The sequence below is a fragment of the Amycolatopsis sp. NPDC003861 genome, from assembly GCF_053605405.1.
This window is the reverse complement of the sequence record NZ_JBSGJD010000017.1, coordinates 1-57,671: the sequence shown is the minus strand read 5'-3', so window position 1 is coordinate 57,671 and position 57,671 is coordinate 1. Positions and strand designations below refer to the sequence as shown.

Annotated in this window: 45 protein-coding genes (1 of these 45 running past the window's edge); 20 read left to right on the top strand and 25 right to left on the bottom strand. The window is 71.7% G+C overall.

Translation table 11 applies throughout. The features are described 5' to 3' along the window. Positions 1 to 912, top strand: partial view of a glycosyltransferase family 4 protein gene (locus ACWEVN_RS07305; RefSeq protein WP_452050611.1) — the 3' portion only. 321 nt of this gene lie to the left of the window's left edge; the window shows 912 of its 1,233 coding nt (coding positions 322–1,233); its start codon lies beyond the left edge, outside the window; it ends in the stop codon at positions 910 to 912. A gap of 896 nt (positions 913 to 1,808) precedes the next feature. Here ACWEVN_RS07305 and ACWEVN_RS07300 read toward each other — a convergent pair. Together ACWEVN_RS07300 and ACWEVN_RS07295 are read right to left on the bottom strand one after the other, a co-directional pair. Then, complete coding sequence (locus ACWEVN_RS07300; RefSeq protein ID WP_310967336.1) at positions 1,809 to 1,991, bottom strand: hypothetical protein; 183 nt, start codon at positions 1,989 to 1,991, stop codon at positions 1,809 to 1,811. 3 nt (positions 1,992 to 1,994) lie between these two features. Continuing rightward, positions 1,995 to 3,677 carry a hypothetical protein gene (locus tag ACWEVN_RS07295; RefSeq protein WP_452050606.1) on the bottom strand — a complete coding sequence of 561 codons (1,683 nt, stop codon included), beginning with the start codon at positions 3,675 to 3,677 and terminating at the stop codon, positions 1,995 to 1,997. A gap of 70 nt (positions 3,678 to 3,747) precedes the next feature. On the opposite strand from ACWEVN_RS07295, the gene ACWEVN_RS07290 reads away from it, so the two are divergent. Then, positions 3,748 to 4,986, top strand: a complete 1,239-nt coding sequence (locus ACWEVN_RS07290) for a lipopolysaccharide biosynthesis protein (protein ID WP_452050605.1) — start codon at positions 3,748 to 3,750, stop codon at positions 4,984 to 4,986. A 70-nt stretch (positions 4,987 to 5,056) separates the two neighbouring features. Here the strand turns inward: ACWEVN_RS07290 and ACWEVN_RS07285 are convergent, their stop codons facing one another. Then, a complete protein-coding gene (locus tag ACWEVN_RS07285) occupies positions 5,057 to 9,067 on the bottom strand; it encodes an alpha-(1->3)-arabinofuranosyltransferase domain-containing protein (RefSeq protein ID WP_452050604.1) in 4,011 nt (1,336 codons plus the stop codon). A 127-nt stretch (positions 9,068 to 9,194) separates the two neighbouring features. Between ACWEVN_RS07285 and ACWEVN_RS07280 the strand changes: the two genes are divergently transcribed. Further along, positions 9,195 to 9,845, top strand: a complete 651-nt coding sequence (locus ACWEVN_RS07280; protein ID WP_449681063.1) for a class I SAM-dependent methyltransferase — start codon at positions 9,195 to 9,197, stop codon at positions 9,843 to 9,845. Between the two features lie 42 nt (positions 9,846 to 9,887). On the opposite strand, the gene ACWEVN_RS07275 is transcribed toward ACWEVN_RS07280, so the two are convergent. After that, a complete protein-coding gene (locus ACWEVN_RS07275; RefSeq protein WP_452050603.1) occupies positions 9,888 to 11,630 on the bottom strand; it encodes an ArnT family glycosyltransferase in 1,743 nt (580 codons plus the stop codon). 11 nt (positions 11,631 to 11,641) lie between these two features. Further along, positions 11,642 to 13,222, bottom strand: a complete 1,581-nt coding sequence (locus tag ACWEVN_RS07270; RefSeq protein WP_449681065.1) for a substrate-binding and VWA domain-containing protein — start codon at positions 13,220 to 13,222, stop codon at positions 11,642 to 11,644. 220 nt (positions 13,223 to 13,442) lie between these two features. Between ACWEVN_RS07270 and ACWEVN_RS07265 the strand changes: the two genes are divergently transcribed. Next, positions 13,443 to 14,240 carry a hypothetical protein gene (locus ACWEVN_RS07265; RefSeq protein ID WP_449681066.1) on the top strand — a complete coding sequence of 266 codons (798 nt, stop codon included), beginning with the start codon at positions 13,443 to 13,445 and terminating at the stop codon, positions 14,238 to 14,240. 3 nt (positions 14,241 to 14,243) lie between these two features. Here the strand turns inward: ACWEVN_RS07265 and pdxR are convergent, their stop codons facing one another. Continuing rightward, positions 14,244 to 15,632: a MocR-like pyridoxine biosynthesis transcription factor PdxR gene (gene pdxR / locus ACWEVN_RS07260; RefSeq protein WP_452050602.1), complete on the bottom strand. Its 1,389-nt coding sequence runs from the start codon at positions 15,630 to 15,632 to the stop codon at positions 14,244 to 14,246. Between the two features lie 47 nt (positions 15,633 to 15,679). Here pdxR and ACWEVN_RS07255 point away from each other — a divergent pair, with 47 nt between their 5' ends. Both ACWEVN_RS07255 and ACWEVN_RS07250 read left to right on the top strand, forming a co-directional pair. After that, positions 15,680 to 16,138, top strand: coding sequence for a carboxymuconolactone decarboxylase family protein (locus ACWEVN_RS07255; protein WP_449681068.1), 459 nt, complete (start codon positions 15,680 to 15,682; stop codon positions 16,136 to 16,138). Continuing rightward, on the top strand, positions 16,135 to 17,508 hold the full coding sequence (locus ACWEVN_RS07250) for an MFS transporter (protein WP_452050601.1): 1,374 nt from the start codon (positions 16,135 to 16,137) through the stop codon (positions 17,506 to 17,508). The genes ACWEVN_RS07255 and ACWEVN_RS07250 overlap by 4 nt, the downstream gene beginning before the upstream one ends. Before the next feature lie 141 nt (positions 17,509 to 17,649). Here ACWEVN_RS07250 and ACWEVN_RS07245 read toward each other — a convergent pair whose 3' ends face one another. Further along, the gene (locus ACWEVN_RS07245) at positions 17,650 to 19,110 is read right to left on the bottom strand and encodes an MFS transporter (RefSeq protein WP_310967323.1); all 1,461 of its coding nucleotides are present in this window, start codon (positions 19,108 to 19,110) and stop codon (positions 17,650 to 17,652) included. An 86-nt stretch (positions 19,111 to 19,196) separates the two neighbouring features. Here ACWEVN_RS07245 and ACWEVN_RS07240 point away from each other — a divergent pair, with 86 nt between their 5' ends. Then, positions 19,197 to 19,571: a MarR family winged helix-turn-helix transcriptional regulator gene (locus ACWEVN_RS07240; protein ID WP_452050600.1), complete on the top strand. Its 375-nt coding sequence runs from the start codon at positions 19,197 to 19,199 to the stop codon at positions 19,569 to 19,571. 164 nt (positions 19,572 to 19,735) lie between these two features. Here the strand turns inward: ACWEVN_RS07240 and ACWEVN_RS07235 are convergent, their stop codons facing one another. From ACWEVN_RS07235 to ACWEVN_RS07205, 7 genes are all read right to left on the bottom strand, one after another. Further along, a complete protein-coding gene (locus tag ACWEVN_RS07235; RefSeq protein ID WP_452050599.1) occupies positions 19,736 to 21,085 on the bottom strand; it encodes a trypsin-like peptidase domain-containing protein in 1,350 nt (449 codons plus the stop codon). A gap of 142 nt (positions 21,086 to 21,227) precedes the next feature. Then, positions 21,228 to 23,654, bottom strand: coding sequence for a GcvT family protein (locus ACWEVN_RS07230; RefSeq protein ID WP_452050598.1), 2,427 nt, complete (start codon positions 23,652 to 23,654; stop codon positions 21,228 to 21,230). A 13-nt stretch (positions 23,655 to 23,667) separates the two neighbouring features. Further along, entirely contained in the window at positions 23,668 to 24,510 is an 843-nt protein-coding gene (gene purU / locus ACWEVN_RS07225; RefSeq protein ID WP_452050597.1) for a formyltetrahydrofolate deformylase, read from the bottom strand. Next, positions 24,507 to 24,974: a sarcosine oxidase subunit gamma gene (locus ACWEVN_RS07220; protein ID WP_449681075.1), complete on the bottom strand. Its 468-nt coding sequence runs from the start codon at positions 24,972 to 24,974 to the stop codon at positions 24,507 to 24,509. Before ACWEVN_RS07220 ends, purU begins: the two co-directional genes overlap by 4 nt. Then, a complete protein-coding gene (locus ACWEVN_RS07215) occupies positions 24,964 to 27,495 on the bottom strand; it encodes a 2Fe-2S iron-sulfur cluster-binding protein (RefSeq protein WP_452050596.1) in 2,532 nt (843 codons plus the stop codon). The genes ACWEVN_RS07220 and ACWEVN_RS07215 overlap by 11 nt, the downstream gene beginning before the upstream one ends. Next, the gene (locus tag ACWEVN_RS07210; protein WP_452050595.1) at positions 27,492 to 27,770 is read right to left on the bottom strand and encodes a sarcosine oxidase subunit delta; all 279 of its coding nucleotides are present in this window, start codon (positions 27,768 to 27,770) and stop codon (positions 27,492 to 27,494) included. The genes ACWEVN_RS07215 and ACWEVN_RS07210 overlap by 4 nt, the downstream gene beginning before the upstream one ends. 8 nt (positions 27,771 to 27,778) lie before the next feature. Then, a complete protein-coding gene (locus tag ACWEVN_RS07205; RefSeq protein ID WP_449681078.1) occupies positions 27,779 to 28,990 on the bottom strand; it encodes a sarcosine oxidase subunit beta family protein in 1,212 nt (403 codons plus the stop codon). Between the two features lie 62 nt (positions 28,991 to 29,052). On the opposite strand from ACWEVN_RS07205, the gene ACWEVN_RS07200 reads away from it, so the two are divergent. Continuing rightward, the gene (locus ACWEVN_RS07200; protein ID WP_449681079.1) at positions 29,053 to 29,700 is read left to right on the top strand and encodes a GntR family transcriptional regulator; all 648 of its coding nucleotides are present in this window, start codon (positions 29,053 to 29,055) and stop codon (positions 29,698 to 29,700) included. A 48-nt stretch (positions 29,701 to 29,748) separates the two neighbouring features. On the opposite strand, the gene ACWEVN_RS07195 is transcribed toward ACWEVN_RS07200, so the two are convergent. Further along, positions 29,749 to 30,867 carry an aromatic ring-hydroxylating oxygenase subunit alpha gene (locus ACWEVN_RS07195; protein WP_452050594.1) on the bottom strand — a complete coding sequence of 373 codons (1,119 nt, stop codon included), beginning with the start codon at positions 30,865 to 30,867 and terminating at the stop codon, positions 29,749 to 29,751. A gap of 239 nt (positions 30,868 to 31,106) precedes the next feature. Continuing rightward, positions 31,107 to 31,700 carry a TetR/AcrR family transcriptional regulator gene (locus ACWEVN_RS07190; RefSeq protein WP_449681081.1) on the bottom strand — a complete coding sequence of 198 codons (594 nt, stop codon included), beginning with the start codon at positions 31,698 to 31,700 and terminating at the stop codon, positions 31,107 to 31,109. A 40-nt stretch (positions 31,701 to 31,740) separates the two neighbouring features. On the opposite strand from ACWEVN_RS07190, the gene ACWEVN_RS07185 reads away from it, so the two are divergent. The 6 genes from ACWEVN_RS07185 (at position 31,741) to ACWEVN_RS07160 (ending at position 38,629) form a co-directional block, all read left to right on the top strand. After that, complete coding sequence (locus ACWEVN_RS07185) at positions 31,741 to 33,207, top strand: aldehyde dehydrogenase family protein (RefSeq protein WP_452050593.1); 1,467 nt, start codon at positions 31,741 to 31,743, stop codon at positions 33,205 to 33,207. Between the two features lie 36 nt (positions 33,208 to 33,243). After that, positions 33,244 to 34,812, top strand: a complete 1,569-nt coding sequence (locus tag ACWEVN_RS07180) for an amino acid permease (protein ID WP_452050592.1) — start codon at positions 33,244 to 33,246, stop codon at positions 34,810 to 34,812. A gap of 9 nt (positions 34,813 to 34,821) precedes the next feature. Continuing rightward, on the top strand, positions 34,822 to 36,480 hold the full coding sequence (gene betA, locus ACWEVN_RS07175; protein WP_452050591.1) for a choline dehydrogenase: 1,659 nt from the start codon (positions 34,822 to 34,824) through the stop codon (positions 36,478 to 36,480). Positions 36,481 to 36,663: 183 nt separating this feature from the next. Beyond that, on the top strand, positions 36,664 to 36,984 hold the full coding sequence (locus ACWEVN_RS07170; RefSeq protein ID WP_449681085.1) for a bifunctional 3-phenylpropionate/cinnamic acid dioxygenase ferredoxin subunit: 321 nt from the start codon (positions 36,664 to 36,666) through the stop codon (positions 36,982 to 36,984). Next, complete coding sequence (locus tag ACWEVN_RS07165; RefSeq protein WP_452050590.1) at positions 36,981 to 38,129, top strand: NAD(P)/FAD-dependent oxidoreductase; 1,149 nt, start codon at positions 36,981 to 36,983, stop codon at positions 38,127 to 38,129. The genes ACWEVN_RS07170 and ACWEVN_RS07165 overlap by 4 nt, the downstream gene beginning before the upstream one ends. An 11-nt stretch (positions 38,130 to 38,140) precedes the next feature. After that, positions 38,141 to 38,629, top strand: a complete 489-nt coding sequence (locus ACWEVN_RS07160) for a putative immunity protein (protein ID WP_452050589.1) — start codon at positions 38,141 to 38,143, stop codon at positions 38,627 to 38,629. Positions 38,630 to 38,634: 5 nt separating this feature from the next. Here ACWEVN_RS07160 and ACWEVN_RS07155 read toward each other — a convergent pair whose 3' ends face one another. From ACWEVN_RS07155 to pdhA, 5 genes are read right to left on the bottom strand one after another with little or no spacing between them, the layout of a single operon-like run. Next, positions 38,635 to 39,636: a hypothetical protein gene (locus tag ACWEVN_RS07155; RefSeq protein WP_449681088.1), complete on the bottom strand. Its 1,002-nt coding sequence runs from the start codon at positions 39,634 to 39,636 to the stop codon at positions 38,635 to 38,637. Then, positions 39,612 to 40,160: a hypothetical protein gene (locus tag ACWEVN_RS07150; RefSeq protein WP_452050588.1), complete on the bottom strand. Its 549-nt coding sequence runs from the start codon at positions 40,158 to 40,160 to the stop codon at positions 39,612 to 39,614. Before ACWEVN_RS07150 ends, ACWEVN_RS07155 begins: the two co-directional genes overlap by 25 nt. A gap of 53 nt (positions 40,161 to 40,213) precedes the next feature. Then, positions 40,214 to 41,395 carry a dihydrolipoamide acetyltransferase family protein gene (locus ACWEVN_RS07145; RefSeq protein ID WP_452050587.1) on the bottom strand — a complete coding sequence of 394 codons (1,182 nt, stop codon included), beginning with the start codon at positions 41,393 to 41,395 and terminating at the stop codon, positions 40,214 to 40,216. Further along, positions 41,388 to 42,383 carry an alpha-ketoacid dehydrogenase subunit beta gene (locus tag ACWEVN_RS07140; RefSeq protein WP_449677927.1) on the bottom strand — a complete coding sequence of 332 codons (996 nt, stop codon included), beginning with the start codon at positions 42,381 to 42,383 and terminating at the stop codon, positions 41,388 to 41,390. The genes ACWEVN_RS07145 and ACWEVN_RS07140 overlap by 8 nt, the downstream gene beginning before the upstream one ends. Further along, a complete protein-coding gene (gene pdhA / locus ACWEVN_RS07135) occupies positions 42,383 to 43,459 on the bottom strand; it encodes a pyruvate dehydrogenase (acetyl-transferring) E1 component subunit alpha (RefSeq protein WP_452050586.1) in 1,077 nt (358 codons plus the stop codon). Before pdhA ends, ACWEVN_RS07140 begins: the two co-directional genes overlap by 1 nt. Positions 43,460 to 43,653: 194 nt before the next feature. Here pdhA and ACWEVN_RS07130 point away from each other — a divergent pair, with 194 nt between their 5' ends. Both ACWEVN_RS07130 and ACWEVN_RS07125 read left to right on the top strand, forming a co-directional pair. Next, the gene (locus ACWEVN_RS07130; protein ID WP_449681254.1) at positions 43,654 to 44,070 is read left to right on the top strand and encodes an Lrp/AsnC family transcriptional regulator; all 417 of its coding nucleotides are present in this window, start codon (positions 43,654 to 43,656) and stop codon (positions 44,068 to 44,070) included. 319 nt (positions 44,071 to 44,389) lie between these two features. Beyond that, positions 44,390 to 46,981 (top strand): glycoside hydrolase family 3 protein, encoded by a 2,592-nt coding sequence (locus ACWEVN_RS07125; protein ID WP_449681092.1) that lies wholly within the window; start codon positions 44,390 to 44,392, stop codon positions 46,979 to 46,981. Positions 46,982 to 47,021: 40 nt separating this feature from the next. Here the strand turns inward: ACWEVN_RS07125 and ACWEVN_RS07120 are convergent, their stop codons facing one another. Beyond that, positions 47,022 to 47,747 (bottom strand): TetR/AcrR family transcriptional regulator, encoded by a 726-nt coding sequence (locus ACWEVN_RS07120; RefSeq protein ID WP_449681093.1) that lies wholly within the window; start codon positions 47,745 to 47,747, stop codon positions 47,022 to 47,024. A gap of 90 nt (positions 47,748 to 47,837) precedes the next feature. Here ACWEVN_RS07120 and ACWEVN_RS07115 point away from each other — a divergent pair, with 90 nt between their 5' ends. The 4 genes from ACWEVN_RS07115 (at position 47,838) to ACWEVN_RS07100 (ending at position 53,547) form a co-directional block, all read left to right on the top strand. Continuing rightward, positions 47,838 to 49,364 (top strand): FAD-dependent monooxygenase, encoded by a 1,527-nt coding sequence (locus ACWEVN_RS07115; protein ID WP_452050585.1) that lies wholly within the window; start codon positions 47,838 to 47,840, stop codon positions 49,362 to 49,364. Between the two features lie 394 nt (positions 49,365 to 49,758). Next, positions 49,759 to 50,982: a DUF885 domain-containing protein gene (locus tag ACWEVN_RS07110; protein WP_452050584.1), complete on the top strand. Its 1,224-nt coding sequence runs from the start codon at positions 49,759 to 49,761 to the stop codon at positions 50,980 to 50,982. Between the two features lie 116 nt (positions 50,983 to 51,098). Continuing rightward, on the top strand, positions 51,099 to 51,794 hold the full coding sequence (locus ACWEVN_RS07105) for a response regulator transcription factor (RefSeq protein ID WP_310967286.1): 696 nt from the start codon (positions 51,099 to 51,101) through the stop codon (positions 51,792 to 51,794). Next, on the top strand, positions 51,784 to 53,547 hold the full coding sequence (locus ACWEVN_RS07100) for a sensor histidine kinase (protein ID WP_452050583.1): 1,764 nt from the start codon (positions 51,784 to 51,786) through the stop codon (positions 53,545 to 53,547). Before ACWEVN_RS07105 ends, ACWEVN_RS07100 begins: the two co-directional genes overlap by 11 nt. On the opposite strand, the gene ACWEVN_RS07095 is transcribed toward ACWEVN_RS07100, so the two are convergent. The 3 genes from ACWEVN_RS07095 to ACWEVN_RS07085 form a co-directional block, all read right to left on the bottom strand. Further along, on the bottom strand, positions 53,526 to 54,677 hold the full coding sequence (locus ACWEVN_RS07095) for a 4-hydroxybenzoate 3-monooxygenase (RefSeq protein WP_452050582.1): 1,152 nt from the start codon (positions 54,675 to 54,677) through the stop codon (positions 53,526 to 53,528). The two genes, ACWEVN_RS07100 and ACWEVN_RS07095, sit on opposite strands and share 22 nt — an antisense overlap. A 73-nt stretch (positions 54,678 to 54,750) precedes the next feature. After that, a complete protein-coding gene (locus ACWEVN_RS07090; RefSeq protein WP_452050581.1) occupies positions 54,751 to 55,506 on the bottom strand; it encodes an IclR family transcriptional regulator in 756 nt (251 codons plus the stop codon). Positions 55,507 to 55,551: 45 nt separating this feature from the next. Further along, the gene (locus ACWEVN_RS07085; protein WP_452050580.1) at positions 55,552 to 57,315 is read right to left on the bottom strand and encodes a chitinase; all 1,764 of its coding nucleotides are present in this window, start codon (positions 57,313 to 57,315) and stop codon (positions 55,552 to 55,554) included. Positions 57,316 to 57,671 lie beyond the last annotated feature (356 nt).

Sequence of the window (57,671 nt, the reverse complement as noted above, 5' to 3'; positions counted from 1 at the left end):
CACAAGGAACAGTGGATCAGCGCGCTCGGCGAGACCCTGGGCCGGGTCGGCTGGTGGATCGAGTCGCGGCTGGCGCCGTGGCTGTTCCGCAAGTGCTCCTACGTCACGGTTTCCGAGGTCACCAAGGCGGAACTGGCGGAGCTGGGCGTCGGCCGCGAGCGCGTCACGGTGGTCCCGAACGGCCTCGACGCACCCCCGCCGTGCGCGTCCGGACGGGACCGTGAACCGACCCTGGTCGCGGTGAGCAGGCTGGTGCCGCACAAGCGGATCGAGCACGCCATCGACGTCGTCGCGCGGCTCGCGCGACGCTGGCCGTCGCTGCGGCTGGAGGTCGTCGGGCAGGGGCCGTGGGACGAGGTCCTGCGCGACCACGCGGCTTCGCGCGGGGTCGCCGACCGGGTCGTCCTGCACGGCTGGGTCGACGAGCAGGCCAAGCACGAGATCCTCGCGCGCTCGTGGCTGCACCTGTGCCCGTCGGTCAAAGAGGGCTGGGGCATCGTCATCATGGAGGCCGCGGCGCACGGCGTCCCCTCGGTCGCCTACCGCGCCGCCGGCGGCGTCACCGAGTCCATCGTGGAGGGCCGGACCGGCCTGCTGGCCGACGACTTCGACGACTTCACCGCGCAGGTCGACGGCCTGCTCGCCGACGGTCTCCGCCGCGCGGAGATGGGCCTGGCGGGCGCCGAGCGGGCCGGGAAGTACAGCTGGGACGCCAGTGTCGGCCAGTTCGAGTCACTGGTGCGGGACGTCTCCGGGCAGCCGGTCCCCCGGCCCCGGACCCTGGTCCCGTACCGCGTCCCGGAACTCGCCGAGGAGCCGGGCGGCCGCGGCCGCGTCGAAGTCCTTGCGGCGGGCCCGCACGGTGACCGTGGTCCGGCCGCCGGTGGTCGCCGCGCCGAACGCCACGCCTGACCGGCCGCTCGCCGCCGGGTAGAAAGCCAGCGTCCGCACGGTGTCCCCGGTGGACACCACACCGAGGTTCGACACCAGGAACGTGGACCCGAGCCGGCTCGCCAGCAAGCGCGTGCCCAGCCGGGCCAGGCGGCTGCTGCGGGCCGGGAAGTCCGGCTCCGGCGGCTGGGCCCGCAGGACCGCGGCGACGTCCGCGCCGCGCGCCAGCCGCAGCCGGAAGAACGCGCTGTCGTGCACCGGTTCCGGCGCCGCACCGGACCTCCGTGACGCGCCCAGCGCAGCCACGACCCGGGCCGTGCGGGCGCCGTGCGCGCGGTTCCAGCGTTCGGTGGCGCGGGCGGCGGCCGCGACGAACCCCGCGGCCCCCAAGCGCAGGCGGGGCTCGTGGCAGGCCACGAAGACGTCTCCCACGCCCTCGCTCCCGCGGTCGGGCGTGATCCGGCCCGGTGGCGCGAAAAGCGCCTCAGCGAGCCGCTGGAGGGCCGAAAGGGCAAAGGGTTTGCCGCCGGTCCGTTCGCCGATCCCGCGCGCCCCCGAGGAAACCGGGACGTCGAGGAGGATGCCGAGCAGGGACAGCAGGCCGAGGCCGTCGAGGGCGCCGTGGTGCGCGGCGATGAGGAGCGTCTGCTCGCCGACGGCGACGCGCACCAGCGGCGCGTCCCGTGCGTAGGGCGCCGAAGCGAAGCGATCCCGGACTTCCGCCAGGTCGCCGATCCGTTCGATTCCGGGCAGCACACCGAGATGCGGGTACTGCTGGATGGCGGCCGCCAGCCGCGCCCGGAGCTTCTCCGGTTCCGGTGCGGCCGCGCCGAGTTCCGCTTCGAGGAGGATGCTCCAGGAAACGGTGGGGTCGCCGTAGAGCCCGACGACGCGGTGGGCGTGGTCGGAGGCGAGCGTCAGTGGTCCCCGTAGAGCTTGAGCGGGTGGTCGGCCGGGTTGTACTTCACCTGCGCGTTGAGCTTCTCCTGCACCGGAGCGGCGGTGTCCGGGTTGGCCGAGGTGATGAGGGCGAAGCCCCCCGCTGTCGCCGCTCCGCCGCCGATGATGACGGCGACGATCGCGCCGATGACCGTGCCCACGTGTCACTCCTTCCACGGCGGGAGAATCCTGCCGCGGCCCAATGTACGCATCGGTAACATGCGGCACAACACTGCGACGCACAGCAACGTGAGCGCTACTCCGTTCGCCAGCAAGGCGGGCGCCCACGAGATCGCTTTCACGGCGGGCTCACCCGGGGTCCGGTAGAGCGTCAGCCACTCACCCGACCACACCGGCGTCGCGCCGGTGAGCAACCGCGAGTCGACGTAGCCGGGTGTCCCGTGTTCGACGAGGATCCAGCCGATGCCGGCGTCGGTGAGCTCCCGCGCGGACGCCGCCGCGTTGACGTCCCCGATCCGCGGGTCCTCACCGGCGATCCGCTCGGCACCGACCAGCAGGGTGTCGTCCATCAGCACGGGTTTCGGCAGCACGCGCGGCGCCGGGTCGAGCTGGGTGCGGCCGTCGTTCCACGCGAACCCGCGGAACGCCGAGAGCGGCAGCACGAGCACGTCGCCGGGCCGGTCACCGAGCTTTTCGGACACTGCCTGCCAGTCGGCCGGATAGTGCGCGGTGGCCAGCCGTCCCCAGCCGCCCCAGGCGAGGTCCGGCATGGTCAGCAGCGGGAAGACGACCGCCGCCGTCACCAAGCCGACGCGTCCCCGCGCGGTGTTCAGCTTCGCCGCGGCGGCTTCGACGGCCAGCGCGAAACCCAGGGCGAGCGGCAAGGCCCACCAAGCCACCCATTTCTGGGCGTCCCGCAGCAGTCCGGCGCCGGGCAGGTACCGCGTCGCGGCGGTGAGCAGCGTGTCGCCACCCGGCAACGTCGCCAGCGAAGCCAGGAGCACGCCGAGGACGCCGAGAGCCGTCAGGGAGCGGACCGGGGCCTTCCCCCAGCGGCGCGCGAGTGGCCACAGCCCGGCGACCGCTACGGCGACGACGACGAGCGTCAGCAGGGGAACCAGCGGCACGGACCGGCTTTCCGGGACCGTCTGGGCGTTCCAGATGCCGCCGAGGCCCAGCACGCTCAGCAGGGCGGGGCCCCAGCTTTCGGCGCGGGCGCTGAACGCCGACACGCCGGCCGGGTCGGAGAACGTGCCGCCGGCGTTGCGGAACGTCGGGACCAGCCAGGGCAGGTTGAGCGCGATGGCGAGCGGAACCGTCTGCCACAGCCGCCGCGAACCGGCGGCCACGACCATGACGGCCGCCGCGAGGACGCCGCCCGGCGGGGTCAGCACGGCCGGGGCGCCGGCGATCACCAGCCGCGGCAGGCCACCGGGTTCGTGCGCGCGCACGGCGAGCCCGGCGCCGACGAGCCACGGCAGGGCCGCGTAGGTCAGGAGCAGCGGCCAGTGCCCGATGAACAGCCGCTCGGCGACGTATGGCGTCCAGGCGTAGGCCGTCGCGGCGACGAGCCGGGTGCCCAGGTGTTCGGTGGGGACGAGCCGTCCCGCGCCGAGGGCGGCGAAGAAGATGGCCAGGAGCAGGACGAGCTTCTGGACGATGTCGCCGGGCAGCACGGTGGTGGCGAGCGCGACGGCGGCGTCGGCGGGAACCGACCGCGGCAGCGTGCTGCCGACCCCGAAGGCGTCCGGCACGAAGTACTGCCGGGGCGCGAACACCATGTCGTAGCTCAGGACGAACCCACGTCCGAGCAGGGGCCCGCAGACGGCGAACGCCAGCGCGGCCGCCAGCACGGGAAGGGCCAGCCGCCTGCCCGGTGCGTCCACGGCCCTTCCTTTCCGTTGCGTGCGCGGTTATGGTCCCTGGTCATTACCCACCGGTAACGGGAGCCCGCCGTTGAGCGTAGACACCGAAGTCCCGGCCCGGACGGGCAACCGGGTCGCGGCGATCCTCGTCTCGCTCGCGCTCGCGGGCAACAACGCGGCCAGTTACGTGCTGAGTCTGGCCGCCGCGCGGATCCTCGCGCCCGGCGCGTTCGGAGAGCTGAGCTCGCTGCTGGCGGTGCTGGTGATCGGCGTCGTCCCGGCGATGGGCCTGCAGACGGTGGTGGCGCTGCGGGTCGCCCGCTCGCCGTCGCTGTCCCAGGGTTCGCTGTTCGCGCTGGGCTTGGTGACGAGCGCGATCGTCGCGACGACGGCGTTGATGCTGAGCCCGTTGCTGGTGCTGTTGCTGCACCTGGGTTCGCTGGCCCCGGCGCTGCTGGTGACGGCGGCGCTCGGGCCGTTGACGCTGCTGGGCGTGTTCCACGGGCTCCTGCAGGGCAGCCACCGGTTCGCCGTGCTGTCCGGCCTGATCGCGCTGGAGGGCGCCGGCAAGGTCGGCGGATCGCTGGTGGGGCTGGTGCTTTCGGGGTCCCCGACGGGGGCGCTGGCCGGCGCGGCGGTGGGTTCGCTCGCGGTGGTGGTGGCGGGCTGGCAGCTCTGCGGCCGCCCGCGGCCCCGCTGGGCCGACCGCCACGGCAGCGAGGTGCTGCACACGGCGCAGGCGATGCTGGCGCTGGTGCTGCTGGTCAACCTGGACCTGGTCCTGGCGCGCCACACGCTTCCGGCGGGCGAGGCAGGCGAGTACGCACTCGGGGCGATCGTCACGAAGATCGCGTACTGGCTGCCGCAGGCGGTCGGGGTGCTGGTGCTGCCGCGGTTCGCGGTGTCCGACCGCCGTCGTCGGGTGCTGCCGGTGGCGCTGCTGGTGTGCGGCGGGCTGGACGCCTTGGTGCTGCTGGTGTCGCTGGTGCTGGGCCCCTCGCTGCTGGCGGTGATCGGCGGCGCGCGGTACGCGGGCAGCACGATGGCGGTGTGGCCGTTCGCCCTGGCGGGTTCGATGCTGGCGCTGGTCCAGATCTTGCTGTACGCACGGCTGGCCGACGGCGACCGCCGCGTGACGGTGCTGATGTGGTCGGCAGTCGCCGCGGAGGCCCTGCTCATCACGACGTGGCTGCACGGATCACCCACCCAGGTGGTCACCGCGGCGACGTGCACGGCAGGCGCGTTGGCCGCGGCCGGCGCGTGCCTCGAGTTCCGCCCGCGTGACCGAACCCGGAACTCGCGTGATCAGCCCCGTAACTCGCGTGATTGAAGCCGGATCTCGCGAGTTACGGCCTCAATCACGCGAGATCCGTCTCCCATCACGTGGGTTACGGGGCTGATCACGTGGGTTCCGTCGGGTTTTGCTTTCGGGCGAACCAATCCACGCACGTTGCGACCATGGCGGCTGCGGCGAGCAGGAGGGCGGCCTGGGTTACCGGGCCGTAGGCCCACTCCTGGCCGTGGCCGAGGATGCGGCCCGTCACCGAGACCACCGCCGCCACGGCCATGCCGCCGAACGCCAGGTACCTCGGCGCGCGCTCCGAGAACTGGCGGGCCAGCAGGCACGCGATCAGCAGCACCACCGGCAGCATCCCGCCCAGCGCCACCAGCAACCCGATCAGCACCACCGGGATCCAGGCACCGCCGGGTGAGATCGTGAACCGGCGACGGCTGCGGGCCGGCCAGGCCACGCCCACCAGCAACAGCAGCACCGCCGCCGCGCCGATCAACAGGCTCAGGCGGTAGTGCGCGTCCGGCGTGAACGACAGCGACACCACGCCGCCCGCTCCCGCCGGGACGATCCAGGCCTGCTGCCAGCCGTCCACCCGGGTGCGGGTCAGCTGCTGTCCGTCCAAAGTGGCCGTCCAGCCCGCGTTCGCGTTCTCCGGGACGGCCAGCACCGCCTCCGCGCCCGGCCCCACCGTCACCGACCGCGACGCCGCGTCCCAGGCACCCACCTGTACCGCCCGGTGCACCGGCGGCGACGTGCTCCCCGCCGGCTTCAGCCACAGGTCCTGGACGACGAACGACTCCGACCGGTCCGTCCGCAGCTCGTGCCCGCCCGCCGGCAGCGCGATGCCGCCCTCCGAATCGCGGCACATCCCCAGCGTCAGCGGCCGGTGCTCGGTGATGTCGGACAGCTTGCCCTGCACCGACGTCCGGTAGTCGAGCCCGTCCAGGTGGATGTTCGGCCCGGACCCGCACGGCACGGTGAACGCCGGGTCCGGCGCCGGGAGCAGGCCGTCGCTGCCGGACAGCGTCAGGCTGCCGACGCCCACCACCGCGCGCGCCGCGGGATCGTCGTCGTCGCCCGGCAGCACGAGCTGCAGCTGGTCGGTGTCCAGGGGCTCGAAGGACGCCGACCCGCTCGCGTCGAGCTGCACCGTCCGCGTCCCGGACCGGCCGGTCAGCTCCACCTGCCGGGGTGCCCGCGCGCCACTGGCGGGCGAAACCTCGATGCGCAGCCCCGAAATCCGCTTCGGCGACGGCCACCCGAGGGTCAGCGTCGGCCGCAGGTCGGTGACGTCGGGGCGCCACGTCGTCCCCGGATCGCCGTCCACCGCCGCGAACCCGGCCGCCGCCGGGTCGCCGCCCAGCTGGGACGTCGACGCCACGGTGACCCCCGGCAGCGACACCGGGTTGCGGCCGCCGCCCGCCGGCAGCACCGAACCGCCGACCAGGTACGTCTGCTCCGCCGGCGTGCTGAACAGCCGCCGGATCCCGTCGGGCTCCTCGCCGTCGCGGGCGGCCGTGGCGTCACAGCGCACGGCGGCACCCAGCGGCAGGCACGCGTACCGCGGCTGCTGACCGCGGGTGAAGGCGAACCCGGGGGCCGGCCCGGTCGGCAGGTCCGCGGGCACTTCCAGGGCGCGCTGCGGCTCGGTGCCCGGGATCGTCAGCTCCGCGATGCCGACGTTCCCGTCCTGGCGCCCCACCACCAGCGACAGCAGCGTGATCCGCACCTTGCGGGTCAATCCGGCGGCGACGGCGTACTCGTGCGGCCCGGCCCCGCGGATCACCGGCTGGTCGACCGAACCGTTGTCGGTCGTGATCCGGATCCGCGTCGGCGGCCAGCCCACCCGCAGGTCGTCCACCATTTCCAGCTGGACGGTGTTCACCAGCCGCGGGGTGTCCAGTTCGACCTCGAGCCACTGGCCGATCGGCCCGGTGAACGACGACGAGTGCCACGCCGTGCGCGGGTCGCCGTCGATCGCCGCGAACGGCTGGTGCGAGGGATCGGACCCGCCGAAGGCGTCGGCGAACGACGCCGCCGTCGACGCCGTCACCGAGCGGATCCCCCGGTACGCGGCCACGGTCTGGTGCTCCTGGCCCGGGAACGGCAGCAGGTCGCCCGCCGCGCGCTGCTGCCGGTAGGCCTCGCCCGCGGTCAGCGTCTGGCTGAGGTTGTCGCGGACGCCGCCGACGTTCCGCTCGGCCCGGCGCAGGCCGTCGGTGACCAGCCGCGGGCCGCCGGGGGACCCGCCGTCGCCGGTGAGCACGGTCGGCGTCGCCGGGTCGAGCTGGCCGGAGTCGATCAGCGGCAGCAGGTTCTCCGGGCCGCCGCTCACCGTCGGCACGTCCGTGGTGGCCGTCGCGGTGGCCAGCGGCAGCGGCTTCCGGACCTCGTAGACTTCGAGGGGGCCGAACGCGGCCGCCTTGGCGATGCCCGGCGAGCCGGCCAGCCCGGCGCGCAGGGTCGCGATCGGCGGAGCCGCGGTCCGTTCGCGGTCGATGTCGTTGCGCAGCAGCAGGAACCGGTAGCCGGAGCGCGCGAGCAGCGCGGCGAGCCCGGGATCGCCGCGGCCGTCGGCGAGCGCCGCGTCCACCGAGTCCATCAGCCGCGTGTTCCCTTCGGACCCCAGCGGCACCTGGTTGCGGACCGCCCACGGGCTGCGCGCGATCGCCTGCGCGGGCTCGTCGACCGTGCGGCCCCAGTCGTATTCGCCGAAGCCGGTGGCCGGCAGCAGCAGCGTCCGCGCGTTCGGGTCGGCCTTGGCGACGTACCCCATCGCGTCGTACCAGTAGCCGGGAACTTCGTTCCAGCCCGGGCCGGACCGCAGGTTCAGCAGCCACGCCGGCGCGGCCATCACCAGCACCAGCAGCAGGCCCAGCGCGGGCCGCAGGAACCGGCGCGCGGACCGCACCGGCAGGGGGCTGGAGATGCCGTGCACGAACGCCAGCATCAGCGGCAGCCGCAGCACCGGCTCGAACTTGTGCACGTTGCGCAGCGGCGCGAGGGGCCCGTCGAGCAGGTGCCGGACCTGCTCGGCGAGCGGGCTGTCGAGCGTGCCGACGTACCCGATGGTCAGCAGGGTCAGCCCGGTGACCACGCCGAGCACGAGGAACCGCCGGTCCGGCAGGCCGCGCCGGGTCAGCCCGAACAGGCCGACGCCGGCGACGAGCCCGGTGGCGAGCATCAGCACCGGGTTGTCGATCAGCGACCAGCCCCCGGGCCACCACGGCGTGCCCTGGACGACGTAGGCGACCCACTGGTTGGTGCCGCGCAGCACCTCGAACAGCGACATCGGCGCGGTCGTGTTCGTCGCCGACTCGATGTAGTCCAGGAACGGCAGGCTGTACTCGCCGAGCAGCAGCAGCGGCAGGATCCACCACAGCGTCGCGCCGACGACGAAGACGAACCACCACAGCACGAGCTCGACGTGCGCCCGGGTCCAGCGGCGGGTCAGCAGCCACAGTCCGGGGAGGACGAGCGCCATCACGACCATCGCGCCGTTGACCCCGCCCATGCCCAGCACGGCCAGCGCGGACAGCCCGGCGGCCCGCCGCGGCGAGCCGATCGCCCCGGCCCGCACGAGCGGCACCAGCACCCACGGCAGCAGCACGGCGGGCAGCATTTCCGCGGACAGGCCGCCGATTTCGGTCAGCATGCGCGGCGCGAGCGCGTACCCGAGCGCCCCGATCAGCCGGGTGTGCTCGGGGCCGATCTTCATCGCCCGCGCGAGCAGCAGGGCGCCGCCGAACGCGGCCGAGAGCAGGACCGCGCCCCACAGCCGTTGCGCGATCCACGCGGGCACGCCCACGGCCTGGCACAGCGCGAAGAACGGGCCCATCGGGAAGAGGTAGCCGTACGCCTGGTTCTGCAGCTCCCCCGCGGTCGCCTCCGGGTTCCACAGGTGCAACGCGCGGCCGAGGAAGGCGAGCGGGTCGACCGCGAGGTCCAGTTTGGTGTCGAACGTCGTCTTCCCCGGCATCTGCAGGAAGGACAACGTGGTCAGGGCCAGCACGATCCAGGTGCTGGGCCGGCGGAAGAACGCGCCCACCGAGAACTTCCGGGCGCCGCTCGAGGGCGGGGCGTCGTCCCGGGTGCGTTCGCGGGTGGCGGTTACCATCCGGTAGATACTAGGCCGAAACCTGGCTACCATGTGCCGACGATTTTCCCGAGTCCCCCGAACTCCTGGCAGGTGCGCCATCTCCTTCGAAGATGCCTGGGCTCTGGCCGAGCCGGTCAAGGGCTGGATGACGCGCGCGCAGGGCGAAGCGCTGTGGGACGCCGCGTGCCGCCTCGAAAAGGGTGACGTCGTCCTGGAAATCGGCAGCCACCAGGGCCGTTCCACGATCGTCCTCGGCGCCGCGGCCCGCACGGCCGGGGCCACGGTGATCGCCGTCGACCCCTTCGTGGACGGCCGGTTGTTCGGCGGATCGCCGACGCGGCAGCTGTTCGAGCGCAACATCCGGCGGGCCGGGCTGGACGACGTCGTCGAGCTCGTCGCCGGTTACAGCACGAAACTGCGCCCTGACTGGGACCGGCCCATACAGCTGCTTTACATCGACGGCAAGCACGACTACTGGACCTACACCGACGACCTGCGCTGGTCGGCGCACCTGCCGCCGGGTGCGGAAATCCTGGTCCACGACTGCTTTTCGTCCATCGGCGTCACGCTCGGCACGATCGTGAAGGTCCTCTTCGGACGGCGGTACACCTATCTGGACCGGGCCACGTCGCTGGCGCGGTTCCGGCTGGCGCCACCGTCCACGGCGGACCGGCTGCGCGTCCTGGCGCAGCTGCCCTGGTTCCTGCGCAACGTGGTGCTCAAGGTGCTGCTGCGCCTGCGGTTGCGGCCGGTCGCGCGGCTGCTCGGCCACGACAGCCCGTACGACCCCTACTGAGCCCTCCCACGAGCGTCGTGAGTGGAAAGGAGGGTTAGAACCCTACTTACCACTCACGACGGGCTTTCCGATTTCGATCTTCGCCAGGCACACGGGCGCGCCCGGGCTCGACAGCTGCACGCCGATGTGGTCGTACAGGCCGTCCACCGGCAGGTACAGCGAGTGCAGCCCGGCCTGGAACCACACCGGCGTCCGCTCGATCAGCCCTTCGCCACCGTCCGAGGTGTAGTAGTCGAGCTTGAGCAGGTGCCGGCCGAGCACCGGGGTGTCCAGCGGGATGCGCACCAGCGTCTCGCCGATCGTGTTCCCGCAGTTCGGCACCGGCCCGGGCAGGCTGCGGGAAACCGGTTCCACGCCGGTGATCAGGTGCGGGGTACCGGTCGCGTCGAGCTGGTGCATCCGGTTCGTCGGCTGGTCGAAGTGGGTGCCGGGCAGCAGGCCCGCCACCCGCGACGCCCGCGAGTCCGCCCCGAACCATTCGTGCACCACATCGGACGGCACGAAGGTGTCGTAGAACACCAGGTCCGGATCTTCGGCGACGGCCGCGCGCACGTTTCCCAGGTACTGCCCGGAATGTTCGAACCGCAGCGCCGGGGCGAGCCGGGAAAAGCCCACCGCGGAGCTGACGAGCAGAAGCACGCACACGACTAGGGCGATCGGCCGCTCACGCCTTCCGCCGGACGGCGCACCCGGCGAAAGAAAGGCGAACGCGCCGCACAACGCGGCCACCAGCGCCAGATCGGCGACGTACCGGGGGTCGTCACCCGCCCCGGGGCCGACTTCGCGCAGGCGGGTCAGCGCCAGCAGAGCGACGTCCACGGCGAACACCGCCGCGAGCAGCGCCCAGGCGCCCCACGCCCGCCGTCCCCCGATGCGCACGCCGGCGACCACCACGGCCACCGTGGCCGCCAGCAGCGCGACGACGACCACGAACGGCGACGGCGCCCAGGTCGCGCCCGCCCCGGGGCCGGACCACGGCCCGCCGGCCAGCCCGGGCAGCAGGGTGTCGCCGAGCATCCGGCCGGTCAGGTCGGCGACGGTGCCGGCCGACATCGGCTGCTCCCCCTGGCCGACCTGGCTCGACGTCGCCACGAAGAAGACGATCACGAACGCGGCCAGCAGCACGGCTTGGGCCGCCCAGTAGCGGACGTGCTCGCGCCACGACCGTCCGAGCAGGACGGTCACCCCGGCCAGCAGCACCGGGATCACCGCGGCCTTCTCGTAGAACGCCAGGCCGAACAGCGTCCAGGCGAAGGCGCCGAGCCACCAGCGCCCGCCGTCCTGCAGGTACCGGACGTGGGCGTGCAGCGCCCCGGCGGTGGCCAGCACCACCGGGACGAGCTGGATGCCGTAGGACCACCACAACGTGGGGACCAGCAGCAACGTCGACGCGGTGAACACGGTGAACGGCACCAGGATCGCCCAGCGGCGGCCGAAGCAGCGCACCAGCAGGCACCAGAACAGCACCGTCGCGACGGCCCGCATGAGCAGCAAAGGCGCCATGAGCAACGGGAAGTTCAGCGGCGCCCACCAGGTCAGCACGGCGGCCAGGAAGAACCCGCCGGGCTGCAGGTGGCCGTGGTAGTCCTGGAACAGGTAGCCGAGGTCGAACGGGCCGGCCGCGGCCGCCTGGTGGGTGACGACGAAGTCGTCCTGGGCGAGGCTGCCGTGCAGGGCCGCCCAGACGTGGAAAGCGAGCGGCACCACCCCGGCGACGAAGGCGGCGATGACCACTGTGGACGGTCTTCGGAGCACCCGGGGCGCGGGCTGTTCGGTCTGCACCAACACGGGGGTCCTCACTTCTTGCAGGCGGGCGGCTGGCACATGAGCTTGCTCAGTGCCTGGTAGAAGACGTCGGAGATCTTGCGCGGGTCCGGCGTGGTGAAGGATTCGCCGCCGGTCGCGGCCGAGATCTGCTTCAGCTCGCTCGAATCGATGTCCGGGCCGATGCCGATCCCGATCACCGGCAGCGGTTTCCGCGGGTCCTGCAGCCGGCCCAGCTCGGACAGCAGGCCGGGCAGCCCGATCGAGTCGCTGTCCTCGTTGCGGCCGTCGGTGAGCACGACGACGACGTTGATCCGGCCGAGCTGCCAGCTCTGCCGGGCGTTCTGGTACGCGGCGAGGATCGAGTCGTACAGCCCGGTCGCGCCGCCGGGCTTCGGCTTGACCGCCTGCAGGGTCGCCACCCCGCCCGCGGCCAGCTGCTCGGCGATCGACCGCATCGGCAGCAGTTCCTTGTAGTCCTTGGTGCCGTCGAGCTTGGTCGAGAACAGCCAGAGGCCGATCTCGGTGGTCGGCTTGAACAACCCGAGCCCCTGCGTCGCGGCTTCGAGGGTCAGCGACATCCGGCTGCGGCCGGTGCCGGGCACGGTGGCGGCCATCGAGCCGGACACGTCGAGCAGCACCTGGACACGGGCGCTGAGGTTGGCCCCGGCCCAGGCCTGGAGCACGCCGTACATCGCTTCGGGCGCGGGCGGCCCGGCCGGGCGCGGGCCGGCGTCCGTGCGGGTGTCGCGCGGCCGATCGCCGAGCAGCTGCCCGGACGGCGTCCGGAACCCGCCATCCGCGAACGCCTTGGTGGCGGTCTGGTCGAGCAGCAGCCGCAGGAACCGTTCGGCCGCCGAGCGCGAGGCTTCCGAAGCGCGCGGGAGCACGACGTACGGGTAGTCGAAGCTCGGTACCCCGGCGGCGGGGTAGGCGGCGACGAGCTTGCGCGCCAGCACCGACTGCTCCGAAGCCGGCCACGCGGGGTACGGCTGCTTCACCGCCGAAAGCTTGCGGATCTCCTCGGTGAACGCCGCGGCCGGATCGGGCGCGTTCTTGGTCACCTGCTGCAGGCCGATCAGCGCCCCGATGGCGGCCGGGTCCCGGGCCGGGTCGGGCAGCCCGACCGGGCTCCCGGCGAGGACGTCGGCCCAGGACGGCGACTTCCCGGGCCAGCCGGCCCGCTTGGCGACGTCTTCGGTCAGCGCCAGCACCACCGGCGAACTCGCCACCGGCTGGCCGGACTCGGGGAGGTTCCACGCGCCACCGTCGCGGGCCTGCAGCAGCCAGGTGCTCGACTCCGGCACCCAGACGTCCGGGCCGTTCGCGCCGTTGGCCTCGAGCGCGGTCGCGGTGGCTGTCGACGGGCTCGCGGTGACGTCGACGGAGTAGCAGTCCCGCGCCGGGACGGTCCGGGCGAGCTCGGTCAGCACCGGCGCAATGTCCGGCGCGGCCGTCAGGTGCACCGGGGTCGTCGTGTCGCAGCCGCCGCCGGCCAGCCGGTTCTTCAGGTAGTCGAACCCGGCCCACGCCAACAGCGCGACCACCAGCAGCGCGCTCAGGACGACGACCCGCGCGTCGATCCGCCGGGCCCGCGCCGGGTGTGCCGCCATGCACGTCCTTCCGTGGTGAGGTGCTGGCAGCTTGCCAGCCGGGTGAGCGGGAAGCCAGTACCGGAAGCGGAACGTCACCACGGGTGCGTGAGCGTCCGGTGAAGGAATGACGTGCTGCGGCCGTTTTGGTGATTGACCGTGTGGTGACGCGGTTCGTGCTTGACCGCCGTCCCACACGGGTAATTGCACGATGGCGAACCCCGGAACGAAAGGCCAGCCCGTGCGCACCATGTACGACGCGGTGACGGCCGCGAACATCCCCGCGGACGCCCGGATGGTCGCGGGCTACATCGACCGGATCAAGCTGCCGCCCTGGACGCCCGCCGACTGGGCGCGGTTTCCCAACGCGGTCAAGGTGACCATCGTCAAGAAAGCGGTGACGAACGACGGGCACGTCCTCGACGTCGAGCCCGGCGACGCCACCCCGGCCGAAGCGCCGGGCTGGGTCCGGATGCGCCGCGCGGCGGGCGCGGACCCGACGATCTACTGCAACCTGTCGACCTGGCCGTCGGTGCGGGCGGCGTTCTCGTCCGCCGGTGTCGCCGAGCCGCACTACTGGATCGCGCACTACAACGGCGATCCCGCCATCCCGGCCGGCGCGGTCGCCAAGCAGTACCGCGGGAACGTCGCCCCCGGCTACGACGTGTCGTCCGTCGCCGACTACTGGCCCGGCGTGGACGGCTCCGGCCCATCGAGTGGAGTGGAGATCATGGAGCGCATCACCGTGACCCCGCCTAACGCCGCGGAGAACGCGGTGCGGGTGTTCCTGTCCGGCAGTTCCGCCGCGGCGGTCATCATCCGCCCCCGCCTCGGCGGCGACGGCTTCGCGAAGCCGATGTGGGTGGGCGACATCTACGCCTGGGGCAGCGACCACCAGGGTGTCGGCCACAACCCGACGAAGACGGGTGGGTACAACTCGAAGCTGACGTCGCACCGGCGCTACGACCTCCCGGGCGCGGTGTGGGCGGACATCAATTACAGCGCGGCCGAGCCGTTCGAGATCGACATCGTCGGGTAGGTCTCACGCGGGCGGCAGCGCGCGGCACAGCGCGTCGACGGCCGCGGGGTAGGCGTGTTCCGGCGGGGTCGCGTAGCCGACGACCAAGCCGTCCATTGTGGACATCGTGCTGTCCGGGTGGCGGAACGCGGCCAGGCCGTCCAGCGCCAGTCCCTGCCACGCCGCGGCCTTCAGCGCCGCTTTCTCGGTGCCCGGCGGGAGCCGCAGCACGGCGTGCAGGCCGGCGGCGATCCCGGTCGGCGTCACGTGTGGTGCCCGCTCGGCGAGCGCCGTGACCAGGTGGTCGCGCCGGCGGCGGTAGTGCTGGCGCATCCGGCGGATGTGCCGGTCGTACCCGCCCGCGGTCAGGAACTCGGCCAGGGTGAGCTGGTCGAGCACACTCGCCCAGGCCTCGCGCTCGCCTTTCGCGGCCAGCACCGGGTCGACGAGGTGCCCGGGCAGCACCAGCCAGCCCAGGCGCAGCGCGGGCGACAGGCTCTTGCTCACCGAGCCGACGTAGACGACGTGCTCGGGGTCGAGGCCCTGGACCGCGCCGACCGGCTTGCGGTCGTAGCGGAACTCGCCGTCGTAGTCGTCTTCGATGAGCACGCCGCCGGTCGCGCGGACGTGCCCGACGACCGCGGTGCGCCGGTCGTGGTGCAGCGGGCCGCCGGTCGGGAACTGGTGCGCGGGCGTCAGGAGCACCCTCGGGACGTCGAGGTCCTCCACGCGGGCGCCGCGATCGTCGAGGTCCAGCGGGATCGTCCGGACGCCGGCGGTGGCGAAGATCGAGCGGTGGAACGCGAGGCCGTAGGACTCGACGGCGAGCGGCCCGCTCAGCACGGCCGGGAACAGCAGCCGCAGGGCGTGCGCGAACCCCGAGCAGACGACGATCCGCTCCGGCGACGTCCGCACGCCGCGGGCGCGCGCGAGGTACTGGACGAGGGCTTCCCGCAGTTCCGGGCGGCCGCGCGGGTCGCCGGGGCCGAAGGCGTCGTGGGGCGCCACTCCGAGCGCGCGCCGGGCGGCGGCGAGCCATTCGGTGCGCGGGAACGCCGTCGCGTCCGGCTGCCCTTGGCGGAGGTTGTACGCCGGTTTCGCCGCGGCCGGTTTCCGGGCCGGCGCCCGGATCGGTTTCAGCGGCTCGGCCCGCTCGGCGACACGGGTACCGGAGCCCTGGACGGCGGTGAGCCACCCTTCGGCGACCAGCTCCGCGTAGGCGTCGGCGACGGTGTTGCGGGCCAGCCCGAGGTCGGTGGCGAGGGAGCGGTAGGGCGGCAACCGGGTGCCGGGGGTGAGCCGCCCGGCGCGGACGGCGTCCCGCAGCGCGGCGATGAGCGCGGCCCGCTTGCTGCCGGGGCCCAGCTCCAGGTGGAGGTCGCGCTCGCCGGAATTGACCCAGTCTTTTGCCACGGAAATGCACCATACACGTGGGTCAAACCGGCCGTAGGTTTCTGGTCATGACGAACTCCCGCATCAACTTCGCCAAGACCGCCCCGAAGGCCTTCAAGGCCCTGATCGGTTTCGACGCCGCGGCTCGCGCCGGGCTCGACCCCGCGCTGGTCGAGCTGGTCCAGATCCGCGCGTCGCAGCTCAACCGCTGCGCGTACTGCCTGCACATGCACACCTCGGACGCCCGCAAGGCCGGCGAAAGCGAGGAGCGGCTGCACCTGGTCGCGGTGTGGCACGAGGCCGGCCACTTCTTCAGCGCGAAGGAGCGGGCGGCGCTGGCGCTGACCGAAGCCGTCACGCAGATCGCCGGGGGTGTCCCCGACGACGTCTACACCCGGGCGCTCGAGGAGTTCGGCGAGGAGGAACTGGCCCAGCTCCTCGCGCTGATCTTCACGATCAACACGTGGAACCGCATCGCCATCACGACGGCGAAGGTGCCGGGCACGGACGAGCGGGTGGCCCGGTGAAGCGCCTGGCGTTGCTGGCCTTCGCCCAGCTGATCATTTCCCTGGACTACAACATCGTGTACGTTGCCCTGCCGGACATCGGCCGCGACCTCGGGTTCGGCGCCCAGAGCCTGCAGTGGGTGGTGAGCGCCTACGCCGTGGCGTTCGGCGGGGCGCTCCTGCTGGGCGGTCGGGCCTGCGACCTGTTCGGCCCGCGCCGGATGTTCGCGCTGGGGAGCCTGCTCTACGCGGTGTCGTCGCTGGCGGGCGGGCTGGCCGGCGATCCCGGCCTGCTCATCGCGGCCCGGGCCGGCCAGGGCCTGGGCGGGGCACTGCTCTTCCCGGCGACGTTGACGCTGGTCAGCACGTCGTTCGCGGCCGGCCGCGAGCGCAACCGCGCGTTCGCGGTGTGGGGAACGGCGGGCGGCAGCGGCATGATCCTCGGCTCGCTGCTGGGCGGGGTGCTGACGCAGGCGTTCGGCTGGGCGGCGGTGTTCTTCGTGAACGTCCCGCTGGCCACGGCCGCGGCGTTGCTCGCCTTCCGGTTGCTGGCCGCGGATCCCGCGCGGGAACCGGGCCGCCGCTTCGACCTCGCCGGCGCCCTGACGCTCGGCACGACCTTGGTGGTGTTCGCCCTGGTCGAAGGCCCGGAGCTGGGCTGGCTCCCGGTCTCGGGCGTGGCCGTGGCGGGCTGCGCGCTGCTGGGCGCGTTCGCCGTGGTCGAGCGCCGCAGCCGCGACCCGCTGCTGCCGCCCCGGCTGCTGCGGGACCGCAACCTCGGGACGGGGGTGGTGGTGACGTTCCTGTACATGGGCACGTTCGGCACGCTGCTGTACTTCCTGACGGGGTACTTCCAGGGCGTGCACGGCTACGGCGCGCTGGCCACGGGCTTGGCGTTCGGCGTCCCGATGCTGGCGATCGCGGCGGGCTCCCAGGCGGCCGGCCGCTGGGCGACCCGTTACGGGACCCGCCCGACGCTGGTGGCCGCGTTGGTGGTGGGCGGTGCCGGAGCGGTGGCGCTGGGGTGCGCGATGACGCTGGAGGCGTCGTACCCGGCGCTGGTCCCGGCGCTGGTGGTGCTGGGGCTGGGCCAGGGAGCGGGCTACACGCTGATGTTCGGCGCCGCGACAGCCGGGATCCCGGCGGCGGACCAGGGCGTGGCGTCCGGAGTGGCATCGACGGCCCAGCAGGTCGGCGGTTCGATGGGGCTGGCGGTGTTCGTGGCGGTGGCCAACGCGGGCACGCACGGGCTGTCGGGCGAAGCGCTGCGGGCGGCCACAGTGGACGGTCTGCGGACGGCGGTTTTCCTGGCCGCGGCGGGGATTGCGGTGACGGCGGTGGCGGCGTTGCGGTTCCGCGGGGCCGCGCGGGCGGCTGTGGTGGCGGCCTGAGCAGCCCCCGGTTTCCACGCTAGCGGAAGGGGCCGACGGTTTCCGGGGCCGGACCGCCCGCTCCGCCCCGTTTTCCCCAAGCTGGTGCGGAAGGGCCACCATCCCCCGGGTGGTGGCCCTTCCGCGGTCCCCTCGGCCGGCTCAGTCCGCGAGCGCCAGCAGGTCCTCCTGCGGCACGACCGGCTCCTCGGCCGGCCGCTTCCGGGCCACCAGGCCGCTGATCGCGATCAGCAGGCCCAGCACCGCGATCCCGGTGACCACGCTCAACGCCGGCGTCAGCCCGGTCAGCAGCGCGGCGGGCGAGGCTTCACGGCCGCCGTTGGCGGTCAGGACCGCCGTCACCACCGCGAGCCCGATCGCGCCGCCGACCTGCAGGGACGTGTTCAGCAGGCCGCCGGCCAGCCCCTGCTCGTCGTCCGCGATGCCGGCCGTGGCCTGGATGTTGAGTGACGAGAAGGCCAGCGTGAAGCCGATGCCCAGCAGGATCATGCTCGGCAGCACGCTGCCCGCGTACCCCGAGTGCTCGTCGATGCGCAGGAACAGCGCGTACCCGATGACGTGCGAGACCACGCCCGCGAAGATCGTGCGCGGCGTGCCGACCCGGTCGATCAGCGGCTCGATGCGCGGGGAGCCGAACGCCACGATCAGCGCCGCCGGCAGGAAGCCCAGCGCCGTCTGCAGCGCCGACCAGCCCAGGACCCGCTGCAGGTACAGCATCACGACGAACTGGAAGCCGATGTACGCGCCGAAGAACAGGGCGCCACCGAGGTTCGCGCGGGCCAGCGGGCCCGAGCGCAGGATGCCCAGGCGCAGCAACGGGTGACGGCTGCGCTTCTCGATGACCACGAACGTCACCAGCAGGGCGAGGGCGACGGCGAAAGTGATCAGCGTGCGCGGGGCCGCCCAGCCGATCTCCGGTGCCTCGACGACGCCGAACACCAGCAGCAGCGAGCCGGCCGCGCCGGTGATGGCACCCGGGAAGTCGTAGCCGCGGCCTTCTTCGGCGCGGTACGACGGGATCAGCTTCCACGCCGCCACCAGCGCGACCAGCGCGATCGGGGCGGGCAGCAGGAACGTCCAGCGCCAGCCGACTTCGGTCAGCAGGCCGGAGAACACCAGGCCGGCGGAGTAGCCGCTGGCGCCGAACACGGCGAAGATGCTGATCGCCTTGTTGCGGGCCGGGCCCTCCTGGAACGTCGTGGTGATGATGGACAGCGCGGCCGGCGCGGTGAAGGCGGCGGCCAGGCCCTTGATGAACCGGCTCGCGATGAGCAGGGCACCGTCGTCGACGAGGCCGCCGAGCAGCGAAGCCAGCGCGAACACGGCCACGGCGACGAGGAACACCCGGCGGCGGCCGAGCAGGTCGGCGGTGCGGCCGCCGAGCAGCAGCAGGCCGCCGTAGCCGAGGACGTACCCGCTGACGACCCATTGCAGCGCGTTGGTGGACAGGCCGAGGTCGGCCTGGATGGCCGGGAGCGCGACCCCGACCATCGACACGTCGAGCGCGTCGAGGCCGATGACGATCGAGACGGTGAGCAGGACACCCCAGAGACGTGCGTCCCACCGCGTTGAAGTGGTGGACAAGGACACGGAAGAGCTCATGACGGCGACATTACATGCACGCGCATTTAATGTCCAAGCATTTAATGCGCTTGCATCTGATGTCTGCGCATGCTAAGTTGGTCGCCGTGAGCGACGTCGCCGAGAAGGAACTGGTCCAGGAGTGGCACGAGCTGCTGGCCCGCTACTCGGCCGTGTTCGGCAAGCTGGAGTGCCGCCTCCAGGAGCGCCACGGCATCGGCGCGAACGAGTTCGAGGCCCTGGAGCGCGTCGCGACCGGCGAGTCCAAGTGCCGCTCGGCGGACCTCACCGAGGCGATCCACCTGAGCCAGAGCGCCACCTCCAGGCTGGTCGCCCGCCTGGAGAAGGAGGGCCTGGTCGAGCGAGCCCTGTGCGAGATGGACCGGCGCGGCATCTTCGTGACGATCACGGACGCCGGCCGCGAGAAGTACCTCGCGGCGAAGCAGACGCACCGCGAGGTACTGGCGGAATTCCTGCGCTAGCCGGTCGGGCCCTCGATCGCCTTCACCGGCCGGGGGCCATCAACGCATCGCTCGCCCCAGGCAACCAGACACAGCGGCGCGGGCCCGCGCACCCGGCACCGCACGGCCCCGCCCCACAACGGCCGCCCTGCCGCGACCACCCGACCAGCCACCGCACGAAGCGATCAGCCGGTCGGGCCCTCGATCGCCTTCACCTGGATCTGCTGCTGCCCGCCCGCAGCCCGGGTCACCGTCAACGTCAGCTGGTCGCCTGGGTGGTGGGTGTCCATCACGTTCGTCAACGTCGTCGCCGAGCTCACCGGCTTGCCGTCGATGGCCGTGATCACATCGCCCGCCACGAGGCCGGCCTTCTGGGCCGGGCCGCGCTGGACGACCTCGCGGACCCTGGCTCCTCCCTGGCCGTCCGTCACCGAGACGCCGATGAACGCCGTCTTGCCGATGTGGATCTTGTCCGTGGCCTGGCCCGCGACGATCTTGTGGGCGATGTCGACCGCCTGGTTGATCGGGATGGCGAACCCCTGGCCCGTGCCGCCGCTGCGGCGGCCGTTCAGCTGGTAGCCGGTCGAGGCCGCGGTGTTGACACCGATGACCTGGGCGTTCGCGTTGACGAGCGGGCCCCCCGAGTCACCTGACTCGATGTTCGCCCGGACCTGGATGAGCCCGGTGAGCTGCTCGGACGAGCCACTGGACTCGTCCGACGCCGTGATCGACTGGTCCAGGGCCGTCACCGTGCCCGGGGCCGGCACCGGGTCGCCGCCGCGGCCGCCCGCGTTGCCGAGGCCGAGGATCTGGTCGCCCACCTGGGTCGTCGACGAGTCGCCGATCGACGCCGTCGGCAGGCCGGAGGCGTCCCGCAGCTGCAGGACCGCGATGTCCTCGGTGCGGTCGTAGCCGACGACCTCCGCCTGGTACGTGTCGCCGGTGCCGATGCTGGTCACCTTGATGCTGGTCGCGCCGGCCACGACGTGGTTGTTGGTCAGCACCTCGCCGTCGGCCGTGAGCACGATGCCGGTGCCCGCCGCGGCCGCGCCCTGGAGCCCGAGCTCGGTGTTGATGTTCACGATCGCCGGGTTGACCTTGGCCGAGACGGCGTCGACGTCCAGGACCGTCTTGGCCTCGCTCGGCTGCCCGGAGAAGCCGAAGTTCTGGTTGCCGCCCGCGGTGGGCGCGTTCGCCCCGGAGATCAGGTGCCCGATCCCCAGCCCGGCGACCACGGCCAGCGCAATCGCGACGATCGCGACGCTCAGCGCGCGAACCGGGTGACGCTTGCGCGGCGGCTGGTAGGCGGGCTGCGGGTAGGCGTAGCCCGGCTGGGTGTAGGGCTGCTGCGGGTACGGGCGCCCCCACTGGTCACGCGGCTGCTCGTAGTAGCCCTGCTCCCCGGGCGGCCGGTACTCGTAGCCGGAGTCCTGCGGATACCCGTTCCGGCCGTAGAAGTCCGGCGAGTACCCGCCCTGGCCGTAGCCGTACGGGTACTCGCCGCCGCCCTGCGGTCCTCGGTCGTACTCGCTCATGCACAGCTCCAGCTCTCGACAAGCCTCCGGCCCTACCAGGAAACGCCTCGATCCTGAGAATTTCCTGGTGCGCTTCCATGGACTTGCTGTGGATTACCCGTTCGAGAGCCGGGCGTGACCCGACGTGACCGGCGTTACCCGCTCAGCGCCGGATCCGCTCCATGCCGGGGTCGACCAGTGGCTCGGCGGCCACGGTGGCCGCGACCCGGCGGCCGAAGTACTCGATCTCCACCCGGCTGCCGACGTCCGCCGACGCCGGGAGCCACGCGTAGGCGATCGGCCGCCCGACGGTGTACCCGTACGCCGCACTCGTGACGTACCCCGAGGCCACGCCGTCGACGAACACCGGTTCCTTGCCGAGCACGACCGTGCGGCCGTCGTCGATCGTCAGGCACCGCAGCCGCCGCGACGGCGTCCGGCCCTCGATCGCCTCCCGGCCCAGGAAGCCGCCCTTCGCCGGGCGCACGGCGAAGTCGACGCCGGCCTCATACGGGTCGTGCTCGGTCGTCATGTCCGTGCCCCACAGCCGGTAGCCCTTCTCCAGCCGCAGGCTGTTGAACGCCGCCCGCCCGGCCGCGATGACGCCGAGGGGCTGCCCGGCCGCCCACAGCGCGTCCCACAGCCGCAGGCCGTTGTCCGCGCCGGTGTAGATCTCCCAGCCGAGTTCGCCCACATAGGACAGTCGCATCGCGACCACCGGCACCCCGGCGATCCGCGCCTTGCGCGCCCGGAAGTACTTGAGCCCAGCGTGCGAGAAGTCCTCACGGGACAGCGGCTGCACGAGATCGCGCGCCAGCGGCCCCCACACGCCGAGGCAGCACGTCCCGCCGGTGGTGTCCCGGACCCGCACCCCGGCCGGCGCGTGCTTGACGAAGTGGTCGACGTCGATGTTGCCGTTGATCCCGACCTGGAACACCTCGGGCTCGAGCCGCGCCACCGTGACGTCGCTGCGGATGCCTCCGGCGTTGTCCAGCATCAAGGTGTACGTCACCGAGCCGACCGACTTGTCCAGCTGGTTGGTGGTCAGCGACTGCAGGAATTCGAGGGATCCCGGGCCGCTGATCTCCACGCGCTTGAGCGGCGTCATGTCGTAGAGCGCGACGCCGTTGCGCGTCTGCCACGCTTCGGCCGCCGCGATCGGCGAGTGGAACTGCGCCGACCACGCGTCCCGCGCCGGCGGGTGGGCGTCGTGCGGCAGCTTCTTGAGCAAGGGCGCGTTGGCCTCGAACCAGTGCGGCCGCTCCCAGCCGCCCGCCTCCAGGAACACCGCGCCCAGCTCCCGCTGCCGCGCGTGGAACGGCGTCACGCGCAGGTCGCGCGGGGACAGTTTGGGCTGCAACGGGTGCAGGATGTCGTAGACCTCGACGAAGTTCTGCTGCGCCGTCTCGTGGACGTACGAGGGCGCGAGCTGGACCTCCTCGAAGCGGTGGACGTCGATGTCGTGGGTGTCCACTTCGGAATGCCCGGCGACGAGCAGTTCGGCGACCGCCTTGGCGATGCCCGCCGAGTGCGTCACCCAGATCGCCTCGGCGAGCCAGAACCCGCGGACGTCGGCCGACTCGCCGACCAGCGACTGGCCGTCCGGGGTGAAGGAAAAGATGCCGTTGAAGCCCTCCTCGACCTTGGTCTGCCGCAGCGCGGGCAGGAGCAACTGGCTCTGTTCCCACGACGGCGCGAAGTCGTCCTCGGTGAAGGGCAGCATGGACGGCATGGCCGTCTCGGTCACCGCCGGATCCAAAGTGGACTCGTCGACCGGCATGGGCCGGTGGGCGTAGGAACCGATGCCGAGCCGGTCGCCGTGTTCGCGGAAGTACAGGTCCTGATCCTGGTGGCGCAGAATCGGCAGGCTCGCTTCGACCTCGTCGGTGGTGCGCCCGACGAGTTCGGCGACCTGCCCGGTCTTGACGTACTGGTGGGCCAGCGGCAGCAGCGGGACGTCCATGCCGGCCATCGCGCCGATCTCGCGGCCCCAGAACCCGGCGCACGAGACGACGACGTCGGCCAGGAAGTCGCCCTGGTCGGTCCGGACGCCGGTGACCCGCCCGCCCTCTTGCAGAACATCGGTGACCCGCGTGGAACCGATGAACCGGGCGCCCCGCGAACCCGCGCGTGCGGCCAGCACCTCGACGGCCTTGGCGGCCCGCGCGAGCCCGTCGGTCGGGACGTGCAGCGCGCCGAAGATCCGCGAACCGTCCAGGAGCGGCCACCGCTCGACACACTCGGAGGCGTCGATCAGCGCGCCCGGCACGCCCCACGACGTCGCCCAGCCGTGCTTGCGCTTGAGGTCCTCCCAACGCGCCGGGGTGGTCGCCACCTCCATGCCGCCGACCTGGAGGAAGCAGTCCAGCTCCAGGAACTTCGCCACGGTGTACTTCGCGAAGTCCGTCATCGCCTTGGACGCGTTGGTCTGGAACACCAGGCCGGGCGCGTGCGAGGTGGATCCGCCGGTGCGCGGCAACGGGCCCCGGTCGAGCACGGTGACGTCGGTCCAGCCGCGGGCGGTCAGCTCGTCGGCCAGGTTCGCGCCGACGATGCCGGCGCCGATGATCACGACCTTCGGTGCACTCATGGCGGAACTCCTTCTACCGGAAGACGACGGTGCTGTTGCCGTTGAGCAGGACGCGGCGTTCGCAGTGCCAGCGGACCGCGCGCGAGAGGGCGAGCGCTTCGGCGTCCCGGCCGACGGTCACGAGCTCGCGCGGCGAGTACGTGTGGTCGACCCGCTGCACCTCCTGCTCGATGATCGGGCCCTCGTCGAGGTCGGGCGTGACGTAGTGCGCGGTCGCGCCGACGTACTTGACGCCGCGGTCGTAGGCCTGGTGGTAGGGCTTGGCGCCCTTGAACCCGGGCAGGAACGAGTGGTGGATGTTGATCGCGCGGCCTTCGAGCTTCTGGCACAGCTCGTTGGACAGGACCTGCATGTACCGGGCGAGCACGACGAGATCGGCGGAGTACTTCCCGACCAGGTCGAGCAGCCGCTGCTCGGCCTCCGGCTTGGTGTCCGGCGTGACCGGGACGTGCACGAACGGCACCCCGGCCGCCTCGGCCATCGGCCGCAGGTCCTCGTGGTTCGAGACGACCACCGCGATCTCGGCGCCGAGGCCGCCCGCGCGCGAGCGGAAGAGCAGGTCGTTGAGGCAGTGCCCGAACTTCGACACCATCACGAGGACCCGCGGCGGGGTGCCGTCGGAGAAGCCGAACTCCATGCCGAAGTCGCCGGCCACCGGGGCGAACGCCCGGGTCAGGTCGTCCACTGTGGCCGGTTCGGTGCAGGTGAAGGACGTGCGCAGGAACAGCGAGCCGCGGACGTCGTCGTCGAACTGCTGGTGCTCGACGATGTCGCAGCCCTGCCCGACCAGGAACGTCGTGACGGCGTGGACGATGCCCGAGCGTTCCGGGCACTTGAGCGTCAGGGTGAAGGTCACGGGACGTACTCCAGACTCGCGTCGGCCAGCCAGGCCCGGAAGTAGTCCGAAAAGGACTGCCGGACGAGGATCGTGTAGCCCTCGTCTCGGACCATCAGCACGATGCCGGTGCGCGCGAACAGCGTCTGGACGCAGGTGCCCGGCGGCGACACCGCCAGGTCGATCGAGCACCCGTGCGCCAGCACGTCGGCCGCGTGCGACCCGGTGAGCCGCACGACGTTCCGCTGCGCCGAGACATCCACCACGGCGTCGCATTCACGAGAGAGCACCGCTTCCAATTCGGCCTGGCGGCCGGGTTCGGCGAGGACGAGGTATTCGTCGGGGCCCATCCAGAGGATTTCGACGTCGTTGCCGCTGGTGAAGGTGCACGCACCGGGCAGCGGGACGCCGAGGAGCGACTCGCCCTCGCGGAGGCGGACGGTGAGCTGGGTGCGGAACGGTTCGTCGACCGCGTCAACCGTCACGGCGGGCTCCTTCCTTGTCGAAGAGGACGGATTCGGTCACGGTCACCGGCACCACCTGGTCCCCGACCGGCACGTACAGCGTCTCGCCGATCCGCTCCCGGCCGGAGCGCACCAGGGCGAGCGCGAAGGTGCGGCCGAGGGCGGCGCTGTCGTAGCTGGAGGTGACGTGGCCGAGCATCCGCACCGGCGGCTCGGGCACGGTCTCGGATTCGATGATCTGCGAGCCTTCGGGCAGCAGCACCGACGGATCGACCGGCAACAGGCCGACGAATTGCTTGCGGTCGGGCCGATTGTTCTCCGCGCGGGCGAACGAGCGCTTGCCGATGAAGTCGGCTTTCTTCTTCGACACCGCCCACGACATGCCGAGGTCCTGTGGGGTGACCGTGCCGTCGGTGTCCTGGCCGATGATCGGGTAGCCCTTCTCGGCGCGCAGGACGTGCATGGTCTCGGTGCCGTACGGCGTCGCCCCCTGGTCCACGATGGCCTGCCAGAGCGCCGGTCCGTGCCACGACGGGACGTTGATCTCGTAGGCCAGCTCACCGGAGAAGCTGATCCGGCAGACGCGCGCCGGCAGGCCGGCGACCTCGGCGTCCTGCCAGGTCATGAACCCGAAGGCCTCGTTGGAGACGTCGAGGCCCGGCGCCAGGCGGCCGAGGACTTCCCGCGAGCGCGGGCCGACCAGCGGGATCGTGGTCCAGTGCTCGGTGACCGAGGTCGCGTAGACGCGCCGGTGCGGCCACTCCGTCTGGAGCCACTCCTCCATCCATTCGAGGACCTTCGCCGCGTTGCCGGTGGTCGTGGTGACCAGGAACCGCTCCTCGCCGACGCGGATCACGGTCCCGTCGTCGAGCACCATGCCGTCGACGCCGCACATCACGCCGTAGCGGATCCGGCCGACCTTCAGGGTGCTCATCAGGTTCGTGTAGAGCATGTCGAGGAACCAGCCCGCGTCCGGACCCTGGACGTCGATCTTGCCCAGGGTGGACCCGTCCATGCACGCGACGTCGTTGCGGGCCGCGCGGCACTCGCGTTTCACGGCGTCGGCCATCGACTCGCCGGGCCGCGGGTAGTACCACGGCCGCTTCCACTGGCCGACGTTCTCGAACTCGGCGCCGTGCTCGACGTGCCACGGGTGGATCGTCGTGACGCGCACGGGATCGTGCAGCTCGCCGCGGTTCCGCCCGGCCAGCGCGGCGAACGGCACCGGCGTGTACGGCGGCCGGAACGTCGTCGGACGGCGGTCGGCGAGGTCGACGCCCAGCGCCTCGGCGGTGATGCCGGCGGCGAGCATGCCGGACGTCTTGCCCTGGTCGTGCGCGGTGCCGATGGTCGTGTACCGCTTGACGTGCTCCAGCGAGCGCAGCCCGGCACCGGTGGCACGCAGGACGTCGGACACCGTGGCGTCGCGCTGCTGGTCGACGAACCGGGTGTCCACTTCGGACTCCGGTGCGGGCACCTGCCAGAGCACCTCGGTCTCCGGCAGTCCTTCGCCCGCGGCCGCGCCCACGACGGTCACGTTCGGCAGGTCGCCGGCCGGGACGTAGGCACCGAGTTCCGGGGCGTACCGGAGGGTGCCGCGAGCCTGGCTGTAGAGGTGCACGGCCGGGTTCCAGCCGCCGGAGACGAGCAGCAGGTCGCACTCGACCCGCTCCCCTTGCAGCTCGCCCAGCTTGGCGACGTGGGCGGCCGTGATGTGGGTGTCGCCGCCGGTGCCGATGACGCCGCGGCCCTCGCGGGCGTCGACGATCCGCACGATCTCGGCCCCGGCCGCCGCCAGGTCGGAGGCGGCTTCGTAGGCGGAGTCGTTGGTGGTGAACACGACCACGCGCCGCCCGGCGAGGACGCCGTACCGGTTCAGGTACGTGCGCGCGGCCGAAGCGAGCATGATGCCGGGGCGGTCGTTGTCCGGGAAGACGATCGGCCGCTCGTGCGCACCGGTGGCGACGACGATCCGCTTCGCCCGGATCCGCCACACCCGCTGCCGCGAGATGCGCTCCGGAGGTTCGCCCCGGCGCTCCAGGGCGAGCACGAACCCGTCGTCGTAGATGCCGAACGCCGTGGTGCGCGAGAGGAACCGGACACCCTCCGGCGCCTCGCCGTCGGGCTGGTCGTCCACGAGCAGGACCCGGCCTTCCGCCGCAGCGGCGGCGGCTCGCCCGGCGGGGCCGGCGCCGATGACCAGGACGTCGCAGTGGGCGTGCTTGGCGTCGTACCGCGCCGGGTCCGGTTCGGTGGCCAGGCGGCCCTGACCACGCAGGCCACGGGCTTCCAGGCCGTCGTACAGCTCGACCGTCGTCGCCGAAAGCATCGGCTCGGGGAACGGCTTTTCGATCTGCACCAGGGCGTTCGCATCCTCGACGCCGGCGCCCATGATGCCGCGCGGCCGGCCGTACTTGATGCTGGTCGCCACGTGGTGGATGCCGTTGGCCAGCAACGCGGACGCCAGGGTGTCGCCGAGGTAACCGGTCAGTTCCCGGCCGTCGAAGGTGAACTTGAGCGGAACGCCGGACAGCCGGGTCATGAGATCACCGGCCGGGGCTCGTCGAGGCGATAGACCGCCCGGAGGTCGTGGGTACGGGTGTCGCGGACGGCGTTGAACCACCGGCGGCAACCCGCGGAGTGGCTCCACCGCTCGGCAAACGGCCCGCTCGGGTTGTCGCGGAAGAAGACGAACTTCGCCCACTCCTCGTCCGACAGTGCCGAGGGATCCGCCGGGTAGGCGACGTGCGCTTGGCCGCCGTAGTGGAACTCGGCTTCCTCGCGCGGCCCGCACCACGGGCAAGGGATCAGCTGCATCGAAGCTCCTAGTGGGCCACGGCGGCGGCGCCGTGCTCGTCGACGAGGGCACCGGTGGTGAACCGGTCGAGGGCGAAGGGCTCGGCGTACTCGTGCGGCTTCCCGCGCGCGATGGTCCGCGCGAAGACGTCCCCGACACCGGGGGTGGCCTTGAAGCCGCCGGTGCCCCAGCCGCAGTTGAGGAACAGGTTCTCCACCGGCGTCAGGCCGATGATCGGGGACGCGTCCGGGCTGGTGTCGACGATCCCGGCCCAGGTCCGCAGCAGGTGCGCCCGCGCGAACACCGGGAACAGCTCCAGCGCGGCCGCCATCTGCTGCTCGATGATGTGGAACGAACCGCGCTGACCGTAGCCGTTGTAAGAGTCGATACCGGCGCCCATCACGAGTTCGCCCTTGTGCGCCTGGGAAACGTAGACGTGCACGGCGTTCGACATGACGACCGTCGGGTGGATCGGCTCCAGCAGCTCGGACACCAGCGCCTGCAACGGGTGCGACGTCAGCGGCAGGTCGAGACCCACCATGCGGGCCAGCACCGACGTGTGCCCGGCCGCGCACAGCGCCACCTTGCCCGCGGCGATCCGGCCCCTCGACGTCTCGACGCCGGTGACCCGCCCGCCGCTCGTGGTGATGCCGGTGACCTCGCAGTTCTGGATGAGGTCGACGCCCATCTCGTGCGCCGCGCGGGCGAATCCCCAGGCCACGTAGTCGTGCTTCGCGATGCCCGCGCGCGGCTGGAAGGTCGCGCCGAGCACCGGGTAGCGGACGTCCGGCGAGGTGTTGACGATCGGGCAGATCTCCTTGACGCCGTCGGCGTCCACCCACTCGGCGTCGATGCCGTTGAGCTTGTTGGCCTCGACGCGCCGGACGCTGTCGCGGACGTCCTGCAGGCTGTGCGCCAGGTTCAGCACCCCGCGCTGGCTGAACAGGATCGGGTAGCCGAGGTCCTCTTCGAGGCCTTCCCACAGCTTGAGGGAGTGCTCGTAGATGCCGGAGCTCTCGTCCCAGAGGTAGTTGGAGCGGATGATCGTGGTGTTGCGGGCCATGTTGCCGCCGGCGAGCCAGCCCTTTTCGAGCACGGCGACGTTCGTGACACCCTGCTTGGCCAGGTAGTACGCGGTGGCGAGGCCGTGCCCGCCGCCACCGACGATGACCACGTCGTAGCTCTTGCGCGGCTCGGGGTTGTCCCAGAGGAAGTCCGGGTGCTCCGGCAGATCGGTCATCGAGCGTCCTCCGAGGACTGGTCGACTTCTGATATATCAATCGTCGATGTAGGCTAAGCGCCATGCACCCGCAGGTCAATCCCCCGTCGCTGGCCGAACAGGCGTACCTGTTCGTCCGTGATCGCTTGGTCATGCTGGACATCCCGCCGGGTTCGCCGCTCAACGAGGAGGAGCTCGGCACCGCACTCGGCATGGGCCGGACGCCGATCCGCGAGGCGCTGAAGCGGCTGGAGTCCGAACGGCTGGTCGTCGCCTACCCGCGGCGCGGGACGTTCGCCACCGACGTCAACATCTCCGACCTCGCGCACATCTCCGAGGTCCGGCGCACCCTCGAACCGATGGCGACGGCCGCCGCGGCCGAACGCGCGACCGAAGCCGACCGGGCCGCGCTGACCGAGCTGCGCGCGCAGCTCGACGCGGGTGCCCCGGACCGGGGCAACGCCGAACTGCTGCGCACCGACCTCGCCCTGCACCGGGCGATCTACCGGTGCGTGCACAACCCGTTCCTCGAGGACACGCTGATCCGGTACGACAACCTGGCCACCCGGATCTGGTGCGTGTTCGTGCCCCGGCTGTCCGGGATGGCCGGCCACGTCGACGAGCACGTCCCGCTCCTCACCGCGATCATCGAGGGTGACGCCGAAAAGGCGGCCGCGTTGACGCAGGCGCACGTCACCGGGTTCGAGGCCGCCATCCGCGCGCTGATCTGAGCCCAAGCCCTCGTGAGTGGTAAGGCGGGTTAGAACCCGCCTTACCACTCACGACAGGCGGGTGCGGACCCAGTCGTGGAACGCGCCGATGTGGTGCTCACTGGGCACGAGCACACCCCCGTTGGCGTACGACCGCGAGTCCATCGCGAGCTGGCAGCGTTCGCACGCCTCGAAGTCCTGCAGGTTGACCCGGTGGAACAGCTCGACCGACCGGCTCAGGTCGCGGCCCGAGGAAACCACCTCGGGCAGGTACAGCCAGTCGCAGCGGACCAGCGTCCGGTCCGGGGCCAGGGGGAACATCCGGTGCAGGATGACGTGGTCCGGGACGAGGTTGACGAACACGCCCGGCTTGATGGTGATCGCGTAGTACTTGCGGTCCTGCGCTTCGGTGACGCCGGGGAGGCGGTCGACGCCTTCGCTGCCGTCGACGGTGAAGCCCTTGATGTCGCCGCCGAATTCGGCGCCGTGGCCGACGTAGTACTGCGCGGCGTACCCGTCGGCGAACTCCGGGAGGACCTCGGTGAGCTCGGGGTGGATCGTCGCGCAGTGGTAGCACTCCATGAAGTTCTCGATGATCTGCTTCCAGTTCGCCTTCACGTCGTACTCGATGCGCTTGCCCAGCGCGAGGCCGTCGATGCCGTAGGCGTCGATCTCGGTCGGGCCGCCGAGCCGTTCGGTGACGGCGCCGATCACGGTCTCTTCGAACGACGGCGGCTCGCCGGCCAGGCAGACCCAGGCGTAGCCGAGCCATTCCCGCAGGTGGACCTTCGTCAGGCCGAACTCGGTGCGGTCGACGTCCGGCATGCCGGTGAGGTTCGGCGCGGCGATCAGCTTGCCGTCGAGGCCGTACGTCCAGGCGTGGTACGGGCACTGGAAAGCGCGCTTGACGGTACCGGTTTCGGACGTGCAGAGCCGGGCGCCGCGGTGGCGGCAGACGTTGAGGAACGCGCTGAGTTTGCCGTCCCGGCCCCGCGAGACGAGCACGCTCTCCTTGCCGATCTGGACCGTCTCGAACGCTCCCGGCCCGGCGAGGTCGGCGCTGCGCACGGCGCAGAACCAGTCCGCCTCGAAGATCTTCGCCTGTTCGGCCGCGAAGATCGCCGGGTCGGTGTAGGCGGCGCCGGGCAGGGTGGCGAGCAGGCTCGGCGGGAGATCGATTGCGGTCACCGGCGTGGTCCTCTCCGCGGATCAGTTCGGGAGTAGTTGCGCAGAACGCGTCTTGTTGCTCACTCCGGAACAGAGTGACTGCTGCTCGGACCGCCTGTCAACCCAAGCTTTTCAGTGCCCCGCCACGGCTTTCACCCACACGGCGGGACGAAACCCGTAACTCGCGTGATCAGAACCCGCACTCGCGTGATGGAGGACGTAACTCGCGAGTCACGTCCCCCATCACGCGAGTCACGTCTTCAATCACGCGAGCGCGGAGTTGCGGGGCCGTCGATGGCGCGGCGGAAGAGGGTTTCGATCTCGTCGCGGGTGGGGCGGGGGTCGGCCAGCGCGGCTTGCATGAGGAGGCCGCAGAACAACCCGGCCAGGAGACGGCCGGTGAGCGGGTCCGTCCGGGAGCCGAAGAACGCGATCAGGGCGTCGTCCCAGGCCGCGCTCGCCTTGCGCAGGGCCGGCCGGTGCAGGGCCGCGACGTACAGGTCGTACTCCACGACGGTGTCCCGGTACTGCTCGTTGATGTAGCCCATCACCAGGTCGGCGAGCGCGGCGGCGAAGTCGGCGTCCGGCGGGAGCGCGGACTCCCACTCCTTCAGCGCGTGGACGTTCTTCTCGGCCGCCTCGTGCAGGGCGACCTCGAGGAGGTCGTCCAGGGTCGCGAAGTGATAGGTCGTCGAGCCGAGCGGGACGCCGGCCGCGGCCGCCACCGACCGGTGCGTGACGCCGTCGATCCCCCGCTGCGCGACCACCTCGATCGCCGCCTGGGCGATCCGCGCGCGCCGCTCGGGGTCGTTCGGACCGCGGCGCCGCGTCGCGCCGGGTTCGCTCTTCGCCATCGAGCCCCCTTGTGGACATCTGTACACACTTCGCGTACAAATGTACGCACTCTCGACGCGAAGCAGCCACTACCGCTCCGGGAAGGGCCGCATGTTCGATGTGCTCAACCCCGCCACCGGCCAGGTCATCGAGACCCTCGCCGAGGCGGGCGACCAGGAGGTCGGCGCCGCGGTCGAAGCTGCCCGAACGGCCTTCGACCAGGGTCCCTGGCGCCGGACCACCGCCGGCGAACGCGCGCAGCTCCTCCGCAGGACCGCCGATCTGCTGGTCCGCGACCGCGAGGAGCTGGCCCGCACCGAGAGCCTCGACACGGGCAAGACGCTCGGCGAAGGCCGGATCGACATCGACGACGTGACGAACGTCTTCCGCTACTACGCCGACCTCGCCGACAAGGAGGCCGGACGCCTGGTCGACGCGGGCAGCGCGACCGTCGTCAGCCGGATCGTGCACGAACCGGTCGGCGTCTGCGCCCTCATCGCGCCCTGGAACTACCCCCTGCTCCAGATGTCCTGGAAGGTCGCGCCCGCCCTCGCCGCCGGCAACACCGTGGTGCTCAAACCCAGCGAAGTCACCCCGCTGACCACGATCAAGCTCGTCGCCCTGCTGGAAGAAGCGGGCGTGCCGGACGGTGTGGTCAACCTCCTGCTCGGCGACGGCCGCGTCGGCGCGGCGATGGTCGAGCACCCGGGCGTCGACCTGGTCTCGTTCACCGGCGGCTACTCGACCGGCGAGAAGATCATGACGGCCGCCGCGAAGGGCGTCCGCCGGGTCGCCCTCGAGCTCGGCGGCAAGAACCCGAACGTCGTCTTCGACGACGCCGGCTACGAAACCGCCCTCGACTACGCCCTGATGGCCGCCTTCGTCCATTCCGGACAGGTCTGCTCGGCGGGCGCCCGGCTGATCGTCCAAGACGGAATCCACGACCGGTTCGTCGCCGACCTCGCCGCACGCGCCGACCGCATCCGCGTCGGCGACGGCCTGGACCCGGCGACCGAGACGGGCCCGCTCGTCTCGGCGCAGCACCGCGCCAAGGTCGAGAGCTACCTCGAAGGCGCTCTCAAGGACGGCGCGACGCTGCGAGCGGGTGGCAAGCGTCCCGAAGGACCCGAGTACGAAGGCGGTTTCTTCCTGCGCCCCACCGTGTTCTCCGACTGCACCAGGGACATGACGATCGTCCGGGAAGAGGTCTTCGGCCCGGTCGTCACCGTGGAACGGTTCACCGACGAGGCCGAAGCCATCGCGCTGGCCAACGACACCGAGTACGGGCTCGCCGGAGCCGTGTGGACGTCGGACGCGTCCCGCGCCCAGCGGGTCGCCGGGGCCCTGCGCCACGGCACCGTGTGGATCAACGACTACCACCCCTACCTGCCGCAGGCGGAGTGGGGTGGTTTCGGCAGATCGGGCATCGGCCGCGAACTCGGGCCGTCCGGGCTGGCCGAGTACCAGGAGAGCAAGCACATCTACCAGAACATCGATCCCGCTCCGCAGCACTGGTTCAAGGGCTGAACCCACCCCTTCCCCCACCACGTGAGGACGCACGCGATGACCACTCAGGAAAAACCGGCGGGCGGGGGGCCTGCTCCCGACGACAGCTCCGAACTCGAGAAGTTCGGCTACCGCCAGGAACTCGAGCGCTCGCTCGGCTCGTTCTCCAGTTTCGCCGCCGGGTTCAGCTACATCTCGATCCTGACCGGGGTGTTCCAGCTCTTCTTCTTCGGCTTCGGGTCGGGTGGCCCGGCCTTCATCTGGACCTGGCCGCTGGTCTTCATCGGCCAGTTCGCCGTCGCCCTGTGCTTCGCCGAGCTCGCCGGGCAGTTCCCGCTCGCCGGCTCGGTGTACCAGTGGGCCAAGCAGATCGCGAAACCGGCGACGTCGTGGCTGGCCGGCTGGATCATGATCATCGGCGCGATCGTCACGGCGGCGGCCGTCGCGGTCGCCTACCAGATCATCCTGCCGCAGGTCTCGACCGCGTTCCAGATCGTCGGCAGCGACGAAGACGCCGGTCTGACGTCGACCCCCGGCGGCGCGCAGAACGCCATCATCCTGGCCCTGGTGCTGGTCGTGTTCGCCACGATCGTCAACATCATCGGCGTCAAGCTGATGGCGAAGATCAACAACTTCGGCGTCGCGGTGGAGCTCGGCGCGAGCATCCTCCTCGTGATCGCGCTGGCCATCCACATCAAACGCGGCCCCGGCCTCGTGTTCGACACCGCCGGCACCGGCGAGGGTCACTCGTTCGGGTACCTCGGGGCGTTCCTGGTGGCGTCGTTGATGAGCGCGTACGTCTTCTACGGCTTCGACACCGCGGGCTCGCTGGCCGAGGAGACCACCCAGCCGCGGCGGCACGCGCCGCGCGCGATCCTGCGCGCCATCACCGCCGCGTTCATCGTGGGCGGGCTGATCATGCTGTTCGGCATGATGGCCGTCGGCGACCTGAGTGCCAAGGAGCTGAGCACGTCCGGCATGCCGTACCTGCTGAAGAGCACCCTCGGCGAAGGGCTCGGCGATGCCTTCCTGATCTGCTCGGCGATCGCCATCACCGTCTGCTGCCTGGCCGTGCAGACCGCGGCGATCCGGATGACCTGGGCGATGGCCCGCGACGGCCGCCTGCCGTTCAGCCATGCGATGGCGAAGGTGTCGCCGCGGTCCAAGACGCCGGTGCTGCCCGCGCTGCTGACCGGCGGCCTCACCGTCGTCGTGCTGCTGATCAACCTCGGCAACCAGCGGGCGTTCTTCATCCTGACCTCGACGGCGATCATCCTGTTCTACATCCCCTACCTGATGGTCACCGGCCCGATGCTGGTGCGCCGCCTGCGCGGGCACTGGCCACGGCCGGAGCATGGGCCGTACTTCAAGCTGGGCCGCTGGGGCACGCTGGTCAACCTGGTCGCGGTGCTCTACGGCGCGGCCATGACGATCAACCTGATCTGGCCCCGCGCCGAGGTCTACGGCGACGACCACTGGTACTTCCAGTGGGGCGCGGTGATCGTCACCGGGCTGATCGTGATCATCGGTGCGATCATGCTGTACGTCCGGCGCCGCACCTGGGGCTCGTCGCACACGAGCCCCGAGCACATGCCCGACAACGCCCCGGATTCGCTGCCTGGCTGAGGAGGCTCCATGAGTTCCGATACCTACGACTTCGTCATCGTCGGCGGTGGCTCGGCGGGCTGCGCGCTGGCGAACCGGCTCTCGGCCGACCCCTCGAACAAGGTCCTCGTCCTGGAGGCGGGCCGGTCGGACTACAAGTGGGACGTCTTCATCCACATGCCGGCCGCGCTGACCTTCCCGATCGGGTCGAAGTTCTACGACTGGGGCTACCGCAGCGAACCCGAGCCGTACATGAACCGGCGTCGCATCTACCACGCGCGCGGCAAGGTGCTCGGCGGATCGTCCAGCATCAACGGGATGATCTTCCAGCGCGGCAACCCGATGGACTACGAGCGCTGGGCGAGCGATCCCGGGATGTCCACCTGGGACTACGCGCACTGCCTGCCGTACTTCAACCGGATGGAGAACTGCCTCGCCGATCCGCCGGACGGGCCGTGGCGCGGCCACGACGGCCCGCTCGAACTGGAGCGCGGCCCGGCGTCGAACCCGTTGTTCCAGGCCTTCTTCGACGCCGCCGAGCAGGCGGGTTACCCGCGCACCGACGACGTCAACGGCTACCGGCAGGAAGGGTTCGCCGCCTTCGACCGGAACGTCCGGAAAGGACGGCGGCTGTCGGCGGCGGGCGCGTACCTGCACCCGGTGCTGGACCGGCCCAACCTCACGGTGAAGACGCACGCGTTCGTGTCGCAGATCCTCTTCGACGGCACGCGCGCGGTCGGCGTCGAGTACGCGCAGGGCCGGGGCGTGCCGGGCGAGGTGTACGGCAAGGAGATCATCCTCTGCGGCGGCGCGATCAACAGCCCGCAGCTGCTGCAGCTGTCCGGCGTCGGGAACGCGGCGGAGCTGGAGAAGCTCGGCATCGACGTCGTGAAGGACCTGCCGGGCGTCGGCGAAAACCTCCAGGACCACCTGGAGGTGTACATCCAGTACGCCTGCAAGCAGCCGGTGTCGATGCAGCCGTCGCTGGCGAAGTGGAAGCGGCCGTACATCGGCGCGCAGTGGCTGTTCCTGCGGTCCGGGCCGGCCGCCACGAACCACTTCGAGGGCGGCGGGTTCGTCCGGTCCAACGACGAGGTGAAGTACCCGAACCTGATGTTCCACTTCCTGCCGGTGGCGATCCGCTACGACGGCTCGGCACCCACCGAAGGGCACGGCTACCAGGTGCACGTCGGCCCGATGTACGCCGACACCCGCGGCTCGGTGAAGATCACCTCGACCGACCCGCGGCAGCACCCGGCGATCAAGTTCAACTACCTGTCGACCGAAACCGACCGCAAGGAATGGGTCGAAGCGGTGCGGGTGGCGCGGAAGATCCTCAACCAGTCCGCGCTCGACCCGTACAACGGCGGGGAGATCTCGCCGGGGCCGTCCGTCGAGACCGACGAAGAAATCCTCGACTGGGTGGCGAAGGACGCCGAAACGGCGTTGCACCCGTCGTGCACGACGAAGATGGGCGTGGACGACATGTCCGTCATCGACCCGCAGAGCATGCGGGTGCACGGCACCGAGGGCCTGCGCGTGGTCGACGCGTCGGTGATGCCCTACATCACCAACGGCAACATCTACGCGCCGGTGATGATGACCGCCGAGAAGGCCGCCGACCTGATTCTCGGCAACACCCCGCTCGCCCCGATCAAGACGCAGTTCTACCGGCACGGGGAGAACTAGCCGCCAAGGCCGTCGCGCCCGTGCCACCATCCCCGGCACGGGCGCCGCGGCGTGCCCGGATACCCGTTATCCGGTAACGAAAACTACCGGGGCGTACCCCCTTGACGCACCCCGTCACCGGACTCAGACTTGTTGCGTATCGCAGTTGATGTTCCCCAATGCGCAACTTTTCCCGGAGGCGTCATGATTCGCGCGTGCACGGTGGACGAGCTGCCCCCCGGCGAGTCCGTCCGGATCCCCGGACCGCCCGCCATCGCGGTGTTCCGCACCGAGGAGGGCGAGCTGTACGCCATCGGCGACACGTGCACCCACCAGGACGCCTCCCTGGCCGACGGCTGGCTCGAAGGCTGCTTCGTCGAATGCCCGCTGCACGCGGCGCTGTTCGACCTGCGCACGGGCATGCCGACCTGCCTGCCGGCGAAGGACCCGGTGCCCACGTACGCCGTGGTCGTCGAAGAAGGCGTCGTCTACGTCCAGGGCGTGGCCGGCGAGGACGCCGCGTGAAGCGGATCGCGGTCGTCGGCGCGTCGCTCGCCGGGGTCCGCGCGGCGCAGGAGCTGCGCGCGCAGGGGTACGACGGCGGGATCGTGCTGATCGGCGACGAGGTGCACCTGCCCTACGACCGGCCGCCGCTGTCCAAGGGCTTTCTGGCCGGGACGGCGTCGCGGGAGTCCCTCGACCTGCTCGACGCCGGTGACCTGGCGTCGCTGGCCCTGGACTTCCGGCTCGGCGTCCGGGCGACGGCGCTGGAGCCGGCCGACCGGCGCGTACGGCTGTCGGACGGCACGTCGGTGCACGCGGACGGCGTCGTGATCGCCACCGGCGGCCGCGCGCGCACGCTGCCGGGCTTCGAGGGCGCGTTCGTGCTGCGGACGCTCGAAGACGCTCTCGCGCTGCGCGCCGCGCTGGTCCCGGGGGTCCGCGTAGCCATCGTCGGAGCCGGGTTCATCGGGGCCGAGGTGGCGTCGACCTGCCGGTCGCTGGGCCTCGACGTGGTCGTCCTGGAAGCGCTGGCCGCGCCGCTGGCACCGGTGCTGGGCCCTTCGCTGGCCGCGGTCTGCGCCCGGCTGCACCTCGACCACGGCACGGACCTGCGCTGCGGCGTCCAGGTCACCGGGCTTTCCCCGGCCGGCGTCTCGCTGGCGTCCGGTGCGGTCGTCCCGGCCGACGTGGTGGTGACGGGCGTCGGGATGACGCCGTCGACCGAGTGGCTCGAAGGGTCGGGTTTGAAGGTCGGCAACGGCGTCCACACGGACGAAGGACTGGTCACTTCGCTCCCGCAGGTGGTGGCGGCCGGGGACGTGGCCCGGTACGGCGGGCGGCGGCACGAGCATTGGACGAACGCCTCGGAGCAGGCCCCGATCGCGGTGGCCAACCTGCTGGCCGGGCACACCGCGCGGACGTACGCGCCGAGCGGGTACGTCTGGTCGGACCAGTATTCGGGGACGTTGCAGCTGGCCGGCCACCCCCGCCCGGACGACGAGCTCACGTTCGTGGAAGGCGACCCTGCGTCGACCTCGTTCGTGGCGACGTTCTCCCGCGACGGCGCCACCGTGGGGGTCTTCGCGCTGAACAACGCGAAACTGTTCAACCGCCTGCGCCGCCAGGCCCTGCGCCGCCCCGAGTTTCAACCGGCGGTTCAAGGATAAGCTTCAAGGGCATGGAGCTGGATCTCGACGAACTGCGGGCCTTGACGAGCTGGGCCGCCGCCTGCGCCGAACGCGTGTTGCCGCTGATCCCGGACGACCCCCGCCCGGCCGCGGCCATCACGGCGGCCCGGGAGTTCGCCGCGGGCGGCCCGCGCACCAAGGCCCTGCGCACGGCGGCGTGGGCCGCACTGGCGGCCGCGGGCGCGGCCCCCGACCCGGCGGCTTCGGCGGCGGCGCGGGCCGCGGTCGGCGCGGCGGGTGCGGCGTACCTGCATCCGCTGGAGTCGCCGCACCAGGTGAAGCACATCGTGGGCCCGGCCCAGCAGGCGGCGTTGGCGCGCGAACTGGCGGGCGGCTCCGCCGAGGCGGAGGTCGAGTGGGCGCTTTCCCAGGCCCCACCGGAGGTCCACGCCCTCCTGCAGAAGTTCCCGCCGGGCAAACCGGGCAAAACCCGCCTCGGCGAGTTGCACCGCCGATTGGAGTCAGCCCTCCGCGACTGAACCGCCTACAGCGAGAGGTCGTCCAAGTCGGACTCCAGCCTGGCTCGCCAGGTCCACCGCCGCTCGGTCGTGTCCGCGTCCTCGCCCGCGGGCGGGCCCAGCGGCAGGGCCGGGTCGGCGACCCCGAACGTCACCCGGTACGCCAGGACCGACGCGGCCGTGCGGATCCAGGCGTCACCCGACGTCCCCGACGGCGGCGCCACCCCCAGTGCGTGCCCGAACCACGTCGGCAGCAGTGCGTTCGAACCCAGCGCGTCCGTGATCCGCGTCCGCAACCGGACCTGCAGGTCGTGCCACGCGCGCTCGGCCCGCTCCAGCTGCGGGACCACGCGCGCCTCGACCGCGTCCGCCTCGCGCAGCGCCAGCCGCGCCTTCTCCGCCGCCGCCGAGGCCGCCGGGATCTCCTCGTCCAGCAGCGTCCGGCGCCGCGTCGACAACGCCCGCAACGACGACTCCGCGTCGCCCCGGGCCCGGGACGCTCGCTCCGTCGACGCCAGGACGCGCACCACCTCCAGCAGGTCGGTGTCGCACCGGGAAAGCGCCGACCGGACCGCGTCGAGGTGCGCGATCTCCTCCGCGTACCGCGCGCGCTGCTCCTTCGTGACCAGCTCCTTGTGCAGGTCGTCCCAGCGCGCCGCCTCCGCCGCGAGGGCCCGCGTCTCCGGGCCGACGTCGTCGAGGTTCACCTGCGGGACGCCGTCGGACACGCGGACCGCGCGCTCCAGGACGCGGACCTGCTGCTGCAGCCGCTCCAGCTGCCGGCCGAGGCGGTCGATCCGGTCGTCCTGGCGGTCCGGGCCGCCGCTCTCGAGCCGCTCGGTCAGCTCGGCGACGTCCTGGCCCAGGCGGTCGCCGGCCTCGCGCAGCCCGTCGACCGCCGTGAACAGCTCGTCGAGGTCGCGCCGGGTCGGGTCGACGGCGTCCGGGTAGTCGTACTCCTGCGTGAACTCCGGGTCGTCGCCGTAGGTCGCGTAGCCGTGGCTCATGGCGTCCGGCTTTCCCGCCACAGCAGCGCGATCGTGCCCGCGGCGCCCAGTGCCGCCAGGACCGTGCTGACCACCGTCCCGGACCACGGGACCAGGGCGAAGACCAGCACCACCGCCGTGGCGCTGCCCGCCCACGCCGCCCGGGTCCGCTCGCGGATCACCGCCCCGGCCCGGCGGACCGGCGCGAAACCGACCCACAGGCCCGCGCCGAAGAGCGGGACCAGGACCAGCAGCCACACCGGCGAGAGCACCTCGAACAGCACCAGTGCCGCGGCGACCAGCGGCACCAGCACCGGCGCGGCCGCGAGCCAGACGACCGCACGCTGGGTCGCCGCGTGCCGGGATTCGAGCTCGGCGTCGGCCAGCCGCCGCTCGGCCTCGTCGAACGCCACTTCGGCGTCGAGCAGCCGGTGGGCGTTCGCCACGAGCTCGTCCATCGCCTCGACGTCCCCGGGCGGGGTCGCGAGCCCGTCCCGCAGGTCCTGCTTGAGCCGGGCGACGCGCCCCTCCGCGAGGTCGCGGTCGTGCTGGGCCGGTGTCGTCACGCGACCACTGTAAGTGCCACGGCCGTCACGACCGGCCAATGCGCCCGGTGCGTCTACAAATCACCGAGGGCGGTGACCGGCGACTCCACGCAGTCGGCGACGAACCGCAGGAACCCGCCCGCCGTGCCGCCGTCGCAGACGCGGTGGTCGAAGGCCAGCGTCAGCTCGCAGATCTTCCGCGCCACCAGGGCGCCGTCGACCACCCACGGCCGGTCGATGATCCGGCCGATGCCGAGGATGGCCGCCTCGGGGTGGTTGATGATCGCGGCCGAGCCGTCGACGCCGAAGACGCCGTAGTTGTTGACGGTGAAGGTGCCGCCGGTGAGGTCCGCGGGCGCGAGCTTGCCCTCCCGCGCGGTGCGGGCGCGCTCGCCGATCGCCGCCGACAGGTCCCGCGTCGACAGCGCCCCGGCGTCCCGCACCACCGGCACGACCAGGCCGCGGTCGGTCTGCGCGGCGAAGCCGAGGTGGATTTCGTCCAGCAGCACGATCTCGTCGCTCTCGACGCGCGAGTTCAGTTCCGGGTACTTCTTCAGCCCCGCGACGGCGAACCGCGCGATCAGGCCGAGCAGGCTGACCGGCCGGTCGCTCTTGGCGTTCAGCGCGGCCCGCGCGGCGACCAGCCCGGTCGCGTCGACGTCCACCCAGACCGTGGCCTCGGGGATTTCGCGCCGGGACGTCGAAAGCTTGTCGGCGACGGCCTTGCGCACGCCGGTGAGCGGGATGCGCCGGCCCTTCGAGCCGGTCTTCTTCAGCGCCGCTTCGACGTCGGCGCGGCGGATGATGCCGTCCGGACCGCCCGGGGTCACCTTCGCGAGGTCGATCCCGTTGTCGGCGGCCAGTTTCCGGACGAACGGCGAGATCACGCCGGGCTGCTTCGGCCGCGTGGGCGCGGTGACGCTCACCGGACGCCGGGCCCGCTTGCGCCGGGTCGTCGGCGCGGTGCCGTAGCCGATGAGGACGTTGCCGCTCCCGGAAGAGGTCGTCACCCCCGGCTCGGCGAACCCGCCGACGCTCAGCAGCGGCGCGCCGACCGGCAGCAGCTGCCCCGGCTCGCCGTGCAGCGCGGACACCACGCCGGCGAACGGCACCGGCACTTCGACGGCCGCCTTCGCCGTCTCGACTTCGACGACGACCTGGTCGACGGCGACGGTGTCGCCGATCTTGACCCGCCAGTCCACGATCGCCGCCTCGGTCAGGCCTTCGCCGAGGTCCGGCAGCAGGAAGTCAGGCACCGGCCACCACCGGCGTGTCGTCCCACTGCAGGCGCGCGATCGTGTCGAGGATCCGGTCGACGTCGGGCAGCTGGTGGCGCTCGAGCTTCGGCGCCGGGTACGGGATGTCGAGCCCGGTGACCCGCAGGACGGGCGCGTGCAGCTGGTGGAAGCACTGCTCGGTGACCCGCGCGACGACCTCGGCGCCGTACCCGCCGAACCCGGCGGCCTCGTGCACCACGACCGCCCGCCCGGTGCGGCGGACCGAAGCCGTGACGGTCTCGTCGTCGAACGGCGCCAGCGAACGCAGGTCGACGACCTCGACGTCCCAGCCCTCGGCCTTCGCCGCCTCGGCGGTTTCCAGTGCGGTCGCTACCATCGGGCCGTACGCGATGAGCGTGACGTCCTTGCCGTGCCGGCGGACCAGGGCCTGGTCCATGGCCGGGCCGGAGCGGGTGAAGGTGACCTCTTCGCTCGACCAGTAGCGGCACTTCGGCTCGAGGAAGATGACCGGGTCGGGCGATTCGATGGCGTCGCGGAGCAGGTCGTAGGCGTCCTGCGCGGTGCCCGGCGTGACGACGCGCAGGCCGGGCGTGTGCGTGTAGTAGGCCTCGCTGGAGTCGCAGTGGTGCTCGACGCCGCCGATGCCGCCGGCGTACGGGATCCGGATGACCATGGGCAGGTGCAGCGCACCCCGGGTGCGGTTGCGCAGCTTCGCGACGTGCGAGGTGATCTGCTCGAAGGCGGGGTAGGCGAAGGCGTCGAACTGCATCTCGACGACCGGGCGGAAGCCGCCCATGGCCATCCCGACGGCGAATCCGACGATGCCGGACTCGGCCAGGGGGGTGTCGAAGCAGCGGTCCTCGCCGAAGTCGGCGGTGATGCCGTCGGTGACGCGGAAGACGCCGCCGAGGGTGCCGACGTCCTCGCCGAAGACGAGGACGCGGTCGTCGTCCTTGAGGGCGTCGCGCAGGGCGGCGTTGAGGGCCTGCGCCATGGTGGTCGTCATCAGGCCTCCAGTTCGGCTGCGAGGGCCGCCCGCTGGGCTTCGAGCTGGCGGGTCGGTTCGGCGTAGACGTGGTCGAACAGTGACAGCGGGTCGAGTTCGGGCTCGGCGTTGAGGGTGTCGCGGACGGACTGGGCGAACACCTCGGCGTCGGCCGCGAACCGCTCGATTTCGGTGTCCTGAAGGACGTTCCGGCTCTTGAGGTAGGTCTCGAGCCGCTTGAGCGGGTCCGCTTCGCGCCACTTCGCGACTTCGTCGGCGTCGCGATAGCGGGTGGCGTCGTCGGCGTTGGTGTGGGCGTCGATGCGATAGGTGTGCGCCTCGACGAGGACGGGGCCGCGGCCTTCGCGCGCGTGCTTCACGGCGTCGTCGAGGACGGCCAGCACGGCGACGGCGTCGTTGCCGTCGACCTGCTCGGAGCGCATGCCGTAGCCGACACCCTTGTACGCCAGCGCTTCGGCGGCGCTCTGCTTCTCGAAGGGCACCGAGATGGCGAAGCGGTTGTTCTGCACGAAGAAGACGACGGGCGCCTTGAAGACGGCCGCGAAGTTGAGCGCTTCGTGGAAGTCGCCTTCGCTGGTGGCGCCGTCTCCGATGAACGCCAGCGCGACGGCGTCTTCGCCACGTCGCTGCATCGCGTGCGCGAGGCCGGCGGCGTGGAGCGTCTGCGTTGCGAGCGGAGTGCATTGAGGCGCTACGCGCGTCTCGACCGGGTTGTAGCCGCAGTGCGCGTCGCCGCGAAGGAGCGTCAGGACTTCGCCGGGCTCCAGGCCACGGGCGACGAGGGCGACGGAGTCGCGGTAGGTCGGGAAGAGCCAGTCCTGGGTGTCAAGGGCCAGCGCGGCGGCGACCTGGCAGGCTTCCTGGCCGGCGCTGGAGGGGTAGACGGCGAGACGGCCCTGCTTGGTGAGCGCGGTCGCCTGCACGTCGAACCGGCGGCCGAGGACCATCAGCCGGTAGGCCTCCTTGAGCCGCGCTTCGGCCGGTTCGCCGTAGCTGCCGGCTTGGTCGGCACGGCTTCCGTCCTCGGCGACGAACCGCACCGGGGTAGCGGACGGCAGCAGGGTCTCCACAGCCATGACGCGCACCACCTCTCCCAGACATATGATGCTGAAATGGTGGTTCGCGGCGGCGTTGTGTTCAAGGGTTGGCGGAAATGAGCGACAAAAAGTCTCCTTCGACGGCTTCCGGTGACCAAACGTCCACCGGTGTCCTGGCGCACGGGGGTCTGCCGGGACGAACGGTCCCGGCGCTGGACGACGTCGACCGGGCGATGCTGGCGGAGCTGTCGGCGGACGGCCGCCTGGCGGTGCGCGCCCTGGCGGAACGCCTCCACATCTCGCGGACGAACGCCTACGCGCGACTGGAGCGGCTGATGGGGGAGGGGGTGATCACGGGCTTCGGCGCGCGGATCGATCCCCGCCGGGCGGGCCTCGGGACGTCGGCGTACATCATGGTGACGGTGGAGCAGACGTCCTGGCGCACGATGGCGACGGACCTGCACGAGATCCCGTACGTGGACCACGTGGCCCTGGTGGGCGGGGACTTCGACATCCTGCTGCTGGTCCGGACGCCGGACAACTCGACGCTGCGGGACGTGGTCCTGGAGCGGCTGCAGGCACTCGAGGGGGTCCGGTCGACGCGGACGTGGCTGATCTTCGAGGAGCTGCCGGGCTCGGTGCTCGGCTGAGACCCGCGGCTGAATTCGTCGAATTCACCGTCGTCCCCGCCGCGGCGAACCCGATCGCGCTCCGCCGAACGGGCAAAACCCTTGCCCGCAAGCACCCTTGCCCGGCCCACCCCCGCGGGCTAGACAGGACGGCACGTCACCAGGTCGCCGGACGACTCTTATTTTATGTCGAGAAATAACTACCCCGAAACCTATTGACGCCGTCCCCGTCGCCCGGTGAGGATCGGCCGGTCCGCCGTTCATCGCAGAATGGACCAGACCTATGGCCAGAAGATCCCGCGCGTGGTCCCGTGCGCGCCGAAGTTCGCTCGTCACACTGGTGAGCCTCAGCTTGCTGGGCGGGGTCGCCCAGGCGGCGCCCGTCCAGGCCGCCGAGCCGCCGCAGCCCGTCATCGGGCAGCCCGCCAAGGACAAGGACGGCTGCGCCCGGATCGAGAAGAGCCTCCCGACCCTCGCGGACTGGCCGAAGGTCGACAGCCGGTTCAAGGGGAAGGCCGGCGACGAGCAGCGGATCGCCGAACTCCTCAAGGGCATGACCCTGGAGGAAAAAGTCGGGCAGATGACGCAGCCCGAGATCGCCGCCATCACGCCCGACGAGGTCCGCCAGTACGCCATCGGCTCGGTGCTCAACGGCGGCGGCTCGTGGCCCGGCGGCAAGAAGAACGCCACCCAGCAGGACTGGCTGAACCTCGCCGACGCCTTCTGGAACGCCTCGAAGACCAGCCGCACGAAGATCCCCGTCATCTGGGGCATCGACGCCGTGCACGGCAACAACAACGTCTACGGCGCCACCGTCTTCCCGCACAACATCGGCCTCGGCGCCGCGCACGACCCGTGCCTGGTCCGCGACGTCGCCGGCGCCACCGCCCGGCAGATCCGCGCCACCGGCCAGGACTGGGCCTTCTCGCCCACCCTCGCCGTCGTGCAGGACGACCGCTGGGGCCGCACCTACGAAGGCTTCTCCGAGGACCCGCGCATCACGCGCTCCTACGGCTTCGAGGCCATCAACGGCCTCCAGGACGGCGCCACCAAGCGCATCGGCTACAACGGCGTCATCGCCACCGCCAAGCACTTCATCGGCGACGGCGGCACGCTGAAGGGCCAGGACCAGGGCGTCAACCCCTCGTCCGAAGCGGACATGATCAACATCCACGGCCAGGGCTACTACGGCGCGCTCGCCGCCGGTTCCCAGACCGTGATGGTGTCGTTCAACAGCTGGACCAACGCCGACCTCGGCATCAACGAGGGCAAGCTGCACGGCAGCGACAAGGCGCTGAACCAGATCCTCAAGGGCAAGATGGGCTTCGACGGCCTGGTCGTGTCCGACTGGAACGGCATCGGCCAGGTCACCGGCTGCACGAACTCCTCGTGCCCGCAGGCGATCAACGCCGGCATCGACATCGTGATGGTGCCGAACGACTGGAAGGCGTTTATCACCAACACCGTCGCCCAGGTGCAGAGCGGCCAGATCCCGATGTCCCGGATCGACGACGCCGTCACCCGCATCCTGCGCGTCAAGCTGCGTGACGGCCTGTTCGAGTCGCAGAAGCCGTCCGACCGCTCCTACGCGAACTCCGACGAGGCGCTGAAGGACAACTGGCTGGCGCGCGACGCCGTCCGCGAGTCGCAGACGCTGCTGAAGAACAACGGCAACGTGCTGCCGCTCAAGCCGGCGTCGAAGGTCCTGGTGGTCGGCAAGAGCGCCGACAACATCCAGAACCAGACCGGCGGCTGGACGCTCAGCTGGCAGGGCACCGGCAACACGAACGCCGACTTCCCGAACGCCACGTCGATCCTGACCGGCATCAAGCAGAACCTGGGCGACGCCAACGTCACCTTCGACGCCACCGGCACCGTCGACCCGAAGGGCTTCGACGCGGTCATCGCGGTCATCGGCGAGACGCCGTACGCCGAAGGTGTCGGCGACCTGACCCGCAAGTCGCTCGAAGCGGCGCGGCTCTACCCCGAGGACCTGGCCGTGCTGGACAAGGTCAGCGGCAAGGGCACCCCGGTCGTCACCGTGTACGTCGGCGGCCGCCCGCTGTACATGAACAAGGAGATCAACCGCTCCGACGCGTTCGTGGCGGCCTGGCTGCCCGGCACCGAGGGCGGCGGCGTCGCGGACATGCTGGTCAAGGGCAAGGACGGCACGGGCTACCAGGGCACGCTGTCGTACTCGTGGCCGAAGAGCGCGTGCCAGTCGCCGCTCAACCCGTGGTCGCCGGACTACGACCCGCTGTTCAAGCTGGGCTACGGCCTGAAGAGCGGCCAGCGCGTCACGGTCGGCCAGCTGGACGAGACGTCCGGCCCGGCGTCCTGCGGGGCGACCGGTGGCGGCGGGACCGCGACCGAGGACCTGTCGATCTACGACCGCACCGACGTGCCGCCGTACACGAGCCAGATCGGTTCGGCGGAGAACTGGGGCGGCACGGTGATCGGCCCGGACGGCACGGCCTCGCACAGCGAGATCAACGTCGTCCCGACGGACGTCAACGTGCAGGGCGACGGCCTCAAGGCCACCTGGACGGGGGCGGGAGCGGCCCAGCTGTACATGCAGAACACGGCGGGCACGAACGACCTGCGCGGCTACCTCAACGCGAACGCGGCGCTGGAGTTCGACACGACCGTGCAGCAGGCCCCGGCCAACCGGACGGTGATCAGCATGCACTGCGTGTACCCGTGCTTCAGCGAGGTGAACGCGACGAAGCTGTTCACCGACCTGGCGGGCGGCCCGAAGACGACGGTGAAGATCCCGGTGTCCTGCTTCGACAACGGGCTCGACTTCGAGCACATCAACACCCCGTTCCTGGTGTACACGGACGGCCCGTTCCAGGCGTCGTTCGCGAACGTGCGATGGGTGCCGCAAGGGGCGAAGGATCCTGATGCGAGACCTTGTTCGAGCTTGACCTGACGGCGACCGGGCCGGGAGCGCACTCCGCTCCCGGCCCGGTTCACGTCCGGGGCAGGTGGGCGGCCAGCCCGGCTAGCACCCGCTCCAGTCCCGCCGCGAACAGCCGGTCCTGGCGGTCGGCGGCGTGCGGGGTCTTCGCCTCGATCATCACCCTCGTGAGCCGCGGGTAGTGGCCGCTGTTCATGATCGACGGCCCGTACTCGCCCTGCTGTTCCATCCACTGCTCGTGGGTTAGCCCGGACCGCCGGGCCGCTTCCTGGTCGCCCAGCTCGCCCTGCACGTGGCCGAGCACGAACGCCGACAGCGTGCCGAGGTCGGCCAGCATTTCGTCGGTGTCCAGATCCATGCCGTCGAACACCGACAACGACAGCTCCGCCCACCACAGGCTGTTCGGGCCTTGGTTGGCCCGGCCCGACGACAGCGACGGCAGCCACGGGTGCCGCAGAGCCGTTTCGCGCAGCAGGCGGGCGATCGTGCGCAGGCCGTTCCGCCAGCCGCCCGGCAGCTTCGTGCCGCGCAGCTCGCCCAGCACCTCGTCGCCCATCAGCTCCAGCACGTCGTCCTTTTTGGACACGTACCGGTACAGCGACGTCGTCCCGGTGCCGAGCTCCGCCGCGATCCGCCGCATCGAGACGGCTTCGATCCCCTCCGCGTCGGCGATCCGGACCGCGGCGGCCGCCACGTCCCGCCGGCCGTAGGCGGGTTTAGGGCCCCTTGTCCCGTGTTCGGGGCGCATCCAGATCACCGGGTGGTCGTTCGACGGCACCGGCCACCTCCTCGATATTGCGAACACTGTACCCAGTTCGCTACCGTGGCATTACTGCGAACACCGTTGCCGGGTTTCTGGGGAGAAGAGATGGACTACGACGTGGTGGTGGCCGGCGCCGGCCCGGTCGGCCTGCTCCTGGCCGCCGAGCTGCGGCTGGGCGGCGCCCGCGTGCTGGTCCTCGAGCGCGAGACGGACGTCCCGCCGGCCCGGCGAGGGTCCCTGGGGGCGCGTTCGCTCAACGCGCCTTCGGTGCACGCGCTGCACCTGCGCGGCCTGCTGCCCGCCGTCGAAGCGGCCGCCGCGATGTGGCTCGGCGAGCTCCCGGACCTCGCCGAGGGCGAGCATCCCGACATCTTCGTCGGCCACTTCGCCGGCATCGGCATCCGCGTCGACCGGCTCAAGCCGCCGGGGCCCGGCGAGGAGTTCCTCGGCGCCGGGGTGATCAGCCAGGCCGATCTGGAAGCGATCCTCGCGGAGCGGGCGTCGGCACTCGGCGCGGAGATCCGCCGGGGAGCCGCCCTGACCGGGTTCGACGCCGGGGAGGACAGCGTGACAGTCCACATCGGACACGACCGCGTCCGGGCCGCCTGGCTGGTGGGCGCGGACGGCGGCCGCAGCACGGTGCGCCGCCTCGCCGGGTTCGGCTTCCCCGGCGTGGACCCGGTCTTCACCGGCCGCCAGGCCGTCGTCGACCTCGCCGATCCGGAGAAGCTCACCGCGGGCGGCTGGCAGCACGGCGAACACGGCGCCTACGCGCTGGGTGGCTGGGCCGACGGCGACGGGCCGCCCCGCGTGCACACCGTCGAGCACGAGGGCCCGCCCGCCGACCGGGACGCCCCCGTCACGGCCGAGGAGGTGCAGGTCAGCCTGCGCCGGGTCAGCGGCACCGACGTGACGGTCACCCGCGTGCACGCCGGCACCCGCTACGCCGACACGACCCGGCAGGCCACCACCTACCGCCGGGGCCGGGTGCTGCTCTGCGGGGACGCCGCCCACGTGCACTCGCCCGCGGGCGGGCAGGGCCTGAACCTGGGCCTCGGCGACGCGGTCAACCTCGGCTGGAAGCTCGCGCTCGTCGCGCGCGGCGCAGCGCCCGACGCGCTGCTCGGCACCTACGAAGCCGAACGCCACCCGATCGGCGCGTGGGTACAGAAGTGGAGCATGGCGCAGACCGCGTTGAGCACGGCACGGGGACCGCGGGCCGACGCGCTGCGCGAGGTGGTGGCCGACCTGCTGGACACCCCGGACGGCGCCACCCACGTGGTCTCGATGATCGGCGGCCAGTGGCAGCACTACGGCCGGCCCGGCGACCACCCGCTGCTCGGCCGGCGCGTCCCCGACCTGCCGCTGACCGACGGCACCACGCTGGCCGGGCACTTCCGCGACGGGCGAGCGGTCCTGCTGGCCGAGGGCCCGGACGCGGCCGCCGTGGCCGAGGGGTGGGGCGACCGGGTCAAGACCGTCACCGCGCGGGCGGCCGCGTTCCCGGCCCCCGCGCTGATCCGCCCGGACGGGCACCTCGCCTGGCTCGGCCCGGACGGGCTCCACGACGCCCTCTCCCAATGGCTCGGCCGGCCCCAAGGGGCACCGAGCGCCGACAGAATGGGGAAATGACCTCCGAAGCGAACGCGCTCGCCGACGAACTCCTCCACCTCCTGGGCACCTGGTCCCCGCTGGAAGCGACCCTCGTGGGGATCCCCGGGCACGACGCCCACCTGCCCGATCCGAGCGAAGCCGGCCACGCGCGCCTCCGTGCGGAAGCCGCCGGGGTCCTCCGGCGGGCCGAAGCCTCGGCCGTTCCCGACCGCGTGACGCTCGGCGTCGTCGTCCAGCAGGCCGAAGCGCTGATCACCCAGATCGACACCCGCGTCGTGGAGGTCACCCTCGCCGACCCGATGGTCGCCGCCGGCATGTCGCTGCTGGCCTTCCGCAGCTCGAGCCCGTCGGCGAGCAGGCCGAAGAGGACTTCCTGGCCCGGCTGGCCGCCTTCCCCGCCTTCTACGAGGCGTTGGCCGCACGCCAGCGGGCCGGGCGGCCGGTGGACCGGATGGCGCACAACGCGGTCGCGTTCCTGGACCGGTACCTGGCGCAGGAAGCCCTCTTCCCCCACCGGCTCACCGGAGACCGCGGTGCCCGGCGCGACACGCTCGTCGCCGAGGTCGTGCGGCCCGCGCTGGCCCGCTACCGCGAGTTCGTCGCCACCGAAGTCGCCGGGCGCGGCCGGTCCGACGACCAGCCTGGCCTCTGCTGGCTCGAAGACGGCGATGCGCACTACGCCGCCTTGGCGCGCATGCACACCACCACCGACCTCACCCCCGCCGAGCTGCACCAGCTGGGCCTCGACGTGCTCGCGGAGCTCGAAGCCGAGTACGCCGAACTTGGCGGCAGCGTGTTCGGGCTGACCGACCCGGCCGAGGTGCGCCGCCGGCTGCGTGACGACGAGAGCCTCCGCTGGCGCGACGCCGAGGACATGCTCGAAACCGCCCGGGACGCCGTCGCCCGCGCGACCGCCGCCGCGCCGGGCTGGTTCCCGAAGGTGCCGAAGGCCGAGTGCGTCGTGAAGGCCGTGCCGGAAGCCGAAGCGCCGGTCGCCGCGGCCGCGTACTACCTGCCTCCGGCGCTCGACGGCTCGCGGCCGGGCGTCTACTTCACCAACACCCACGAGGTGCACACGCGTGACCGGTTCATCGCCGAGACCGTCGCCTTCCACGAAGCCGTGCCGGGCCACCACTTCGCCGAATCGCTGGCCCAGGAGCTGCCCGAACTGCCGCAGCTGCGCCGGATCGCGCTGATCACCGCCTACGACGAAGGCTGGGCGCTCTACACCGAGCGGCTCGCCGACGAGATGGGCCTGTTCTCCGACGACGTCATGCGGCTCGGCATGGTGGCCGAGGACTCGGTCCGCGCCGCCCGGCTGGTGGTCGACACCGGGTTGCACGCGCTGGGCTGGACGCGGCAGCAGTGCGTCGAGTTCCTGCGCGCGCACACCGTCCTGAGCGAGGTCGAGGTGCAGTCCGAGACCGACCGGTACATCGAGACCCCCGGCCAGGCACTGGCCTACCTGACCGGACGGCGGGAAATCCAGCGCCTGCGCCGGTTCGCCGCGGAAGCCCTCGGGGATTCTTTCGACGTCAAGGAATTCCACGGTGTCGTGCTCGGCGGCGGAAAGCTGCCGCTGAAGGTGCTCGACGACGTCGTCCGGGCGTGGGTCCGCGAGCGCCGCCCGGCGTAGCCATGGCTCCCGTGGCCGGCAAGCGGTCTGACGCACACCCGCCACCGCGGCTCCAAGGTGTGAAGATCCGGTCAGGATGCGGTGGGAACGGTGTCAGGACGCCTACCCTCGACGCCGTGTGCGCACGTGTACTGGTCGCGGAGGACGACGAGAAGCAGGCCGAGGTCCTCCGGCTCTACCTCGAAAGCGAAGGCCACACCGTGGTGCTGGCCCCCGACGGCCGGGCGGCGCTCGACGAGGCCCGCCGCGACCGGCCCGACCTGCTGGTCCTCGACGTGATGATGCCGAAGGTCGACGGCCTCGACGTCTGCCGGATCCTGCGGCAGGAGTCCGACGTCGCCGTGCTGATGCTCACCGCCCGCGCCACCGAGGACGACCTGCTGCTCGGCCTCGACCTCGGCGCCGACGACTACCTGACCAAGCCGTACAGCCCGCGCGAGCTGATGGCCCGGGTCCGGACGCTGCTGCGGCGCACCGCCGGCCGCCGCGAACCGCCCGACACGGCGTTGCGCGCCGGCGGGCTGCGGCTCGACCCGGTGCGGCACGAGGTGTCGGTCGGCGGCCGCCCGGTCGAGACGACCCCCGGCGAGTTCCAGCTGCTGGAGACGCTGATCCGGCAGCCGGGCCGGGTGTTCACCCGCCGCCAGCTGCTCGAGCTGACCCGCGGCGACGACCGGTTCGTCAGCACCCGGATCATCGACGTCCACGTGCTCAACCTGCGCAAGAAGCTCGAACCGGACCCGCAGAAGCCGGTCTACCTGCGGACCGTCTTCGGTGTCGGCTACAAGCTGACGGCGGAAAATGACACGTAGCTTCCCCCGCCGGCGCAGTCTCGTCGTCCGGCTCACCGCCGTCTCGCTGCTCATCGCGCTCGCCTCCATCGCGGCCACCGCGTGGCTCGCCGTGCAGACCACGACCCGCGCGATCCAGCAGGAGCAGGGCCAGGCCCTCTCGGGTGACGCGACGATCTACACCGAGCTGCTCGGCTTCGCCGCGGTGAACCACACGTGGGACCAGGTCGGCCCCCGGCTGCGGGCGCTGTCGGAGCAGACCGGCCGCCGGGTCGTGCTGACCACCCTCGACCGGCACGTCCTCGGCGACTCCGGCGGCGCGCCGGTCACCCTGCCGGTCAAGGCGACCGCTTCGGTCGACCCGCTGCACGTGGACCCGGTGCTGCTGCCCGGGGCCGGGACGAGCGGCATCGACCCGCGCGCGGCCGGCCCCTTCAAGCTGCCGCCGTCCGAACGCGAAGAGCTCACCGCGCTGGCCTCGAAGGCCACCGCCTGCCTCGCCTCGCTCGGCCTGCCCGGCCAGGTGCGCGACTCGCCGAGCGGGCGGCCGCTGCTCACCGGGATCGATCCGCTGACCGCCCGGTACTACGCCGGCAAGTGCGGGCTGTTCGAGCTGGCCGAGCCGACGCCGACCGAGCGGGCCGCGCTCACCGGCCTCAACGAGGCCGTCAACCACTGCCTGCAGAGCCAGGGCGGCGAGGAGGTGAAGATCGGCCTCGACCTGGAGGTTCTCGGCCCTCCCGACCCGCGTCCGGTGCAGGCCTGCCTCGACGCGGGCCGCCGCGAGCAGCTCACGCCGTACGTCGCGCCGCCCGCGTTGCTCTTCACCCTCGGCCCGGGCGGCTCGCCGCTGCCGACGTTCACGCTGTCCCGGGAAAACCTGACCCGGATCCTCGCGGTGACCGGCGGCGTGCTGGCGCTGGCCGTCGCGCTCACCGCGCTGGTCGCGCTGCGGCTGTCCCGCCCGCTGCGAGCCCTGACCGAGGCCGCGAAGCAGGACCGGCCGGCGCCGGTGAAGTCCCGCGACGAGGTCGGCTACCTCGCCGCCGCGTTCAACGACCTCACCGCGCGGCGGGAGCGCATCGAGGAGCAGCGCAAGGCGATGGTCAGCGACATCGCCCACGAGCTGCGCAACCCGCTCAACGTGATCCGCGGCCGGCTGGAGGCCGCCGAAGACGGGCACCTGCCGTTCGACCGGACGCTGACGGCGTCGCTGCTCGAAGAGACCGTGCTGCTGCAGCACATCGTCGACGACCTGCAGGACCTCGCGGCGGCCGACGCCGGGCAGCTGCGCCTGCACCCCGAGCCCGTCGACGCGGCGGAGCTCGCGGGCCACGTCGCCGCGGCGCTCGCCGACCGCGCGGCCGCCGCCGGGGTCACGCTCACCGTGGACACCGCCGGCGACTGCGCGCTGGCGGCGGACCCGGTCCGGCTGCGGCAGGTCGTCGGCAACCTGGTGACGAACGCGATCCGCCACACGCCGGCCGGCGGCCGGGTGACGATCCGCGTTTCGTCCACTGTGGACGAGGTGGCGCTCGCCGTGGCGGACACCGGGACCGGCATCGCCGCCGAGGACCTGCCGCACGTGTTCGACCGGTTCTGGCGGGCCGAGAAGTCCCGCAGCCGCCAGACCGGCGGCAGCGGGCTCGGCCTGGCGATCGTGCGCCACCTCGTGCAGGCCCACGCCGGAACGGTGACCGTGGAGTCCGAAGTGGACATCGGCTCGACGTTCACCGTCCGGCTGCCGGCGTCCTACAGCGGCAGGCCGGCGTAGTTCTCGGCCAGCTCGGTCTTCGCGGCCGCCGACGTCACCGTGCGGTGCAGTTGCGAGAGCTGGAGCTGGGCGTCGAAGTCGTCGCCGTGGCGGTGCAGCATCGAGGTCATCCACCAGGAGAAGTGCGTGCAGCGCCAGACCCGCCGCAAGGCCGTCTCCGAATAGGCGGCCACGAGTTCGTCGTCGCCGCGGAAGGACGCCGTCAGCGCCCGGGCCAGCAGGGCGACGTCCGCGACCGCCAGGTTCAGCCCCTTCGCCCCGGTCGGCGGCACGATGTGCGCCGCGTCCCCGGCCAGGTAGAGGTTCCCGTGCCGCATCGGGGTGGTCACGAAGCTGCGCATCGGCAGGACGCTCTTCTCGGTGATCGGCCCGGTTTCCAGGGTCCACCCCGGGACGCCGAGCCGTTCGGACAGCGCCGTCCAGATCCGGTCGTCGCTCCACTCGGCGATGTCCTCGTCCGGCGCGACCTGCAGGTAGAACCGGCTCACCCGCGGCGAACGCATGCTGTGCATCGCGAACCCGTCCGGGTGCCAGGCGTAGATCAGCTCGTCGGTCGACGGGGCGACGTCGGCCAGCACGCCCAGCCACGCGAACGGGTAGGCCCGCTCCCAGACCTGCGGCTCCGGGATCGACGCGCGGCTCGGCCCGTGGAAGCCGTCGCAGCCGACGACGACGTCGGCGTCGATCCGCCGCGCCCGGCCGTCACTGTCCACAAAGGTCACGTGCGGTTCGCCGGTGACGTCGTGGAGCGTGACGTCGGTGGCCGAGTAGTACGCCGGGCGGCCGGCCTTTTCCCGGGCCGCCATCAGGTCCTTGGTCACCTCGGTCTGCCCGTAGACGGTCACCGACCGGCCGATGAGGTCGGTGAAGTCGACGTGGTGCCGGTTTCCCGGCCACTGGAGGTGGATGCCGCGGTGTTCCATGCCCTCGACGTCGAGCCGGGCGCCGAGGCCGACCTCCCGCAGCAGTTCGACCGTGCCCGCCTCGAGGATGCCGGCGCGGATGCGCGCCTGGACGTACTCGGCGGTCTGCCGCTCGAGCAACACCGAGTCGATGCCTTCGAGCCCGAGCAGGTGGGACAGCAGCAGCCCGGCCGGGCCGGCGCCGACGATGACGACCTGGGTGCGCACTGGAGGAGGTCCTTTCCGGCGGGAGAGCCCGAGCATGGATCGGCGGCCCCGCCCGACACTACGGCATTCTCATTCAGTGAGAGAAATTCCCCATCGCCCGCGAAATGCCCCGCGCGGCGGCCTGCAGGGCGGGGATCGGCGCCCGCGCGTTCCGGTCGTTGGGCACGATCACCGACAGCGCGGCGACGACGTCCCCGCCGGGCCCCCGCAGCGGGACGGCGATGCCCGTGGTCTCCTCGTCGATGAAGCCGGCGCAGAACGCGTAGCCGGTGCGCCGCACGTCGGCGAGGAACCGGCGCAGCCGCGCGGGGTCGGTCAGCGTCGTCCGCCGGAAGGCTTCCAGGGGGCCGGCCAGCACCTGTTCCTGCAGGTCGGCGGGCGCATGAGCGAGCAGCACGAGCCCGGACGAGGAGGCGTGCAGCGGCAGCCGCCCGGCCACCCGCGTCACGTTGAGCGTCGCCCCGGGCGCGGAGAGCCGCTCGACGAACAGCACCTCCCGGTCTTCCAGCACGGCGAGCTGGGTGTGGTGCCCGACGACTGCGTGCAGGTCCTCCATGAACGGCATCGCGGCTTCGCGCAGGCCGAGGGTCGGTGAGGCGCGGGAGGCCAGTTCCCACAGCCGCAAGCCGACGCGCACCCGCCGGTCGGGATCCCGCCGCAGCCAGCCGTGCCCGACGAGCTCCTCGACCAGCCGCGACGCCGTGGCGACGGGCAGGCCGGCCCGCCGGGCGATGTCGGTGACGCGCAGGGCGGGCGTGTCCGGCCCGAAGGTCTCGAAGATCCGGACGACGCGGCTCAGCACGGATTCGCCCTGCGCCGGCTTGACCACGTCGGACAGTGTGCCCCACCCGGGCGGCGGGGCACACGGCCCGCGTCAGGGAAGCGCGTTCAGGAACGGTTCGTGGCTGTTCTGGAACTCCCAGCCGTAGTACTTGTCCCAGTTGATCGACCACGTCATCAGCCCGCGCAGGGCGGGCGAGGTGCCCCCGCGCAGCGTGTACGAGCCACAGCCACTGCCCTTGACCAGGCAGTTCACCGCTGTTTGGACATCGCCGGGCGAGGTGTAGCCATTGCCGGCACTGACCGCGGCGGGCAGCCCGACGGCAATCTGGTCGGGCCGCAGCCCGGGAAAGAACTGCCCGGTGCTGGCCACGCTGAAGCCGGCTTTGAGCATGTCGGTCATGGCGATGTGGAACTCGGCGCCGCCCATGTTGTGGTACTGGTTGTCGAGCCCCATGACGGGGCCGGAGTTGTAGTCCTGGACGTGCAGGACGGTGAGCGAGTCCCGCAGGGCGTGGATGACGGGCAGGTAGGCGCCGGTGCGCGCGTCACCGGCGCCCGAGCCGCCGTAGAACTGGTAGCCGACCTGCACGAAGAAGGTTTCCGGCGCCATGGTGAGCACGAAGCCGGAGCCGTACTTGGCCTTGAGCGTCTTCAGCGCGGAGATCAGGTTGACGATGACGGGCGTGGTCGGGTTCCGGAAGTCGGTGTCCCCGGCGTTGAGTGAGAGCGAGTGCCCCTCGAAGTCGACGTCGAGGCCGTTGAGCCCGTACTTGTCGATGATGGCGGAGACGGAGCTGACGAACTTGTCCCGCGCGGCGGTGGTCGTCAGCTGCACCTGGCCGTTCTGCCCGCCGATGGAGATGAGCACCTTCTTGCCCTGGGCCTGCTTGGCCTTGATGGCGGCGATGAAGTCGGCGTCGCTCTCGACGTTCGGGCATTCACCGGCGGGGCACCGGGTGAACCGGATGTCCCCCGAGGTGACGGAGGTCGGTTCCCCGAAGGCGAGATCGATGATGTCCCAGGCCGAGGGCACATCGGCCATCCGGACGTACCCGGAGCCGTTGGCAAAGCTGGCGTGCAGGTAGCCGACGAGGGCGTGCTTGGGCAGGCCGGTATCGACACAGCCGGCGGTGCTCCCGCTGACGGCGGGGCTGCGAGGCGACTCCCCGGCACTGTTGTAGGCGGCGACGGTGTAGGTGTGGGTGGTGCAGGGGGTGAGTCCGCTGATGGTGGCGCTGGTGCCGGTGACAGTGGCAACGGCGGTGGAGCCTTCGTAGACGCGGTACCCGCTGACGGTCCCGGTGCTAGAACCCCAGCTCAGCGCGACGGAGTTGGTGGTGACGCCGGTGACTTGCGGCGCGCCGGGCGAGGAGGGTGTCCCGGGAGTGTTGCCGCCAGGACCGTCGAAGACGACGTCGTCGGCGTAGTAGGTCCCGGCGCCGTACCAGCCGTGGAGGTAGAGCTGGGCGGAGGTCTGGTTACCGGTGGTGAAGGTGAGCTGGAGCTGGTTGTAGCCGGAGTTGCCCGACCAGGTCGAGGGACCACCGGTAACGCCGAGGTAGACGGGATTCCCCCGAACCCAGGCGGAGACGGAGTAACTGGTGTTGGGCTGAACGGCAACGGCCTGAGAGCACTGAGCGTAATCGGCCCCGACGGGGGTCCCAGCGAGGGCATAGCTGCCGGAGTGGACGGGCGTGCTCACGGCGGTGGCGTTGGCGCAGGTCCAGCCGGAGAGAGAGCCGCCTTCGAACCCGGGGTTGGCGAGAAGATTGGCGGCCTCGGCCGGAACGGCGAGAAGCCCGGAGAGGGCAAGCAGCAAGGCGGCGAGGATGGCGGAAAGTCGGGAACGCCTCATCGGTCCTCCAGTCAAGGGGAGGCCCTAATTGTCTGGACCAATACGCAAGTTGTCCAGACCAAAAGGAGGGGTTCGCCGAGGGCTGGGTGGTCTGACCCTCAGCCCGACGCACCAGCCGCCACCAGGCGGCCGCACAAAGGTCACCACCAGGCCAACCACCGGACCGCCACCAGGCAGACCGACCGGGCCGCCGCTGGGCGGCCCCACGAAGGCCGCCGCCAGGCGGCCCACCCCAGTCACAACCGCCACCCGGCAGCCCACGCAACCCTCCGACCACACCCCCTGCCAACCCGATACGCAGCCGCATCAGCGGCCGGCACGCCGTGTCAAGGCACGCTTTCCCGCCTTGACACGGC

What these genes read in the sequence shown, in the direction of transcription:
- ACWEVN_RS07270 (WP_449681065.1), bottom strand. Translation starts at nt 13,222, where the DNA reads ATGGCGGCACACCCGGCGCGGGCCCGGCGGATCGACGCGCGGGTCGTC.
- ACWEVN_RS07140 (WP_449677927.1), bottom strand. Translation starts at nt 42,383, where the DNA reads ATGACGACCACCATGGCGCAGGCCCTCAACGCCGCCCTGCGCGACGCC.
- ACWEVN_RS07255 (WP_449681068.1), top strand. Translation starts at nt 15,680, where the DNA reads ATGACGAACTCCCGCATCAACTTCGCCAAGACCGCCCCGAAGGCCTTC.
- ACWEVN_RS07285 (WP_452050604.1), bottom strand. Translation starts at nt 9,067, where the DNA reads ATGGTAACCGCCACCCGCGAACGCACCCGGGACGACGCCCCGCCCTCG.
- ACWEVN_RS07235 (WP_452050599.1), bottom strand. Translation starts at nt 21,085, where the DNA reads ATGAGCGAGTACGACCGAGGACCGCAGGGCGGCGGCGAGTACCCGTAC.
- ACWEVN_RS07205 (WP_449681078.1), bottom strand. Translation starts at nt 28,990, where the DNA reads ATGACCGATCTGCCGGAGCACCCGGACTTCCTCTGGGACAACCCCGAG.
- ACWEVN_RS07085 (WP_452050580.1), bottom strand. Translation starts at nt 57,315, where the DNA reads ATGAGGCGTTCCCGACTTTCCGCCATCCTCGCCGCCTTGCTGCTTGCC.
- ACWEVN_RS07115 (WP_452050585.1), top strand. Translation starts at nt 47,838, where the DNA reads ATGGACTACGACGTGGTGGTGGCCGGCGCCGGCCCGGTCGGCCTGCTC.
- betA (WP_452050591.1), top strand. Translation starts at nt 34,822, where the DNA reads ATGAGTTCCGATACCTACGACTTCGTCATCGTCGGCGGTGGCTCGGCG.
- ACWEVN_RS07160 (WP_452050589.1), top strand. Translation starts at nt 38,141, where the DNA reads ATGGAGCTGGATCTCGACGAACTGCGGGCCTTGACGAGCTGGGCCGCC.
- ACWEVN_RS07200 (WP_449681079.1), top strand. Translation starts at nt 29,053, where the DNA reads ATGCACCCGCAGGTCAATCCCCCGTCGCTGGCCGAACAGGCGTACCTG.
- ACWEVN_RS07280 (WP_449681063.1), top strand. Translation starts at nt 9,195, where the DNA reads ATGACGCGCGCGCAGGGCGAAGCGCTGTGGGACGCCGCGTGCCGCCTC.
- ACWEVN_RS07210 (WP_452050595.1), bottom strand. Translation starts at nt 27,770, where the DNA reads ATGCAGCTGATCCCTTGCCCGTGGTGCGGGCCGCGCGAGGAAGCCGAG.
- pdhA (WP_452050586.1), bottom strand. Translation starts at nt 43,459, where the DNA reads ATGGCTGTGGAGACCCTGCTGCCGTCCGCTACCCCGGTGCGGTTCGTC.
- ACWEVN_RS07170 (WP_449681085.1), top strand. Translation starts at nt 36,664, where the DNA reads ATGATTCGCGCGTGCACGGTGGACGAGCTGCCCCCCGGCGAGTCCGTC.
- ACWEVN_RS07100 (WP_452050583.1), top strand. Translation starts at nt 51,784, where the DNA reads ATGACACGTAGCTTCCCCCGCCGGCGCAGTCTCGTCGTCCGGCTCACC.
- ACWEVN_RS07180 (WP_452050592.1), top strand. Translation starts at nt 33,244, where the DNA reads ATGACCACTCAGGAAAAACCGGCGGGCGGGGGGCCTGCTCCCGACGAC.
- ACWEVN_RS07230 (WP_452050598.1), bottom strand. Translation starts at nt 23,654, where the DNA reads ATGAGTGCACCGAAGGTCGTGATCATCGGCGCCGGCATCGTCGGCGCG.
- ACWEVN_RS07245 (WP_310967323.1), bottom strand. Translation starts at nt 19,110, where the DNA reads ATGAGCTCTTCCGTGTCCTTGTCCACCACTTCAACGCGGTGGGACGCA.
- ACWEVN_RS07215 (WP_452050596.1), bottom strand. Translation starts at nt 27,495, where the DNA reads ATGACCCGGCTGTCCGGCGTTCCGCTCAAGTTCACCTTCGACGGCCGG.
- ACWEVN_RS07185 (WP_452050593.1), top strand. Translation starts at nt 31,741, where the DNA reads ATGTACGCACTCTCGACGCGAAGCAGCCACTACCGCTCCGGGAAGGGC.
- ACWEVN_RS07190 (WP_449681081.1), bottom strand. Translation starts at nt 31,700, where the DNA reads ATGGCGAAGAGCGAACCCGGCGCGACGCGGCGCCGCGGTCCGAACGAC.
- ACWEVN_RS07130 (WP_449681254.1), top strand. Translation starts at nt 43,654, where the DNA reads ATGCTGGCGGAGCTGTCGGCGGACGGCCGCCTGGCGGTGCGCGCCCTG.